This is a genomic window from Roseateles sp. FW305-36 (assembly GCF_058787015.1).
In genome coordinates this window covers 30,313-85,746 of record NZ_JBYSZK010000021.1, presented here as the reverse complement: position 1 = coordinate 85,746, position 55,434 = coordinate 30,313, and the positions used below count along the sequence as shown (strand labels likewise).

Genomic DNA, 55,434 nt, shown 5'->3' with positions numbered 1-55,434 from the left:
GACGGACCGCTACGGCGGCCGCATCGTGCTGGCGCTGCTGATGCTGGCCACGGTGCCCGCCATCTGGCTGATGGCCTATGCCACGCAGTACTGGCACTTCCTCGCCATCGGCCTCTTCGTCGGCCTGGCGGGCGGCTCCTTCTCGGTGGGCACGCCCTATGTGGCGCGCTGGTTCCCCAAGAGCCGCCAGGGCATGGCCATGGGCGTCTACGGCGCCGGCAACTCGGGCTCGGCGGTCAACAAATTCGTCGCTCCGGTGCTGCTCGTCAGCTTCGGCTGGACCTTGGTGCCCCAGGTCTACGCGGCCATCATGGCCGGCACCGTCGTGTTGTTCTGGCTGTTCAGCCACAGCAACCCGGCCCACCTCGTCACTAGCAACGTCAGCTTCCGTGATCAGCTCAAGGCCCTGAAGGATCCGCGCGTGCTGAAGTACTGCCAGTACTACAGCATCGTCTTCGGCGGCTACGTGGCGCTGGCGCTGTGGATGGTGCAGTACTACGTCGGCGAGTTCAGTCTCGACATCCGCGTCGCCGCGCTGCTGGCGGCCTGCTTCAGCCTGCCGGGCGGCGTGCTGCGCGCCATCGGCGGCCTGCTGTCCGACAAGTTCGGCGCCCACAGGGTGACCTGGTGGGTGATGTGGGTGAGCTGGATCTGCCTCTTCCTGCTCAGCTATCCGCAGACCGACTTCACCGTGATGACCGTCGCCGGCGCGCGCACCTTCCACATCGGCCTGAACGTCTACGCCTTCACCGGTCTGCTGGCCGTGCTGGGCGTGGCCTTCGCCTTCGGCAAGGCCTCGGTTTTCAAGTACATCAGCGACGACTACCCCGGCAATATCGGCGCCATCAGCGGCATCGTCGGCTTGGCCGGTGGCCTCGGCGGCTTCGTGCTGCCCATCCTCTTCGGCGTGCTGCTGGACCTCACCGGCGTGCGCTCCAGCGCCTTCATGTTGATGTACGGCGTCGTCTGGGTCTCGCTGATCTGGATGTACTGGACCGAGGTGCGTCGCACCGACGTCATGGGCCATGGCGTACAGCCGGCCTGACTCCCACGAGGACAAATCATGAGCAAGAACCCGAACGCGGCCGTTCCGACGAGCGGCGCGGATATCCAAGACTGGCGACCTGAAGACGACGCCTTCTGGGAGAGCACCGGCAAGCGCATCGCCTACCGCAACCTGTGGATCTCCATCCCGGCCCTGCTGTGCGGCTTCGCCGTCTGGGGCATGTGGGGCATCATCGCCGTGCAGATGCTGAACCTGGGCTTTCCGTTCAGCCAGGCCCAGCTGTTCACGCTGACGGCCATCGCCGGCATCTCCGGCGCCACCATGCGCATCCCGGCCTCCTTCCTCATCCGCATGGCGGGTGGACGCAACACCATCTTCCTCACCACCGCCATGCTGCTGGCGCCGGCCATCGGCACCGGCGTGGCCCTGCAGCACCCGGAGTGGCCGCTGTGGGTCTTCCAGCTGATGGCGCTGTGGTCGGGCGTGGGCGGCGGCAACTTCGCGTCGTCGATGTCCAACATCAGCACCTTCTTCCCCAAGCGCCTGCAGGGCACGGCCCTGGGCCTGAATGCGGGCCTGGGCAACTTCGGCGTGACGACGATGCAAATCGTCATCCCGCTCGTGATGACGATGAGCTTCTTCGGCCTGACCGGCGACTCGATGACGCTGGTGAAGGCCAGCGGCTGGATCTTCGGCAAGATTCCCGCGGGCACCGCGACCTGGATCCAGAACGCCGGCTTCGCCTGGGTGCTGTCCCTGGTACCGCTGGCGGCGCTGTGCTGGTTCGGCATGAACAACCTCAAGACAGTGACCCCGCAGTCCGGCTCGCCGCTGGTGGCCTTCCTGAAGATTACCTACCTGTATTCGCTGGCCTTCGTGCCGTCCATCGGCATGCTCTATCTCTACCTGCCGGCACCGACGGGCCTGGGCCTGCTGAACATGTGGGTCGCCATCCCGCTGGACATCGTTGCGGCCCTGCTCGTCATGCGGCTGGCCGCCTTCGGCGCCATGAAGGAGAACGTCGCCAAGCAGTTCGCCATCTTCCGCAACAAGCACACCTGGAGCCTGACGGCCCTCTACGTCGTCACCTTCGGCAGCTTCATCGGCTTCTCCATGGCGCTGCCGCTGGCCATCACGGTCATCTTCGGCTTCCAGCATGTGCCCGATGCCGCGGGCGTGCTCACGCACACGCTGAAGAACCCGAACGCGCCGTCCGCACTGACCTATGCCTGGATCGGGCCCTTCGTCGGCGCCGCCGTGCGGCCCGTCGGCGGCTGGATCTCGGACAAGGTCGGCGGTTCCATCGTGACCCAGGTCATCTCGGCCGTCATGGTGTTCGCGTCGGTGGCCGTCGGCTACGTTATGCAGCAGGCCTATGGCTCGGCCACACCGGAGCAGTACTTCCCGGCCTTCATGGGCCTGATGGTGCTGCTGTTCGCGGCCAGCGGCGTCGGCAACGGTTCGACCTTCCGCTCGGTCGGCGTCATCTTCGACCGCACCCAGGCCGGCCCCGTGCTGGGCTGGACCTCGGCCGTCGCCGCCTACGGTGCCTTCATCGCGCCGGTGCTCATCGGCGAGCAGATCAAGGCCGGCACACCCCAGCTGGCCTTCTACGGCTTCGCGGCCTTCTACGCGGTCTGCCTTGTCCTGAACTGGTGGTTCTATCTGCGCGGTGGGGCGGAGATCCGCAACCCATGACGTGCGCTGCACCAGTCGTCGGTCATTGCAGGGCAGTTCACCGGGGGGCGCTCAGGCCTCGCCTTTTTGTTCCTTGCACTTGGCGGGCGTGTCGTGGATACGGTAGGGCCGTTATGCAGCGGCTCGCCTAAGTGCGGGAACCAATGCCAAGTGCAGTTTTTCCACGACGGTCTCCAGCGGTTCTGCATCGAGCCCGTTCTTCTTTACAAACGACAGCCACATCGTCTGGCGCGAAGCATCCTCAGCGAACTCCTCAGTAAGTCCGACCGGCGGCTCGGTTGGCACAGCCATGCCGCGCCTTTCGAAGGTGGCTTTGATCGCCTGCGCCAGCAGGCCGGCGTCGAGCGTTTCTCGCGTCAGCAGCACCGACAGGTCGAAGTAGTCCTTTAGTCGGCTGTTCGCCATACCTAGCAGCGCGATCGCATGCAGTTTCTCTGCAACGACGGTGTAAGCCGGATAGACCCGGAGCCGAGGCGCCGGCAGGTCGTCCAGCAGAACCGGGTAGACCGCTTCCACTGGGCCAGGCGTCACGGCATCACCGAAGCCGATGTCTATCTGCACCTTGCAGCGCGCCTTTGCCAGATCGCCAATGACGAACACGCGGACGCCACCGTAGCCGGCCTCCTTGCGAATATCCTCGACGGCGACCGAGGCCGGATCGAACACGATGCCGTCATCGACGACGACGGCAGCGATCTCGCGGAACCGCTGTGCCACCGATTCCCGGTCGCTGGCGCCGAAGCCCAGCAAATCGGCGTCGCGTGTCGCCCGGTGCGGCATGTGGTACCAGAGAGTGAACAGCAGCGCGCCCTTGAGCAGAAAGCAATCCGCGTGTGCCGATTCGGCCAAGCGGTAGAGCATGCGCTCAAGGGCAAAGCGAACCAACACCTGGTTGAAGTCCGAGCCCTGCGCCTTGGCGACGTTGAGGAGGCGGGCACGCACCGACGCTGCGACCTGACTCATGCCACCGCCTCCAGGTACGGACGCATCACATTGGCGACGCGGCACAGCTTGGCGTAGCGCCACAGCTCGTCCGGCGAGGCCAGCTGCTTCGCGTGTACTTCCTTCAGCGCCTCCAGCGCCACGTCCAACCCGATCTTGTTGCGGTGCTTGAAGCAGTCCGCCACGGTCTTGGCGATACCGTAGACGCGTAGGCTGATGCCGTCGCGTTCGACGGTCTCTATGCCTTCGGCATAGACATCACCGGTCATCTGCACCATCCTGATCGGCGGGTGGTCGATGCGCGGGGCATGGCTGCCGCGCGGCATAGCGATCCAGACCTGCCGTGGCAGCTGCGTGGTCAGTTCGTGGAACTGCAGAGCGCTCAGCAGGCAGAACACGGCCTGCGGCACCTTGGTTGCCACCGCAGCCAGGCCCTCATGTTCGGAGCCTGGATGGCTGGGCAGGCGGTAGAGACCGCGGCCCACCCTGTCGAGCAGGCCAGCAGCAGTCAGGCGTGTCAGCATGACCCGGGGAGCGTCGATGGCTTTCAGGTCGCCGGTGCGAAGCAGCCCCTTGCGTTGGGCAAGGTCAAGGATGCGTTGCGTATGGGTATCGGCAAGCATGGACGGTAGTTTGTTCCGTTTTTTCGCTCAATTCAAATCGTCGACGAAATATAGGAACAAAGGGTGCCCGCTGCCGGTAGTTCTGACGAACGATGGCAGCCCTCTGGGGGCTCATCCTTCCGCGCCACCTCCCCCCGACCGGTGGTGGATGGGCATCAGCCGCCCCGCCGCAGACCATGCTCTTCGTGAGCAAGACCCTGTCCCTGCCCCTTCACTGGAACCCGGAGGATCCCGACTTCTGGGTCGACCGCGGTCGCGCTGTGGCCTTGCGCAACCTGGGCTTCGCCATCCCCTCGCTGGCGCTGTCGTTCGCGGTGTGGATGCTGTGGTCCGTCCTTGTCGTGCACCTGCCGGCGGCGGGCTTTCGCTACAGCACCAACCAGCTGTTCTGGCTGAGCGCGCTGCCGGCCCTGTGCGGCGCGACGCTGCGCATCTTCTACGGTTTCGCCGTGCCCTGGTTCGGCGGCCGGCGCTGGACGGCGCTGTCGACGGCCAGCCTGCTGCTGCCCACCAGCGGCATTGCGCTGGCGGTGCAGGACCCCGCTACGCCCTATGAATGGATGGTGGTCCTGGCCCTGCTGTGCGGTCTGGGCGGCGCCAACTTCGCCAGCGGCATGGCCCATATCAGCGCCTGCTTCCCGGCCCGCGAACAGGGCGTGGCCCTGGGCCTGGGTGCCGGCTTCGGTCATCTCGGCGTGGGGCTGGTGCAGTGGGCCGTGCCCCTGGTCATCGGCAGCGGCGTCTTCGGCCTGCCGGCCCTGGCCAATGCCGGCCTGGTCTGGCTGCCACTGATCGTGCTGGCCAGCCTGGCCGCCTGGTTCGGCATGGATGACCTGCCGGCCAGCGGCGTCGGCATGACCGAGCAGGCCCAGCTCTTCACGCGCCGTCACAGCTGGCTGATGAGCTGGCTCTACCTGGGCAGCTTCGGCAGCTTCATCGGCTTCGCAGCGGCCTACCCGCTGCTGCTGCGCAGCCAGTTCCCCGGCCTGGACAGCGCCCAGCAACTTGTCTGGATGGGGCCGGTGCTCGGCGCGCTGGCGCGGCCGCTGGGCGGCTGGGCGGCCGACATCTGCGGCGGCGCCCGCATCAGCCTGGCCTGCTTCGGCGCCATGGCCCTCGGCATAGGCGGCGTGCTCGCCAGCCTGGGCGGGGAGGGCGGTGCCGCCCTTTTCGTCGCCAGCTTCGTGCTGCTGTTCGTCGCCGCCGGCATCGCCAACGGCAGCACCTTCCGCATGGTGCCTCTGGGCTTTCTGCGCGAAGCGCGCTGGGGGCGCGGCTCCTTGCGCGAGGCCCAGGCCCAGGGCGCCGCGGCCCTCGGCCTGTGCTCGGCCGTCGGGGCCTACGGCGGCTTCTTCATCCCCAAGAGTTTCGGCAGCGCCATCGCGCTGGCCGGCGGCCCGCAGGCCGCCCTCTATTGCTTCCTGGCGTTCTACCTGAGCTGCATGGCCATCTGCTGGTGGTTCTACGGCCGTCGGGGCGCCCCCCTGTCTTGCTAACGGAGAAATCGATGTCTCATTTCCTGGATCGACTGACGGCCTTCCAGCTGCCCAAGGAAGTCTTTGCCGGCGGCCATGGCGTCAGCACCGGTGAAGACCGCACCTGGGAGGACGCCTACCGCAACCGCTGGGCCCACGACAAGATCGTGCGCAGCACCCACGGCGTGAACTGCACCGGCTCCTGCTCGTGGAAGATCTACGTCAAGGGCGGCATCGTCACCTGGGAAACCCAGCAGACCGACTACCCGCGCACGCGGGCCGACCTGCCCAACCACGAGCCACGCGGCTGCGCGCGCGGCGCGAGCTACAGCTGGTATCTCTACAGCGCCAACCGCGTGAAGTACCCGATGGTGCGCGGCCGGCTGCTGAAGCGCTGGCGCGAGGCCCTGGCCGTGGCCAGGAGCCCGGTCGACGCCTGGGCGCTGATCCAGGCCGACGAGTCGGCGCGGCGCGACTACCAGCAGATGCGCGGCATGGGTGGCTTCGTGCGCTCGACCTGGGACGAAGTCAACCAGCTGATCGCCGCGGCCAATGTCTACACCATCAAGCAGCATGGTCCGGACCGCGTCATCGGCTTCTCGCCCATCCCGGCCATGTCCATGGTCAGCTACGCGGCCGGCAGCCGCTACCTGAGCCTGATCGGCGGCGTCTGCATGAGCTTCTACGACTGGTACTGCGACCTGCCGCCGAGCAGCCCGCAGATCTGGGGCGAGCAGACCGACGTGCCGGAGTCGGCCGATTGGTACAACAGCAACTACATCATCGCCTGGGGCAGCAACGTGCCGCAGACGCGCACGCCGGACGCCCACTTCTTCACCGAGGTGCGCTACAAGGGCGCGAAGACGGTGGCGGTGACGCCCGACTACTCCGAGGTCGCCAAGCTGGCCGACCTGTGGCTGCATCCCAAGCAGGGCACCGACGCGGCCCTGGCCATGGCCATGGGCCACGTCGCGCTCAACGAGTTCTATTTCAAGCAGCGCTCGCCGTACTTCGACGACTACGCGCGCCGCTACACCGACCTGCCGCTGTTGGTGCTGCTGGAGGAGCACACCCTGCCAGACGGCCGCAAGACCCGCGTGCCCGGCCGCTATCTGCGTGCCAGCGACCTGGCCGGCCAGATGGGCCAGAGCAACAACCCCGAGTGGAAGACGCTGGCCTATGACGCCCGCGGCTGCCTGGTGCTGCCCAATGGCTCCATCGGTTTCCGCTGGGGCGCCGAGGGGCGCGACGACGCCGGCAAGTGGAACCTCGAGGCCAAGGAGGCGCAGGGCGGTGGCGACGTCATGCTCAAGCTCTCCCTCGTCGAGGACGGCGAGCAGGCGCACGAGATCGTCGACGTCGCCTTTCCCTATTTCGCCGGCAGCGCCAGCGAACATTTCACGCCCAACCCGCAGCAGGACGGCGTCAGCCACCGCGCCCGCGTGCCAGCCACGCGGCTGAAGACCCAGGACGGCGAGGCCGTCGTCGCCACCGTCTTCGACCTGCAGGCCGCGCAGTACGGCATCGACCGCGGCTTCGGCTCCGGTGCCGCCAGCTACGACGACAACGCCCCCTACACGCCGGCCTGGCAGGAAGCCATCACCGGCGTGCCGCGCGCCCAGGTCATCCGCGTGGCGCGCGAGTTTGCCGAGAACGCGCACAAGACCCGCGGCAAGTCCATGATCATCATCGGCGCCGCGATGAACCATTGGTACCACTGCGACATGAACTATCGCGGTGTCATCAATCTGCTGATGATGTGCGGCTGTATCGGCCAGAGCGGGGGCGGCTGGGCGCATTACGTGGGCCAGGAAAAGCTGCGCCCGCAGACCGGCTGGACGGCCCTGGCCTTCGCGCTGGACTGGATCCGCCCGCCGCGCCAGATGAACAGCACCAGCTTCTTCTACGCCCATACCGACCAGTGGCGCTACGAGAAGCTGGGTGTCGACGAGGTGCTGTCGCCGCTGGCGACCGAGGCCGAGCGCGCCGAGTTCAACGGCAGCATGATCGACTGCAATGTGCGCGCCGAGCGCATGGGCTGGCTGCCCAGCGCGCCCCAGCTCAAGACCAACCCGTTGCAGGTCGCCAAGGACGCCGCCAGCGCTGGCATGGCGCCCAAGGACTATGTCGTGCAGGGCCTGCGCGATGGCTCGCTGCAGCTCAGCTGCGAGGACCCCGACGCGCCGCAGAACTGGCCGCGCAACATGTTCGTCTGGCGCTCCAACCTGCTGGGCTCCAGCGGCAAGGGCCACGAGTACTTCTGCAAGCACCTGCTGGGCACCGAGAACGGTGTGCAGGGCAAGGACCTCGGTGCCGATGACGCCAAGCCCCTCGAGGTGCGCTGGCATGCCCAGGCGCCGCAGGGCAAGCTGGACCTGCTGGTGACGCTGGACTTCCGCATGAGCACGACCTGCCTCTATTCGGACATCGTGCTGCCGACCGCCAGCTGGTACGAGAAGAACGACCTCAACACCAGCGACATGCACCCCTTCATCCACCCGCTGTCCGCGGCGGTGGACCCGGTCTGGCAGTCGCGCTCCGACTGGGAGATCTACAAGGGCTTCGCCAAGGCCTTCAGTGAGGTCTGCGTCGGCCATCTAGGCGTCGAGAAGGAAGTCGTCATGGCTCCGCTGATGCACGACACGCCGGCCGAGCTGGCCCAGCCCTTCGACGTCAAGGACTGGAAGAAGGGCGAGTGCGAGCTGATTCCCGGCAAGACGGCGCCCACCATCGCCGTCGTCGAGCGCGACTACCCGGCCACCTACGAGCGCTTCACCTCGCTCGGCCCCTTGATGGACAAGCTTGGCAACGGCGGCAAGGGCATTGGCTGGGACACCAAGACGGAAGTCGCCCAGCTCGCCGAGCTCAACGGCGTGGACGCCGCGGGACGCGCCCGCATCGTCAGCGACATCGACGCCTGCGAGGTCATCCTGCAGCTGGCACCCGAGACCAACGGCCATGTCGCCGTCAAGGCCTGGGACGCGCTGTCCAAGTTCACCGGCCGCGACCACGAGCACCTGGCCCTGCACCGCGAGGACGAGAAGATCCGCTACCGCGACGTGCAGGCCCAGCCGCGCAAGATCATCAGCTCGCCGACCTGGAGCGGCCTGGAGAGCGAGAAGGTTTCCTACAACGCCGGCTACACCAACGTCCATGAACTGATCCCATGGCGCACGCTGACCGGCCGCCAGCAGTTCTACCAGGACCATGCCTGGATGCGGGCCTTCGGCGAGGGCTTCACCACCTACCGCCCGCCGGTGGACCTGAAGACGACGGCCGGTATCCAGGGCATCAAGCCCAACGGCCACCCGGAGATCGCGCTGAACTTCATCACGCCGCACCAGAAGTGGGGCATCCACAGCACCTACAGCGACAACCTGCTGATGCTGACGCTGAACCGTGGCGGGCCCGTGATCTGGCTGAGCGAGGACGACGCCAAACGAGCCGGCATCGAGGACAACGACTGGGTCGAGCTCTTCAACATCAACGGCGCCATCGCGGCCCGCGCGGTGGTCAGCCAGCGCGTCAACCCGGGCATGACGCTGATGTATCACGCCCAGGAAAAGATCATCAACACGCCCGGCAGCGAGATCACCGGCGTGCGCGGCGGCATCCACAACTCGGTGACGCGCATCGTCACCAAGCCCACCCACATGATCGGCGGCTACGCGCAGTACAGCTACGGCTTCAACTACTACGGAACCATCGGCACCAACCGCGATGAGTTCGTCGTCGTCCGCAAGATGAACAAGGTCGACTGGCTCGACACGCCGCGCGAGCAGGCGCTGGTCGACAACCGCTGAACGAGGAGGACGCAATGAAGATTCGCGCACAGATCGGCATGGTGCTGAACCTGGACAAGTGCATCGGCTGCCACACCTGTTCGGTGACCTGCAAGAACGTCTGGACCAGCCGCCCCGGTGTCGAGTACGCCTGGTTCAACAACGTCGAGACCAAGCCGGGCATCGGCTATCCCAAGGAGTGGGAGAACCAGGACCGCTGGAACGGCGGCTGGATCCGCAAAGCCGACGGCACGCTGGAACCGCGCCAGGGCGGCAAGTGGAAGCTGTTGATGAAGATCTTCGCCAACCCCAACCTGCCGGAGATCGACGACTACTACGAGCCCTTCACCTTCGACTACGACCACCTGCACTCGGCCCCCGAGATGAAGCACGCGCCGACGGCCCGGCCGCGCAGCCTGATCACGGGCCAGCGCATGGAGAAGATCGAGTGGGGTCCGAACTGGGAAGAGATCCTCGGCGGCGAGTTCAGCAAGCGCAGCAAGGACAAGAACTTCGACGATGTCCAGAAGGACATCTACGGCCAGTTCGAGAACACCTTCATGATGTATCTGCCCAGGCTGTGCGAGCACTGCCTGAATCCGGCCTGCGTCGCGTCCTGCCCCTCGGGCTCGATCTACAAGCGCGAGGAAGACGGCATCGTGCTGATCGACCAGGACAAGTGCCGCGGCTGGCGCATGTGCGTGTCGGGCTGCCCCTACAAGAAGATCTACTACAACTGGAAGAGCGGCAAGGCCGAGAAGTGCATTTTCTGCTACCCGCGCATCGAGGCCGGCCAGCCTACCGTCTGCTCCGAGACCTGCGTGGGCCGCATCCGTTACCTGGGTGTGCTGCTCTACGACGCCGACCGCATCGCCGAGGCCGCCGCCACGCCCAATGACAAGGACCTCTACCAGGCCCAGCTCGACCTCTTCCTGGACCCGCATGACCCCGAAGTCATCGCCCAGGCACGGCGCGACGGCATTCCCGACAACTGGCTCGAAGCCGCGAAGAACAGTCCCGTCTACAAGATGGCCGTGGACTGGAAGGTGGCCCTGCCGCTGCACCCCGAGTACCGCACCCTGCCCATGGTCTGGTATGTGCCGCCGTTGTCGCCCATCAGCGCCGCCGCCAACGCCGGCCAGCTCGGCGCCGTGGGCGAGCTGCCCGACGTCAAGCAGCTGCGCATCCCGGTGCAATACCTGGCCAACCTGCTGACGGCCGGCGACACCTGGCCGGTGGAGAGGGCGCTGGAACGCATGCTGGCCATGCGCGCCTACCAGCGCGGCAAGCATGTCGACGGCGTCGAGAACCGCGCCGTGCTGGACCAGGTCGGCCTGCTCGCACCCGACGTGGAAGAGATGTATCGCGTGATGGCCATCGCCAACTACGAGGATCGCTTCGTCATCCCGACGACCCATCGCGAATACGCCGAGAACGCTTTCGACGTGCGCGGCGGCTGCGGCTTCAGCTTCGGCAACGGCTGCTCCGACGGCGAGACCGAACTGAGCCTGTTCGGTGCGCCCAAGCGCCGCACCATCCCCATCAAGGTGAACGGCTGAGGAGGGCATCACCATGTTCAACACACCTACGCCCGCCGTCTACACCCTGCGCGTGCTCGCTGCGCTGCTGCGCTACCCGGACGCCGACTTCCGTGCCGCAGTGACCGAACTGCAGCAGGCGCTGAAGTTGGAGGCTGCGCTGCCGGCCGCTCGCATCGCCGAGCTCTGCGCGCTGCTGCAGCGCCTGCAACGCGATGACCCCTTCACCGTCGAGGCCGAGTTCGTCGACCTCTTCGACCGCGGCCGCGGCACCGCCCTGCACCTGTTCGAACACATCCACGGCGACTCGCGCGACCGCGGTCCGGCCATGGTCGACCTGCAGAAGACCTATGAAAGTGCCGGCCTCTTCCTCGCGCCCGGCGAACTGCCCGACCACCTCGCCGTGGTGCTGGAGTACGCCAGCACCCAGCCGCCGCGCGAGGCGCGCGACTTCCTGGCCGAGACGGCCCACATCGCCCGCGCCATCTTCAGCGCGCTGCAACGCCGCCAGACGCCCTATGCCGCCGTACTCGCTGCCCTGTTGGAGCTGGCCGGCGAGCGTGCCGAGGCCGTGGACATCCCGCCCGAACCCGAGCTCGACGAGGCCTGGGCCGAGCCGGAGGCCTTCGGCGGCTGCTCCAGTGCCGGCCAGTCGCGGCCTGACGTCCAGCCCATCCATTTCGTGCGCAAGCACGCCAGCACCAATCAACCGGGAGCCCAGGCATGAGCGCCGTCTACAACTTCCTGTTCGTCGTCTACCCCTACATCTGCCTGGCCGTCTTCCTGCTGGGGAGCCTGGCCCGCTTCGACCGTGACCAATACACCTGGAAGAGCGACAGCTCCCAGCTGTTGCGCGGCCGCGGCCTGAAATGGGCCAGCAATCTCTTTCATGCCGGGGTGCTCTTCCTGCTGGTGGGTCACACGGTGGGCATGCTGACCCCGCACGCCGTCTACGAGCACCTCATCAGCGCCGGCAACAAGCAGATGCTGGCCATCGTCGCGGGTGGCATCGCCGGCACGGCCTGCTTCATCGGGTTGAGCATGCTGATCTGGCGCCGCATGACCGATGACCGCGTGCGCCTCACCAGCCACCGCAGCGACCTGGCCCTGCTGTGGATCCTGTGGCTGCAGCTGACGCTGGGCCTCCTCACGCTGCCCTTCTCGCTGGCGCACAGCGACGGCTCGGTGATGCTGGTGCTGTCCGACTGGGCGCAGCGCATCGTCACGCTGAGGCCCGACGCCAGCGGCCTGGTGGCCCTGGCCTGGCCCTACAAGGTCCACATGGTGCTGGGCATGACGGTCTTCCTGGTCTTCCCCTTCACCCGCCTGGTGCACGTCTGGAGCGGCCTGGCCTCGGTGTTCTATGTCTTCAGGCCCTACCAGGTGGTGCGCGCGCGCCGCCTGACGACCCGCAAGTGAGGTCTGCCATGGCTCACGTCAACGACATCGAGATCGCTACCGCCACCGAGGCCCTGGACGCCGAAGCGCTGCGCCAGCGCGCCTGCACCGAACTGCTGCGCCAGCGCGCCATCGAGCTGGGCCTGCTGGCCGATGACGACCCGACGCCACGCGAGGGGGCCGTCAGCGAAGCGGCCAGCGCCGCCATCGAGGCCTTGATCGCCCGGGAGCTGGCCGGCCCCGATCCCGACGAGGCAGCCTGCCGCCGCCACTACGCCGCCAACGCACGCCACTACGCCGAGGGCGAACGCCTGCAACTGCGCCATGTGCTGTTCGCCGTCACGCCCGGCGTGGACGTGGGCCTGCTGCGCCAGCGCGCCGAGGGCCATCTGATCCGTCTGCGCGCCAGCGACATGGCGGCCTTCAACCAGGCCGCCAAGGAGCTGTCCAACTGCCCCAGCGGCGTCGACGGCGGGCGCCTGGGCTGGCTGACGGCGGCCGACTGCGCACCCGAGTTCGCCCGCGAGCTGTTCGGCCGCAGCGAGATCGGCGTGCTGCCGACGCTGGTGCACAGCCGCTTCGGCCTGCACATCGTCGCCGTCGACGCCCGCGAGCCGGGTCGCCTGCCGGCCTTCGAGCAGGTGCGCGAGGCCGTGGCCCAGCGCATGCGCCAGCTGCACCAGATCAGCGCGCTGCGGCAATACCTTCAGACGCTGGCGGCCGATGCCCGCCTGCAGGGCGTGGAACTGCAGCAGGCGAGTTCACCGCTGGTGCAGTGATGCCCGACGAGCTGCTCGAACGGCTGCGCCGCTTCCAGACGGACGCCTTTCCGCAGCAGCGTTCGCTGTTCCGGCATCTCGTCGACGAGGGCCAGCATCCGCTGACGCTCTTCATCGGCTGCTCGGACTCGCGCCTCGTTCCCTACCTGCTGACGGGCGCCGGCCCGGGAGAGCTCTTCCTGGTGCGCAATGTCGGCGCCTTTGTGCCGCCGTACGACCAGAGCCAGGGGTTTCACGGCACCGCCGCGGCCATCGAGTACGCGGTGCTGAATCTGCAGGTGCAACGCATCATCGTCTGCGGCCACAGCCACTGCGGCGCCATCCGCGCCCTCTACGGCGAAGTCGCACCGGCGGCCCAGAACCTCGCCCGCTGGCTGGACCTCGGCCGCGAGGCCGCGCTGCCAGTCGCCGAGCCCGGCCCCGAGGTGATGCGCCGCACCGAGCAGCGCGCCATCGTGCTGCAGCTCGAGCGCCTGATGGCCTATCCCATGGTGCGCGAGCAGGTCGAGGCGAGGGCGCTGACCCTGCATGGTTGGCACTACGTCATCGAGGACGGCGAGGTGCATGTCTTCGACGTCGCCGTTGGCGCCTTCGTGCCCGCCTCGCGCGCCGACAACGCCGGCACCGGCCCCTACCGCCTTGGCGACGAGGACAGCGGCTTCGATCCCAGCGGCATTCCCTTCGCCCGCTCTTGACTCAGTTCAAGGCGCCGCGACCCTGACCCACCTAGTCTGCGAACCATGAATACGCCCACCTACGACATCCGCCCCCTGGCCCCCTTCGAACGCCACCAGCTCGCCTTCCAATGCTTCGACGCGCTGGCGCCGGGCGAGGCCTTCGAACTGCTCAACGACCATGAGCCCCGCGGCCTGCTGATGCAGTTCGGCGTCCGCCACCCGCTGGCCTTCAGCTGGCGCATCGTGCAGGCCGAACCCGGCGCCTGGCTCATCCGCATCGGCCGTGTCGTCGATGCCTCCGAAGCCACTGTTCCCGCCGGCGCGGGCGGCTGCGGTTGTGGCTGCAGCCAAGGCTGATGTCGGTCGAATCCTGCCCGCCGCCGCGCAAGCCCCAGCTGGTCTGCCCGGCCGGCTCGCTGCGCGCGCTGCAGCTGGCCCTGGACGCTGGCGCCGATGCCGTCTACCTGGGTCTCAAGGACGCGACCAATGCGCGCAACTTCGCCGGACTGAACTTCGACGCCGCTCAGGTGCGCGAGGGCGTGCAGCTGGCCCACCGCCGCGGCCGCCAGGTGCTGATGGCCCTGAACACCTTCGCCGACGCGCGTGACAGCCAGCCCTGGCAGCGCGCCGTCGACCATGCGGCGGAGCTGGGCGCCGACGCCCTCATCGTGGCCGACAGCGCCGTGCTGGCCGACGCCAGCCGCCGCCATCCGCAGCTGCGCCTGCACCTGTCCGTGCAGGCCTCGGCCACCAACCACGAGGCCATCGAGTTCTACCGCCAGCGCTACGGCATCGCGCGCGCCGTGCTGCCGCGCGTGCTGACCCTGCAGCAGGTGCAGCAGCTGCTCAAGCACTGCAAGGTGCCGGTCGAGGTCTTCGGCTTCGGCAGCCTGTGCGTGATGGTGGAAGGGCGTTGCGCCCTGTCCAGCTACGCCACCGGCCAGTCGCCCAACACGGCCGGTGTCTGCTCGCCGCCTGGCGCCGTGCGCTGGGACGAGGCGGCCGACGGCGTGCGCGCCCGCCTGGGCGGCGTGCTGATCGACCACTACCGGCCCGGCGAGCCGCGCGGCTACCCGACGCTGTGCAAGGGGCGCTTCGAGGTGGGCGAACTGGCGAGCGACTACGCGCTGGAAGAGCCCACCAGCCTCAACACCCTGACCCTGCTGCCGCAGCTGATCGCCTCCGGCGTGGACGCGATCAAGATCGAAGGGCGCCAGCGCAGCCCCGCCTATGTGGCCGAGGTCACCAAGGTCTGGCGCGCCGCCATCGACGCCGCCTGGGCCGCCCAGGAGGGCCGTGGCCGCTACAGCGTGCAGCCGTCCTGGGACGGCCAGCTGGCGCGCTGGGCCGAAGGCCAGCAGCACACATTGGGCGCCTACGACCGCCCCTGGAGATGAAGTGAACAGATTCCCCCGAAGCGCTGCGCGCCTCCCCCCAGGGGGCGCCGCCAGTGGCCCGGCAAAGCCGGTTCCACGGCGGCCGCTTGAGGGGGCGCCTCGGCTGACGCCGGGCGCCGCATGGAAATGGACGGAGCAGTTTTGATGATCGATCTTTCGATTGGTCCGGTGTTGTACTGGTGGCCGCGTGAGGCGCTGCTGAATTTCTATGCCGACCTCGCCGACGCGCCGGTGCGCAGCATTGTGCTGGGCGAGCTGGTCTGCTCGCGGCGCAACGAGATCAAGTTCGACGACTGGCTGGCCATCGCCCGCGAGCTGCGCGCCGCCGGCAAGGACGTGCGCCTGGCCACCATGGCCCTGGTCATGAGCGAGGCCGAGCTGCGCACGCTGCGCCGCGTCTGCGAGCAAGACGAGTTCCCCGTCGAGGCCGGTGACGCCGCCGCGCTGCAGGTGTTGTCGCGCGCTCGCCGCCGCCCCTTCACGCTGGGCCCCCATCTCAACATCTACAACGCCGCCGCCCTCGGCGAGCATGCCGCCCTGGGCGCCGACCGCTGGGTGGCGCCCGTCGAGCTGCCGCTGGATGCGGTGGCGCGCATCAACGCCATGCCGTCGGCCCTCGAGACCGAGGTCTGGGGTTTCGGCCGCCTGCCGCTGGCCTTTTCGGCGCGCTGCTTCACGGCCCGCCATCACCGGCTGCAGAAGGACGATTGCCAGTTCCGGTGCCGCGACGATGCCGATGGCCTGCTGCTGACGACGGGGGAGGGCGAGGACTTCCTCGCCCTCAACGGCATCCAGACCCAGAGCGCGGCGCTGCAATGCCTGATAGGCCACGGCGAGGCGCTGCAGGAGGCCGGCGTCAGCCTGCTGCGGCTGTCGCCCTGCGGCCAGCACTTCGGCCGCGTCATCGAGATCTTCGACGAGGTGTTCGCGCGCGGCGGCAATGCCGCATGGGCGATGGAGGAGTTGCGCGAGCTGCGCCTGCCCGGTCGCCTCGTCGACGGCTTTGCGCGCCGCCAGCCTGGCCTGGCGGAGGCAGCATGAGCCTGACCCTGCCCAGCCTGCCGTCGCCCTGGCGCGAGCGCATCGCCCGCCTGCCCAGCCGTCCGCCTTCCACCGCCCTGGCCCTGCTGCTCGACCGCCTGCTGCTGCCGCGCCTGGACGCGTCGCAGTGCCAGGCCCTGCAAGGCCAGACCGTCGAGATCGAGCTGCAGGAGCTCGGCGCCCGGGTGCGCCTGCGGCTGACCGAGCGCGGCTTTTGCGCCGCCGGTGAAGGCGGCACACCCCATCTGCGCCTGCGCGCCCGCGCCGATGCTCTGTGGCGGCTGCTGCGTGGCGAGGACGATGCCGACCGGCTCTTCTTCGACGGCGCCCTCGTCATGGAAGGCGACACCGAGTACGGGCTGATCCTGAAGAACACCCTGGACGCGATAGGTCCGCTGTGGAGCACGCCATGAACCCAACCGCAACCCTGGCCCAGCGCCTCGTCGACGCGCTGCTGGCGCGCGGCGCGCGCGAAATCTTCGGCATCCCCGGCGACTTCGCGCTGCCGCTGTTCCGCGAGATCGAGCGCGACGGCCGCCTGCCCATCCTGACCCTGGCCCACGAGCCCGGCGTCGGCTTCGCGGCCGATGCGACGGCGCGCGTGCGCGGCGGCCTCGGCGTCGCCGCCGTCACCTATGGCGCCGGCGCGCTCAACCTCGTCAACGCGGTGGCCGGTGCCTATGCCGAACGCGTGCCCCTGGTCGTGCTGTCCGGCGCGCCGGCCGCGCACGAGGCCGTCAGCGGCCTGCTGCTGCATCACCAGGTCAAGCAGCTCGATTCGCAATGGCGGCTCTACGAGGAGATCACCGTCGACCGCGCCCGCCTGGACGACCTGGAGCGTGCGCCCCAGGCCATCGCCCGCGTGCTGGACGCGGCCCTGGCCCGCTCGCGGCCGGTCTATCTCGAGATCCCGCGCGATCTGCCGGGCCGGCCCTGCGCCGAGGTGCCCGCGCCGGCGCCGCGACATTGGGACACCGAGCGCGTGGCGGCCTGCGCCGACGAGCTGCTGGCGCGGCTGCGTGCGGCGCGCGACCCGCTGCTCGTCGTCGGCGTCGAGGTCAGGCGCTACGGGCTGGAGGCGCGCGTGGCCGAGCTGGCGCGGCGACTGGGCCTGCCGGTGCTGACCAGCTTCATGGGCCGCGGCCTGCTGGCCGACGCCGACATTCCGCTGGCCGGCACCTATCTGGGCCTGGCCGGCGACCCCGAACTGAGCCGTCGCGTCGAGGGTTCGGACGCGCTGCTGCTGCTCGGCGTCATCGTGTCGGACACCAACTTCGCGGTGTCGGCCCAGCGCATCGACTTCCGCCACGCCCTGGTGGCCTATGACGACGAGGTCCGCGTTGGCCACCACGTCTATGCGGAGCTGCCGTTGGCCGCCCTGGTCGACGCGCTGCTCGAGCGCTGCCCGCTGCCGCGCACCGCCGTCGCGGCGCCGCCCGCACCGCCGTCCTACCCGCAGGGCCTGGTCGAGGACGCCGCTGCGGTCGAGCCCGCCGACATTGCCCGCGCCATCAACGACGTCTTCGCCCGCCACGGTGCGATGCCCATCGCCTGCGACGTCGGCGACTGCCTGTTCACGGCCATGGCGGTGCGTCCGACCGCGCTGCTCGCGCCGGGCTATTACGCCACCATGGGCTATGGCGTGCCGGCCGGCCTGGGCCTGCAGCGTGCCAGCGGCCAGCGGCCGCTGATCCTGGTCGGCGATGGTGCCTTCCAGATGACGGGCTGGGAGGTCGGCCACGCGGCCCGCCTCGGCCTGGATCCAATCGTCCTCGTCTTCAACAACGGCGGCTGGGAGATGCTGCGCAGCTTCATGCCCGAGGGCGGCTTCCACGACCTCGGCGGCTGGGACTTCGCCTCCATGGCCGCCGGCATGGGCGGCGACGGCTACACCGTGCAGACGCGGGCCGAACTGGGAGCGGCATTGCGCCAGGCCCTGGCCACGCGAGGCAGCTTCCAGCTCATCGACATCCGCCTCGCCCCCGGCGCGCGCTCGCCGACGCTGCAGCGCTTCGTGCAGGCGGTGCGGCGCCTGTCCATGCCCGAGGCCGTCGCCACTTCTTGACCTGGTTCAAGGACGAGGCCGACCCTGCTGGCCACACTGCCTGCCACTAGATGTAGCGCTTGTCTGCGCTGCGAACACCATAGGTAGTGGAATGAGTCTCTATCCCCAGCAGGTGATGAAGCGCGATGGCCGCCTGGAGGCCTTTGACGTGGGCAAGATCGCCCGGGCCCTGGCCAGCGCCGGCCGCGCCAGTGGCGAGTTCGGTGAGGACGAGGCGCACTGGCTGACCGAGAACGGCGTGCTGCCGGAGCTGATGGCGCGCACCCTGCCGGGCATCGAACAGATCCAGGACGCCGTCGAGTCCACGCTGTTTGGTGCCGGCTGGCGCCGCACGCTGCGGGCCTATACCGTCTACCGCGAGCAGCACCGCCGCCTGCGCGATGCGCGCCAGACCCTGGTCGACGTGCAGGCCACCATGGACGAGTACCTGCAGCAGCGCGACTGGCGCATCCAGGCCAATGCCAACCAGGGCTGGAGCCTCGGCGGGCTGATCCTCAATGTGTCGGGCAAGGTCGTCGCCAACTATTGGCTGGACCATGTCTATCCCCCCGAGGTCGGCCGCGCCCACCGCGAGGCCGACCTCCACATCCACGACCTCGACATGCTCAGCGGCTATTGCGCCGGCTGGAGCCTGCGCACCCTGCTGCACGAGGGCCTCAACGGCGTGCCGGGCAAGGTCGAGGCGGGGCCGCCCAAGCATCTCTCCAGCGCCGTCGGCCAGATCGTCAATTTCCTGGGCACGTTGCAGAACGAATGGGCCGGTGCCCAGGCCTTCTCAAGCTTCGACACCTATCTGGCACCCTATGTGCGCAAGGACGGGCTGAGCTACGAGCAGGTGCGCCAATGCATCCAGGAGCTGATTTACAACCTCAACGTGCCCTCGCGCTGGGGCACGCAGACGCCCTTCACCAACCTGACCTTCGACTGGACCTGTCCGGCCGACCTCGCCGAGCAGGTGCCCGTCATCGCAGGCGAGGAGCAGCCCTTCTGCTATGGCGAGCTGCAGGTCGAGATGGACCTCATCAACCGCGCCTACATCGACGTGATGACGGCCGGCGATGCCAAGGGTCGCGTCTTCACCTTCCCCATCCCGACCTACAACATCACCAAGGACTTCGACTGGGCCCATCCAAACACCGAGGCCCTGTTCGAGATGACGGCGCGCTACGGCCTGCCTTACTTCCAGAACTTCCTGAACTCCGACCTCGAGCCGCAGATGGTGCGTTCCATGTGTTGCCGCCTGCAGCTGGACCTGCGCGAGCTGCTCAAGCGCGGCAACGGGCTGTTCGGCTCGGCGGAGCAGACCGGCTCGGTGGGCGTCGTCACCGTCAACTGCGCGCGCCTCGGGCATCTGCATGCCGGTGACGAGGCTGCGCTGCTGGCGCGCCTGGACCGCCTGCTCGAACTGGGTCGCGACAGCCTGGAGATGAAGCGCAAGCTGATCCAGCGCCTCATCGACCAGGGCCTCTTCCCCTACACGCGCCGCTATCTGCGCACTCTGCGCAACCATTTCTCGACGCTGGGCGTGAACGGCATCAACGAGATGGTGCGCAACTTCACGCGCGGCCAGCACGACATCACCAGCGCCGAAGGCCACGCGCTGGCGGTGCGCCTGCTCGACCATGTGCGGGCCCGCATGGTGGAGTTCCAGGAGCAGACCGGCCATCTCTACAACCTGGAAGCGACGCCCGCCGAAGGCACGACCTACCGCTTCGCCAAGGAAGACCGCCGCCGCTGGCCCCACATCCTGCAGGCCGGCAGCGAGGCCAACCCCTACTACACCAACAGCTCGCAGCTGCCGGTCGGCTTCACCGACGACCCCTTCGAGGCGCTGGAGCGTCAGGAGGAACTGCAGCGCAAATACACCGGCGGCACGGTGCTGCACCTCTACATGAGCGAGCGCATCAGCTCGGCCGCCGCCTGCCGCGAACTGGTCAAGCGCGCGCTGTCCCATCACCGGCTGCCCTATGTGACGGTGACGCCGACGTTCTCGATCTGCCCCACCCACGGCTATCTGAGTGGCCACCACGAGTTCTGCCCCCAATGCGACGAAGAGCGGCTGGCCGCCAAGCGCCGTCAATCCGAACCCCAACCTGCCTGAAGGAGATCCCCATGAACGCTGTCATCGAACGCCAAGAACAGGACATCACGCTGCGCGAAGAGGAACGCCAGCGCTGCGAGGTCTGGACCCGGGTGATGGGTTATCACCGGCCCGTCGCGTCCTTCAACATCGGCAAGCAGGGAGAGTTCGCCGAGCGTGTTCACTTCGAGGAGGCAAGCGTCGCGTCGTGACCGCCGACGCCCTGGCTGTCGCCGGCCTGCAGCCCTTCAGCAGCGTCGACTTCCCCGGCCGCCTGGCGGCCGTCGTCTTTCTGCAGGGCTGCCCCTGGCGCTGCGGCTATTGCCACAACGCCGAGCTGCAGCCGCGCGGGCAGGGCAGCGGGCCGCGCTGGCCCGAGCTGCGCGACTGGCTGGCGCGTCGCCTGGGTCGGCTCGACGGGGTTGTCTTCAGCGGCGGTGAGCCCACGCTGGACCCGGCCTTGCCGGCCGCGCTGGATGAACTGCGGGCGATGGGCTATGCCCTGGGCCTGCACACCGCCGGCCTGGCCCCGCGCCGCCTGGGCACGCTGCTGCCGCGGCTCGACTGGGTGGGGCTGGACATCAAGGCGGCGCTCAGCGACGAATCCTTGCTCGACCGCATCACCGGCCGGGGCGGCAGCCCGCGCGCGGTGCGCGACTCACTGGCCCTGCTGCAGGCCAGCGGCGTGGACTTCGAGTGCCGCAGCACCGTCCATCCGGATTGGTTCAGCAACGCCGACCTGCTGCGCCTGGTGCGCGAGCTGGCCGGCGTGCCCCGCCATGTGCTGCAGCTGGCACGCCTTCCCGACGCGAGCGGGGTTTTGCGTCCTCCGCTGGCCTGGCCTTCCGCGGCCCTGCTGGCCGAGGCGCGCGCTATCAGACCCGGGCTGCAGCTGCGGGGCTGAGCAGGTCGCGGCAATGCGCCAGCAACGCCTCGGCCTGGGCCGGATCGAAGTCGCCATGCTGGACCTTGCGCACGCCCTGCTCATGCAGGCGCAGCTCGGTGCTCGCCGTCACGCCGACACGGGCCAGGCAGGCCCGCACGCAGGCCAGCGGGCAACCGTCGATGGCGAGGATGGGCCGGCCGCTGACGGCGGCGCGCTGGGCGGTGCGCACCAGCGCCTTGACGCCGCCGCCCACGCCGGCGATGCAGGACATCTCCGCGTCGCCGGCACGGTCCAGGCGCACGGCCAGGTGATTGGCCAGCTGGGCCGCGCTGGAGCAGCCCGAGCAGGCGTAGACCAGGGGCAGCTCCTGCACGGCGTCTCAGCCGATCAGCACCGCTTCACCGTCGGGGTTGAAGGGCAGCAGGCCGCCGAACTCGCCGCTCTCGACGCGCTTGACCAGCAGCTCCAGCATGCGCTTGATCTCGCTGGCGGTCGTGCGGCCGGCCAGGGCGGCGGTGAACATCAGCTGCCAGGCTGGCCCGGCCTGGCGCGCCTCGGCAGCCAGGCTCTGGAAGTCCTTCAGGTCGGCAGGGTCCTTGTCCACGCACATCAGCGGCCGCAGCACGCCGCCTTCACCGGCGGCATGGGCGGCACGCTGCTCCGGCGTCGCGTCGGCGTCGCACTCGGCGGTGGTGAAGACCATCAGCAGATGCTGGGGTTCGCGTTGCCTGCGGGCCATCACCAGCAGATCGTCAAAGTGTTCGATGTTCATGAGCCCCAGTCTGAGCCGCCCGCGCCGCCGTCGGCGCATCCGACGGAGGAGGGCGGTATCGGCCGAAAGGACTAGGTGGCCCGCTGCCGCCTCCTGCCATGGCCGGATGGGCCGTGGCGCGGCGGCCCTCAAGAATCCACCGCATGGAAGACAACGTGCACTGGACGGGCGCCGACGGCGCGCTGCGCGACCGCCGCCAGCGCCCGTGGCGCGACCTGCGCATCTCGCTGACCGACCGCTGCAACTTCCGCTGCGGCTATTGCATGCCGCGCAGCAAGTTCGGCCCGGGCCACCGTTTCCTGCCGCAGTCGCGGCTGCTGAACTTCGAGGAGATCGCCCAGGTGGCGCGCCAGGCCCTGGCCCTGGGCGTGCGTACGCTGCGCCTGACGGGCGGCGAGCCGCTGCTGCGCCGCGACCTGCATCAGCTCATCGGCCAGCTCGCCGCCTTGCGCACGCTGGACGGCACGCCGCCCGATCTGGCGCTGACGACCAATGGCAGCCTGCTGGCAGCCCAAGCCCAGGCCCTGCGCGACGCCGGCCTGAACCGCCTCACCGTCAGCCTCGACGCGCTGGACGACGCCGTCTTCCAGCGCATGAACGAGGTGGGATTTCCCGTCGCCGAAGTGCTGCGCGGGCTGGAGGCGGCGCAGCTCGCCGGCTTCAAGTCCATCAAGGTCAACATGGTGGTGCGGCGCGACGTCAATGACGCCGAGGCATTGCCGCTGGCCGAATATTTCCGCGGCAGTGGCATGACGCTGCGCTTCATCGAGTTCATGGACGCCGGCCGCCACAACGGCTGGAAGCTCGGCGAGGTGCTGCCCAGTGCCGAGCTGCGCGCCCGCATCGCCGAGCGCTGGCCGCTGCAGGCGCTGCCGCCGACGCGCGGTGGCGAGACGGCCGAGCGCTGGCGCTATGCCGACGGCGCCGGCGAGATCGGCTTCATCAGCAGCGTCAGCAAGGCCTTCTGCGGCGATTGCACGCGTGCCCGGCTGACGGCCGAAGGCCAGCTCTACACCTGCCTGTTCGCGTCCCGCGGCGAGGACCTGCGGCCGCTGCTGCGCGACCCGCATGGCAGCGAGGCCCGGCTGCGCGAGCGCCTGGCCGCCATCTGGGCCGCGCGCAGCGATGCCTATTCCGAGCAGCGCGAACGCCTGAGCGTGATCCGCATCGAGCGGGCCGACATGCATGTGCTGGGCGGCTGAATCGCCGCACCTTGCCCTGCATCAAAGCGGCGTCGCCGCGTTGACGCCAGCATCGACACCTTCGCCTTCAACCCCAACGCCGTCATGACCTCTTCTTCGCTGATCGAACGCATGGCGGCCGCCGGCCTGCGCCCCCTGCAGCTGGCAGGCCGCCAGCTGCTGCCCATCGTCCAGGGCGGCATGGGCGTGGGCATCTCGGCCCATCGCCTGGCCGGCAATGTCGCCGCCTTGTGCGCCTGGGGCACCATCGCCTCGGTGGACTTGCGCCGCCACCATGCCGACCTGATGGCGCGCAGCGAGGGCCTGCGCGATGGCGACGAGAAGAAAGCCGTCATCCAGCAGGCCAACCAGGAGGCGCTGTCGCGCGAGATACGCAAGGCTCGCGAGATCGCCGGCGGGCGCGGACTGGTGGCCGTGAACGTGATGCGTGCGGTCACCGACTACGCGGCCTCGGTGCGCACGGCGCTGGAAGAGGGCGCCGACGCCCTTGTCGTCGGTGCCGGCCTGCCGCTGGACCTGCCCGACCTGGCTCAGGACCATCCCGACACGGCCCTGGTGCCCATCCTCAGCGATGCCCGCGGCGTGGCCCTGCTGTGGCGCAAATGGGAGCGCCGCCAGCGCCTGCCCAGCGCCATCGTCATCGAGCACCCGGCCCATGCCGCGGGCCACCTCGGCGCGGCCCGCGTGGCCGACCTGGGCGATGCGCGCTTCGAATTCGAGACCGTGCTGCCGGCAGTGCGCCAGCATCTGCGCGATGCCGGCGTCGAAGGCCAGGTGCCGCTGATCGCCGCCGGTGGCGTGCGTCGCTGCGAGGACATCCAGCGCCTGCAGTCTCTTGGCGCTGACGCGGCCCAGCTCGGCACCGCCTTCGTCGCGACCGAGGAATGCGACGCCCATCCCAACTTCAAGCAGGTGCTGGCCGAGGCGCGCGACGAGGACCTGATCGAGTTCACCAGCGTCGCCGGCCTGCCGGCCCGCGCCGTGCTGACACCGTGGCTGAAGAAATACCTGAAGGCCGAGGAGCGGCTACAGGCCGTCGCCCAGCTCAAGCAGCGCTGCACCATGGCCTTCGACTGCCTGGCCCAGTGCGGTCTGCGCGACGGGCTCAAGGGCTGGGGCCAATTCTGCATCGACCAGCGCCTGGCCGCGGCTCTGCGCGGCGAGATGAGCAAGGGACTGTTCTTCCGCGGCCGCGGCGAGCTGCCCTTCGGGGTGCAGATCGCCAGCGTCAGCCAGTTGCTGGAGCGACTGCTGACGCCGGGCGTACCCCTGGGCACACCCGCCACGCCGGCATGACGACAGGGGCTGCGGGGCCCTGGCGGCCGGGGCGGCTGTTGAGCGCGCCGCATCGCCTCGGCTTTGCCATCGGCGCCGCGGCGATGAGCCTGTTCGCGCTGTGGTGGCTGCTGGTGCTGCTGGCTCCCCGTCTCGGTGTCACGCCTGCCTGGGCGGTGCCGCCGACGCTGGCCCACGGCCTGCTGTTCACGCTGGGCTTCATGCCCGCCTTCATGAGCGGTTTCCTGTTCACGGCCGGCCCGCGCTGGCTGGGCCAGCCCGGCGTCGACGCGCGCACGTTGCTGACCGCCTTGTTGCAGCTGGCCGGCGGCTGGCTGCTGGCCCTGGTCGGCATGCATGCCAACCTGTGGCTGGCCGCCTTCGGCGTGGCCACCGCCGCCTGCGGCTGGCTGCGCCTGAGCCTGCGCTTCGCCGCCCTGCTGCGTGCCAGTCGCGTGCCGGACCGCCTGCATGCGCGCTGGGTGCTGGCGGCCTGTGGCGTCGGTGTCGCCGCGATGCTGCTGGCCTGTCTGGCCCTGCTGCAAGGCGACGCGACGCTGCTGCGTGCGGCCGTCCACCTCGGTCTGTGGGGCTTCATCGCGCCGGTCTATGCCGTCGTGTCCCATCGCATGATTCCCTTCTTCAGTGCGGCGGCCCTGCCGCAATTGGACGCCTGGCGGCCGAATGCACTGCTGCTGCCCGTGCTGGGTGGCCTGCTGCTCGGCGGCGTGGCCGAGATGGGCTGGCTGCCGCCGGTGCTGCTCGCGCCGCCGCTGGCCATCGCCGCGCTCGCGCTGCTTGCGCTGGCGCTGCGCTGGGGCCTGGTCCAGAGCCTGAAGGGGGAATCCCGGCGTCTGCTGGCCATGCTGCATGGCGGCTTTGTCTGGCTGGGGTTGGCGCTGGGCCTGCAGGCCGCCTCGCAGGCGCTGCTGGCGATGGGGCATGGCAGCCTGGGTGCGGCGCCGCTGCATGCGTTGACGCTGGGCTGGCTGGGCTGCACGCTGATCGCGATGGTGACGCGCGTGGCGGCTGGGCACAGCGGTCGGCCGCTGGCCATCGACCGCCTGGGCTGGGCGGTCTACCGGCTGCTGCAGCTCGGCGTGCTGTTGCGCGTGGCGGCGGCCCTGGGCCTGGCGTTCGGATTGCTGCCGGCCGCTGCCATCTGGGCGGCCGTGACGGCCGCCTGGGGCTGGCGCCACGGCGACTGGCTGGGACGTCCGCGCGTCGACGGCCGGCCCGGCTGAACATGGAAGCCGTGCCCATCGAACGCTGGCTGCAGCGCCTGCCCATCTTCAGCGAGATCGATGCGGCCTCGCTGCAGCGGCTGGCCGCCGCCGCGCGGCTGCGCCCGCTGGAGCGCGGCGCCTTCGCGCTGCGGGCGGGCGACGGCTGTGACGCCTTCTTCGTCAACCTCGGTGAGCCGGTCAAGCTCTTCGTGCTCGCGCCCAACGGCAACGAGAAGGTCATCGAGCTGGTCTCGGCGGGCCAGAGCTTTGCCGAGGCGCTGATGTTCCTTGGCCGGCCCAGCCCCGTGAACGCCCAGGCCCTGGGCGACACCCGACTGCTGGTGCTGCCGCGTGACGCCATGCTCGAGGCCATGGCGGCCGATCAGCGCCTGGCCCTGCGCATGCTGGCCGGCCTGAGCCGGCGCCTGCACGGCCTGGTCGGCGACGTGCAGGCCTACGCGCTGCAGTCCGGCGTGCAGCGCGTCATCGGCTATCTGCTGCGCGATGCCGGCGACGACGGCGCCAGCACGGTGGTCCTGCCGGTCAGCAAGGCGACGCTGGCCTCGCGGCTGTCACTGACGCCCGAGTACTTCTCGCGCGTGCTGCGCGAGCTGGAGGAGGGCGGCCTCATCACGGTCGAGGGCCGGCGCATCCATATCGACGACGTCAAGCGGCTCGCGGCCTATCCGCGGCCCTAGGTGTTGAACAGCAGGGCCTGATCGCGCGGCTGCTCGATGCGCAGCGGCGCGCTGGCGTCCGGCGCCGCGGCCAGCCCGGTGGCGGCGAGGCGCTCGCGCCAGGATTCCGCGCCCAGCTGAGAGTTGGCGCGCAGCACGACGCTGAGACGCCATGGCCATTCCTCGCTTCCCGGGCCTTCGATGACGCGATCGATGCCGCGCTGCTCGCGCAGCCTGGCCAGCAGCTCGGCCGAGGGTTCGATGCGCCGCCACAACGCCAGCACGCCGAGCTGGGGTACCGGCGTGGGCGGCGGCTTCAGCACCAGGCCTTCGAGCTGTCCCCGGCGTCGCCAGGCGCTCAGGCTGGAAAGCACATGGTGCTCGCTGCAACCCAGCTGGCGGGCGCATTCGGCGAACGGCTTGGAGCAGACCTGCAGGCCCTGCTCCACGCAGGCGGCCAGGCGTGGGTCGTCGCAGCACAGCGTGGTGTCGAGCGCAGGCAGGCGCAGGCGTGCCAGCGGCGCCAGTGCCAGGCGTGAGAGTTGGCGGCGCAGCGAGCCCTCGTCCAGGGCTTCGACCTCGGCCCAGACCGTCGGCAGCCCGGCGCCGGCGTCGGCGCGTTCGATGCGGAAGCAGCCCGGCAGCGTGGCCAGCGCGGCGACGAAGCCGGCGGGGGCGTCAAAGGCGAGTCGCCAGCGCTCGCGCCGAAGCGTGGCCCCCCAGCGCACGCGGATGGGCTGCAAGGCGCCGCTGCGGTTCAGTTCGCGGCAGGTGCTCAGCAGTTCCCGCGGCGTCGCGCCGCTGCGCGCCGCCATCTGGCGGAAGGGCGAGGGGTGCAGCGGAAAGTCCTGCTGCCAGCCCTGGATCAGGGTCTGGCGCAGGCCGGCGCAGCAACTGGGCGGGGGCGCGGGAATCGGCATGGTGGCCCATGCTCGGCTGCCCCACGAGGCCCGGCCTTGATCTGGTTCAAATTGACCTGGGCCGGAGTTTGAGCGGCGTCAAGCTTGATGCGGTCGCGGCGGCCAGGTGCGCCCGCCCGCCGATCAGTCGGCGTCGGGCTGCAGCGCCGGCGCGGCGTCGCGGAAGGCGGACATCTGGGCACAGGTCGCGTCGACCTCGGCAATGCAGGGCCAGTGCTGCAGGTCGATCTTGAAACGCCGGGCGCTTTCGACCTGGGGCACCAGGTAGACGTCCGCCAGGGACGGTGCGCCGCCGAAGCAGAAGGCGCCCCGCTGCGAGTCGCGAGCGAGCATGGACTCGATGGCGTCGAAGCCCGCCGTGATCCAGGTTGCACACCAGCGGTTCACGGCCGCCTCGTCCGCACCTAAGTCATGGCGCAGCGCCTGCAGGATGCGCCGGTTGTTGACCGGGTGGATGTCGCAGCCCACGATGGCCGCGAGAGCCCGGACATGGGCGCGCGCCTTGGGATCGGCCGGCAGCAGCGGCGGCTCGGGGTGGCGCTCTTCCAGCCATTCGAGGATGGCCGGCGACTGGATCAGCAGGCCGTCTGCCGTGCCGGTCTGCAGGGCCGGCACCAGGCCCTGGGGGTGGATGGCTCGGTAACCAGCAGCGAGGTGCTGTTCGCCCCGCAGGTCGACGGGCTCCAGCTCGTAGGTCAGTCCCTTGAGGCTGAGGGCGATGCGCAGCCGGTGCGAGGTGCCGCTGCGGAAGAAACTGTAGAGCTTCATGGTTGTTCAGGCAGTGCGGTGCAGGGACCTGGGGGTGGGCTGCGCGGCGCGCTTGGGTGCCGGTGCCGGTGCCTGTGCCGGTGCCTGTTGGGCCCGTGCCATCGGCACCAGCAGGGTCAGCAGGGTGCCCAGCAGGCCCAGGCCCGCGAGCACGTAGAAGATCGAGTCCAGCTGCAGGCCGGCGCCGATCAGCGTGCTGCCCAGCATCGGCCCGCCGATGCCGCCCAGCCGGCCGAAGCCGGCGCACCAGGCCACGCCGGCGGCGCGGACGTTGGTGCGGTAGTAGTTGGCGACGAAGCCGTAGATCAGCGTCTGCGTGCCGCTGGTGCCCAGGCCGACGACGGCGACGATGGCCAGCAGGGCGCCGAGCGGGAAACCCAGCGTCAGCAGCACCAGGGCCACGCCGCCCGTGGCGAAGCAGGCCGCCACGACGGGCTTGGGGCCGAAGCGGTCGGCCAGGCGCGAGGCGGCCAGCGCGCCGAACAGCGAACCGCCGTTGAGCACGGCCAGGAAGGACAGCGAGCCCTTGGCGTTGAAGCCGGCGCGCAGCATGACCTCCGGCAACCAGGTGTTCAGTGAATACACCAGCATCAGTCCGGTCGCGCTCATCAGGCCCAGCACCAGGGTCGGGAACAGGTAGTCGCGGCTCAGCAGGCCGGCGAAGCCGACCTGCTCGCCCGTGCCCGACGTGCCCACCAGCCGCGTCACGCTCGTGTCGGGCAGGGGGACGCCGGTCCGCACCGACAGCGCGCGGGCCTCGTCCATGCGGCCGCGCGACACCAGCCAGGCGATGGATTCCGGCATCTTGAACCAAGCCAGCGGCAACAGCGTGATGGCGGGCAGGGCGCCGATCCAGAACATGCCTCGCCAGCCGATCTGCTGCATCGCCATGATGGCGATCAGGGCCGCAAGCAGGCTGCCGAGGGGGATGCCGCCGTTGGTGATGGCGTTGATGGTGTTCTTCTTGCCGGGCGGCGCGTACTCCGCCACCAGGGCAGCCGTGGTGGCCAGCAGCGCGCCTATGCCCAGGCCGGTGGCGAAGCGCAGCCAGCCGAAGGCCGTCGTCGTCGTGACCATGGCGGTGGCGGCCATGCCGACGGAGAACCAGGCGTAGGACATCAGCATGACCTTGCGGCGCCCGAGCCAGTCGCCCACCAGTCCGGACAGCAGGGCACCGACCATCACGCCGAACAGTGCATAGCTGCCCAGCAGGCCGGCGGTCGCGGGTGTCACCTGGCCGAGGTGGGAGGGGTCGCGCAGCAGGGTGGACACCACCGCGCCATAGACGACGAGGTCGAAGCCGTCAAAGATGAGGCCGACCATGGCCAGGGTCACGATCCAGGTCAGCGTGTGCCTGCGCCTGGCCTCGGGCGTGGATGCGGGGATGGCGGTCATGTCTTGTCTCCGATGTGTTTTTGTGGGGCTCTTTATTCGGCAGCGCCGACGTACAGCACGATGTCGCCGAGGCCCTCGATGCGGCCGTCAATGCGGTCGCCCGGGTTGACGGCGCCGACGCCCTCGGGCGTGCCCGTGAAGATCAGGTCGCCGGGCTGCAGGTGATAGAAGAGGGACAGGTCGGCGATGAGCTCGGGGATGCTCCAGATCAGCTTGTCGATGTTGGACTTCTGGCGCGGCCGGCCGTTGACGGTCAGCTCGATGTCGGCATGGCCGATGACCTGCCGTGGCATGGCCACGATCTCGGACACGACGGACGACTGCTCGACGTCCTTGCCCAGGTCCCAGGGGCGGCCCTTGTCGCGGGCCACCAGTTGCAGGTCGCGGCGCGTCATGTCCAGGCCGCAGGCATAGCCGTAGACGAGGGCCGGTGCGTCCGAGGCCTGCACGCGGAAGCCCGGCTTGCCGATGACGACGACGAGTTCCATCTCGTGGTGGTAGTTGTCGGTCTCCGGCGGGTAGGCCACAGTGGCGCCGGACTCGACCAGCGTTGACGGCGACTTGGTGAAGTAGAAAGGCCGCTCGATGGCCTTGTCGACGGGACGGCCCATCTCCACGGCGTGGGCGTAGTAGTTGCGGCCGACGAAGAACAGGCGGTTGACCGGCAGACGTTGCTCGCTGCCGCGCACGGGCAGGGAGTGGACCGGCGGCGGGTTCCAGAGGTAGGAGGAGGTCATGGTGGGTTTCTCGGGTTCGGGGTTCAGGGACGGACCTCGAAGACGCCCAGCTTCTGATGCAGCGGGGTCTCGTCGGCGATGAAGAGGAAGGCCGGCTCGGTGGCCGACGCGTTGGCGAGCGTGACCGGCGTGTAGCCTGGTGCGCAGCAGGTGTCGGCCGTCGCCAGGTGGAAGTGCTGTGCCGCGACCTGGGCCGTGGCGGCGCCTTCGATGACGTGGAACACGGCGGTCGGGCTGCGTGCGGGCAGGGCCAGGGTCTGGCCCGGGCGCAGCATCAGTGCGTGGAAGCCCAGGATGTTCTGCGCATGCTCACCCGTCTCGGGGTTGGTGTAGGTGAGCTGGACGGCCTCGGAGGCGGGCAGGTTTGCAGCCAGCGATTGCAGAGCGACCCGTGCCGCGGCCCAGGGGTAGCGCAGCATCGGGTAGGGCTTGCGGGAGCGCTCGAAGACGGGCGTGGGCACCAGGCCGCCCCGGGCGTAGGCGCGCTCGCTGCGCTGTGGCGTCACCGCCTGGCGGGCGCCGTCGACGTGGTAGCTGGCCTCCAGGTAGTGGACGAGGGGCAGGTCCAGCACGTCCAGCCATACGACGGGGTCGCTGCCGTCGTGGCCGTGCTCGTGCCACAGGCCGGTCGGCGTGAGGATGAGGTCGCCGCGCTCCATCCGGCATTGCTCGCCGTCGACGGTGGTCCAGGCACCTTGTCCCTCGACGACCATGCGTACCGCATTGGGTGTGTGGCGGTGGGCCGGCGCCCATTCGCCGGGCAGCAGCAGTTGCATGCCGAGGTAGACGGCGGCGCTGGCCTGCATGCTGTCCGCCCCGAAGCCGGGGTTGGCCAGCACCAGCACGCGGCGCTCGGCCTTCTCGATCGGCGTCAGCTCGCCGGCGCGCAGCAGCAGCGGGCGCATCGCTTCGTAGGACCAATGCGTGGCCCGGGTGCGGGGGCGCGGCTTCTCCGGGGGCAGCAGGGCGCGCAGGCTGGGCCACAGCGGCACGAGGTTCTGGGAGGACAGGGCCATGCGGTAGTCGTCGGGCAGGTCTTCGAGGCGACCGAGGTCGGTGCTCATTGCGGGGTCTCCGTGTGGTTCAGGCAGGTCTCGACAGTCCAGCCGTAGAGCCACTCCATCGCGTCGTAGAAGCGCTCGGGGCTGCGGCCCTTCCAGAGCTCGTTGCGTACCAGGCGCTCGACGCCCTTGGCATGGAAGAGGCGGCCCATCTCGCGGGCGGACAGCACGACGCGGGAGGTGCGGGCGACGCGGGCTCGCTGGTAGAGGTCGAAGGCGCGGCCGTGATCGCCCGGGTGGCGGGCCAGGGCCTCGCCCAGCGTCACGGCGTCTTCCAGCGCCATGCAAGCGCCCTGCGCGAGGTATTGCAGCGTCGGGTGGGCGGCGTCGCCCAGCAGCACGGCGCGGCCGTAGGCCCACTGGGCGATGGGTTCGCGGTCGGCGGTGGCCCAACGCTTCCAGTCCTTGGGGAGGTCGATCAGCTGGCGGGCCTTGGGACAGATGCCTTCGAAATAGCTCTGCACCTCGGCATGGCTGCCCTCGCGCACGCTCCACTCCTCGCGCTCGCGGCTGTGGAAGGTGACGACGACGTTGTACTGCTCGCCGCCGCGCAGCGGGTAGTGCACAAGGTGGCAGTTGGGGCCGACCCAGATGCTGGCGGCATTCCAGCGCAGGTCCTCGGGGAAGTTGCGGCGGTCGACGACGGCGCGGTAGACGACATGGCCGGACACGCGGGCCTCGTCTCCGACGTACTGGCGCCGCACGGCCGACTTGACGCCGTCCGCGCCCACCAGCAGCTGGCCGCGGTGCTTGCGGCCCTGGGCGTCGTGCACGGTGACACCCTCGTCGTCCTGCTCGACGCGCTGCACGGTGGTGCCGGTGTGGACGCGGATGCGGTCGCTGGCCTGGGCGCCTTCGAGCAGCGACTGGTGCACGTCGGCGCGGTGGATGACGGCGTAGGGGTTGCCAAAGCGCTGGCGGAAGGCTTCGCCGGTCGGGATGCGGCCGACCAGGCGCTCGTCGAGGGCGTCGTGCATGACCATCTCGTCGGTGTAGACGGCTCGGGCTCGCGCCTGTTCGCCGACTCCGAGCGCATCGAAGGCGGCGAAGGCATTGGGGCCGAGCTGGATGCCGGCGCCGATCTCGCCGAGCTGCGGGGCCTGCTCGAGCACCGTGACGTCGAAGCCCTGGCGGGTCAGGGCCAGGGCGGCGGCGATGCCGCCGATGCCGCCACCGGCGACGAGGATGGGAAGCGCCTTGTTCATGGCTTGTCTCCTGGTGTGATGGAGGCAAGTCTGGAAGCGATGCTCTATTGCGTAAAGGTGAAAACCGATATACACCGCATATCGTTTTTCAATAGAGGGGCGGGCAATGGCCAAGCTCGATGTCGACTGGCTGAACGTGTTCATCGAGGTCTATCGCACGCAGAGCGTGTCGCGCGCGGCCGAGCACCTCGGCCTGGCCCAGGCCAATGCCAGCATTGCTCTGAACAAGCTGCGCGTCCACTTCGACGACAAGCTCTTTGTCCGCACGGCGCGCGGCATGGAGGCCACGCCCTATGCGGTGCAGATCTATCCCGACGTGGCGGCGGCCGTGCAGAAGCTGGCCGAACTTGCCGGTGCCCCCCGCGTGTTCGACCCGGCGACGGCCCAGCGGGTCTTCCGCATCTGCATGACGGACATCAGCGAGATCATCGTGCTGCCGACGCTGGTGAACCATCTGCGGCAGGTGGCGCCCGGCATCGTCATCGAGGCCGAACGCACCACCAGCGACAGCCCGCGGCGCCTGGAGGCCGGCGAGATCGACCTCGCCGTGGGCTTCATGCCGCAGCTCGAGGCGGGCTTCTATCAGCAGGTGCTGTTCCGCCAGAACTTCGTCTGCCTGGCGGCGCAGCTCCACCCGCGCATCCAGGCCAAGCCGACGCGGGCGCAATTCCTGGCGGAGGGGCATATCGTCGTGACGACTTCGGGCACCGGTCATGCCATCGTCGACAAGGTAATGGCTCAGAAGGGCTACGAGCGGCGCATCCTGCTGCGCGTGCCGAGCTTTCTGGGCGTGGCGCGCCTGGTGGCGCAGACGGAGTTGCTCGTCATCGTACCGAGGCGGCTCGGCGAGGCCCTGGCACAGCAGGAGAGGGTGCAGTTGCTAGAGCCGCCGGTGGCGCTGCCGGCCTTCGCGGTCAAGCAGCATTGGCACGAACGCTTCCATGCCGACCCGGCCAATGCCTGGCTGCGCCAGGTCATGGCCGAACTGCTGGGGCGGCTCTGAGCGGCACAATACGTGTCGGCTCTGCTAAGCTGCGGCGAGCTCCTCAGGGCTCGTGGGAAATCAGGCTCGATCGGCGCACGCCAGCCTTATATGCAGGCGCTGGCTAGGCGAGCACTGGCGCCGGCTGAGGGGAATGCACTGCACAACCTATGAGCGGATCGTCGGCAGGATCGTGGCGTGCGAAGAGGCGAGGGACGCGGCGCTGATGGTGTTCGCTAAACGCTTGGAGCTGTTTTAAGCGGCCGGCTACACCCGGCCAGGTTCAGGCAGCGGCGACTGACCGTTATGGCGTTGCTGATTCGAAGCGGTTTACCAGCCAAGCAGGAAAACAGGCAGCGCGGCGGTCGCCAATGCCAAAGCCTGGGCAGCAAGAATGGTCGCCGCCTGTCGCGGCGCCGGGCCCATCCACCGATATGCGAAGACCGCAATCAGCGGAAGTTGCGCGCCCATCAATAGCTGCCACAGGTGCGCGAGGGCACCTTCATCTGCCGGCGTGCTGACCCCGTGAAACGCGATTTGCACGGCGACCAGGGCCAAGGCGGCAAGTGACATGACTACGGGAATCCAGGCACCTGGTCTTCTTCCGATTTCGATTTCCATGAGCAAGTTCCTCATTGTTCGAGAGACGCAGACCAAGGGGCAGCAGACGCAGTGTTCACTGTATGGAAAGCCCCACCCTACGACATGCAGGTCTGGGTCTGCAGGGCAACGCGCGCTCGGGTGATCGTCACCCACAAGGACGGCGCCTCAACCTTCAGTTGGGATTTCTAGTGCTCAGGACAGCTTTCTATATCTTCTGCGCGCTCTTCAGTGGGTCAGGCGGTCGAGCATGTCGCGCAGCGTGATGTGGTGAACCACGCGCAATAGCCGACCCTCGACGCCGAAGTTCGCAGCTCGGTCGGCCGGCGCATTCTTGGCGAGCTCTTCGTGAGCGGCCAGGATTTTTCCGAACTCCTTTTCAGCGCCGTTTGTCACCTGCTTCACGATGCGCTGTGCGATAGGTCTGGGCAAGCCGAGCACGTCGGCGGCAGCCAGGACAGCCTCCAGGGTCACCTCGCCAAAGGTCTTGGCGCCTGGCAGCGGGAAGGCCATCGGCACCTGGTTCCATTTGCCGTTCTCGTCTGCAAACGCCTTGGTGTGGTACGCCCCCGTCGACAAGAGGTCGTAGTGCGGGGCGAGCTCGATCGCGTCGTGATGTACGTGGAACGACAGATTCTTAAGATGGCAATCGTCATTGCCCACCAAGATGTTGAACACCAGCCAGGTGAACAGCTTGGCGCGAGTCTGAATCTTGACGGTTGTGGCTTCGACGATCAGCACGAGCGCTTCAAGCGTGGCGCCTGAGTGCTTGAAGGTTCTTGCCTTGTTCAGAAGCTGGCACGCATCGATGACATGAAGTCTTTGAACTTCTGGGGGGGCGAGGGGGGCTGACCTTCCCCGCGGCCACTTGACCTTGCGGTCGAAGCGTTCGATGAGATAGACCGGCTCGGGCACGTACCTGATGTGCACCTGCGGAACCTTGAGGCCTGCAGCATCCGCCAAGCGCATGGTGAAGTACTCGTTGAAGACCGAGGCCGGATAGTTCCCCGCTTCAGGATGGTCAGGCTTGAGGATGTAGGTCGAGGGGGTGGCTCCCACAGGCTCGTAGAGGTCATCCTTCCTGAGCACCACCATCAGCTTGTGTTGTGCTCCGGCCAAGGACATGCGCTTGGGCGCGCTCTTCGAGAGCGTCTGCTTGGGCAAGGACTGAATCCGTTGGCTGAGCATTTCGTCGGAAAGCTCGCGCAGTTCATTCTTTTCGGGAAGCTCCTCTCCCTTTGGGAGAAGCGTCAGGGAGCCGGCCGATTCCGCGCCAAGGTACTCCAGCAGAGCGAAGGCATCCTCATAGTCTTTGATGTCCGCTTCTTTGGCGATCGCCTGCCGCAGGAGCTCTTCGGGAAGGAGGTTGTCGAAGTACCACTGCACGGGGCGGAGCGTGCCGCCGTCCTCATGGCGCAAGGTGTGACGAGGCAGTGCGGGCGACAGGTCAAAGCTGCGCTCCATGGCAACCCACTCGGGGGCGTACTCAAAGACCCAGAGGTTGTTCTCTTCGCTGAGGGTCCCGACCGATGTGCGGTCGACATAGACCTGCAAGCTGCGCATGGTCATCGATCCTGGTCGACGAATCTCAGCACTGAGGTCGTTGACGTCTCGTTGGCATCCGGAGCTGCGTTTGCTCGCTCCTTGGCTTCCTGCTGAGCCTTGTTGAGGGCCGGCAAGGCCGACTCGGGCAACTCGACCGTCAATGTGAGCCCCATCTCGTTGAGCAGACGGATGACCGTGCCGAGCTGGACAGTGGATTTGCCCTTCTCGACGTTGACCGTGGTCTGTTTGCTCACGCTGACCGTGCGAGACAGATCGTCCAAGCGCACCTTCGCGGTTCTGCGCGCCGCGCGGATCAAGATGCCAAGATCTTCTGGTGAGCGGATTGTGTACTTCATAAATTGACTACTCTGGTAGTCACTGTATCCACCCAAACCATACAAATCAAGAAAACGTCTACTTTGTTAGTCACTATTTGGAAGAAAACAGATCGGAGCGCCAAATGCCTACTACGGTAGGCACTTTAGGAAATTTAGCTCTGAAACCTTCAGAATGACTACTGAGCTAGTCACTTCCTATCTGGGTGATCAACAGCTTTTCAGCTGCACGACCGCGAGCTCGCGGCCGATCGCGCCGAACGCGACCGGGCGAGGGCGATTGTGAAGAATGGCGTGTGTCCGGCCGACGCCAATCGCGCTGCGAAGATCGAAGCACAAGCCGAGGTCGAGGCACCGTCGCGATGGCTGCCCAGTGGCACATGCGGTGACGACGCACGAGCACAGGACTCACCCGGCGCCGCATGCTGAAGCCGCGCTTGGCCGCCTCGCCAGTTCGCTACGCAGCGCCTGCACCAGCGCTTGCGCCGGCCCGCCCAAGCGCCGGCCCTGGCGGGTGATCAGGCCCAGGGTGCGCTCGATGCGCGGCTGCTTGAGCGACACCCCCACCAGAGCCGCCCCGGGCCGCATGGACAGCGCCAGCCGCGGCACCACCGCCACACCCAGCCCCGCCTCCACCAGGCCCAAGGCGCCGGCCACATGATTGGCTTCGAACTGCACCACGGGCCGCTGCTTCAGGCGCGACAACGCCTGGTCGATCAACACCCGGTTGCCACTGTCACCTGCCACCGCCACCATGGGTTCGGCCAACAGGTCCCGCCAGCTCAAGGTGGCGCGCTGCGCCAAGGAGTGGTCTGTGCGCAGGGCCAGCACATAGTCCTCGGTCAATAGCGGCTGGAAGTCGATCTCGGGGTGCGAAGCGCCGGTGAAGCTCAGGCCTAGCTCGGCCTCGCCCGACTGCACCGCGCGCAGGACCTCGGGTGCCCCCTCGTCCAGCATGCGCAAGCGCAGCTCGGGGTGGTCGGCGGCTAGCCGGGCAAAGGCTCGCGGCAACAACGCACTGGCCACGGTGGGGATGCAGGCCACTGTGAGGTGGGCAGCACGGCGCGCCATCCGCGCCGTGATGGTGCAGACCCACAAGGACATGGAAGGCCGCGTGGGTCGTGAAACCATGCAGGCCTTGTACAAGGCGACGGAATTCAACGTCGGCAAGCGCTGATCCATCGCACCGAGGTGCTTCAGTGCTCCCGGTCATCGGTTCTTGAGCAGGATCCCAAGGGTGCCGAGATCGCGACGGCGCTAGAGCGGGGCAAGCACGCAACTGACTTGGGTATCGACGACTCGTCGTCCGGTTCGAAGGCGCTTGATTCGATCCAGACGTCAAAGGCCCTCCTGTGGAGCCCAAACGGCTTCTGCTCGGCCTCTGGCGTGCCAATGGGCCCAACCATCACGCAACTGCAATCGAGCTGCGGGTTGTCGCGGGACAACTCGGCCGTCAAGGCCGGCAGTCCCGCGGTCTCCCACGCGGCCCAGTACGCTTCGCCGATCGCGGCAAGCCAGGCGCGCACTGCTTCGGGCATGGCGCCCGACTCGCAGACATATCGCTTTCCGGTGGCCAGCGCGGCCTGATGGGCCGCGACCACATTGGCGGCGCCGAAGTGGCGGTCCAGGATCTTGCGTGCGACGTCGCGAGCCGCTGGCTCGGTGTCCACGCTAAAGGGGCTGAGCTCAAACCAGAGGGCGTACGGCGCCTGTGGGTCCGCAGGGCAGGGCGATGCTGATATGGAGGGCGAGGTCGGTCGCAAGGCGTTGCCATTGCCATACCCGAGGCCGTACCAGAGCTCCAGCGCTTCATGGCGGCGATTCGCGAGGAACTCGGCGTACTTGTCTTCGCCCATCTCGCGCTTCAGGCGAGCGCACTCGTCGGCGTAGTGCGGGGATTCGACCGCTTCCCACACGGGCACGTTTCCCATGTCGATATCGGGGTGGATGGTGAAGCCCAGACCGGACGAATGCACGGCCTGCGCCCGGGCGCTTTCGTCGACGTTCATGGCCCAGTCGGCGCGCCATGGCGCTCTGGCATCACTCTTTTGCGGCGAGAAGTCGGTGTATCCGCGCTCGCGCCACAGCTGGCGGAGTTGGCGCGTGAGCTCGGACCTGAACGCTTTGAAGCCCGGCTCACCCATCTCCTGGACGAGCTCCTTCTCACGGCTCGTCGACACGTCAGCGGGCCCATGGACCCACAGGATGTCGTCGTACTCGATCTGGAAACACAGGCCGGATCGGTGCCAGGCAACTGGCACCTCGACGCTGTTGACCTTCTCGTCGATCTCCCAGTCCTGACGCCATGAAGCTTGCGAATCCATGTTGGTACCTCGCTGTGTTGGTTCGAAGTCTAGGCCGCGAGCTCTAGGTGCTGCAGTTCGTTCGCGCCGAGCGTCTCTCTGAACGCGGCGTCGTGCTGCCGGGTGCGCTGTTCCACCTGTCTGAGCAGACCGCCAAGCACTGGATTTGCGGCGATGCGACGGCGGGCCTCGCAGATCGCCGGGGCGAATTCAGGGCTGGCCTTGAGCTTGTAGGTCAAGAAACTGTCGTGCCTCTCTGGGAACACCTGCCACCAGGCAATGATGCTGTCGGGGTCGGTCAGTTTCAATTCCATGGTGTGGCTCCCTGAGCGTGCGTTTGGGGTACGAGGCGATGCAGCTCGGGCGCTGGCCTTTGCCGATTGCCACCCGCGGCTCTGCTCGATTCGAGAGCCCGGCTGCGGGCGCGGTAGCCGTTGCGGATCTGCTGGTCGGCCGCGGCGATCGGGCATGCACCAGGCGCGGCGGTGAGCCAATGGCGCGCGGCGTTCAGCGCTTGCTCGTGCGACTCGCAGTGATCGCTCATGCCGAAGTGGGCGGTGAACACAACGAGCCATTCATTGGGCGTGTACGCGTAGTGGGCGGCTGGAATGACGTCGATGCAGGCCTCGTCCAACTGCTCGAGATCTTCGATCGTGGCCTGACGTGGAGGTTCGGCCTTGAATGCGGCGTTCAGTGCCGCCTGGGTTGCCGTGGTCCAGCGCACGATGCTTGGCAGGTGGTTGCCGGCCCAGTACGCCGGCAGCCCGCCCGCTTCCTCGAAAGCGGCTTTGGCACCGAGGACCTGCCAGGCAACGCCCAACTGGTCTTCCAGCGCTTTCCTGGCCGCGTCCATGGCTTGGTTCGGCACGTCCTCGCCATAGGGGTTGATGGCGAAGTAGGCGACGTAGAGCGGCTTGCTCATGTCCTTCTCCTGGGACTGGCCAGCTGGCGCTGACCGGGTGCCAGCGTGCTGGCTGGGTGGGTGGGATGAAGCAATTTCGGGCGCTTCGCTGAATACTGTGTATTTATACAGTACACCATAAAACGGGAGGCGTCCATGCCTTCGGCTGGCTTGGTGAGCTGGGCGAGCCTGGCCGGCGTTGCCGGCCGTCCGGGCTCTTGCGGGTTCGCGCCGGGCGCTCATCCATGCGGCGCCTGGACTGCTGCGCAGCCCTGTCGATCCCTCTCGCCGGCGCCTGGCGGCGCTGAAGCGCACCGCTGCGCGGTGTGGGTGCGCAGCGGCCCCGTGGGGCCCGCCGCGCGCTGCCGCGGGTGGTGAGGGCGAATCCCACGGTCCCGCTCGCAGTTTCTTCATGGGCGGTGGCCTGCCTCCTGGGCCGTCCCTTTCTCGACGGGTAGCGCAGCGCCCACCGAAGGCAACGGTGCAGCTGCGCTCCGTGTCCTCACCCGGTCCCGGCGTGATGCGCCGGGCTGCGGCTTGCGGGCCGGCCATTGCCTTCGGTGGGCGCCGCGCTGCTGGTCCGTCGAGACGGCTCCAGGAAGCAGGTTTTCCCACCACCAACGCAGAAAGGCGTGAACCATGAGCAAGACCGAAACCCTCACCACCCGCGGCAGCAACAGCCTCGAAGCGGACGTTCCCTCCGCACCTCCCGAGACTCACCAAGAAGCAAGCATTGCCCTGCGGGCAGGAACCGAAGAAGCAAACCTCCAGTACTTGACCCTGCGGTGCCTGCGGCTGGACGAGCGCAACGTGCGCAAGGACGAGCCCACCGAGGCGGAGATCGACGAGCTGGCTGACCTGATCGATGCGCAGGGCCTGCTGCAGAACCTGTCGGTGCTGACCTATGACGGCCCACGGCGCGGCAAGGGCCGAGAGAGCAAGCGGCTGTTCACACACGGCGTGATCGCTGGTGGCCGGCGTCTGCGAGCACTGAACGTGCTGGTCAAGCGTGGGCGCATCACGCCGGACTTCGAGGTGCTGTGCGCGGTGGTCCCGGCCGAGCGAGCCATCGCGGTCAGCATGGCCGAGAACCAGGGCCAGAAGCCGATGAGCATCGCGGACACCGTGCGCGCGTTTGCGGACATGGTTGCTGCCGGTGCCGGCATCGAGGACATCGCCGTGTGCTTCGGGCTCACACCGCTGACCGTCAAGCGCCGCCTGAAGCTCGCCACCGTGTCGTCCAAGCTGTTCGCGCTGTACCGCGCGGGCGACATGAACATGGACCAGCTCATGGCGCTGTCGCTGGCCGACACGCACGAGAAGCAGGAAGGCGCCTGGGAATGCCTGCCGGCCTACAGCCGCAGCCCCAGCGCCATCCGCAACGTGATCCTCGGCGACAGCGTGCGTGGCTCGGTGGTCAAGTTCGTGGGCCTGGACGCCTACGAGCAGGCGGGCGGCCACGTCATCCGCGACCTGTTCAGCAACGACCAGGGCGACGCCGAGCACATCGGCGACCCGGAGCTGATGCAGCGGCTGGCGATGGAGCGCCTCACGGCCCTGGGGGCGGCCGAACAAGACAAGGACGGCTGGGCCTGGGTCGAGGTGGCCTTCGAGTACGACTACGAGGTCAGGCAGCGCTACTGCGAGGCACCCACGCAGCGGCACGAGCCCTCGGCCGAACAGGCGCATGCGCTGGGTGAACTGCAGCGTGCGAAGGACGACGCCGAGGACAAGCTGGAAGCCCTGTACGACGCGGATGATTCCGACGCGGACAGCGCCGACCTCATCGAGGCGCTGGAAGAGCAGACGCAGGCCTATCAGATGCAGATCGACGCCATCGAGTCCAAGCTTGCCTACTGCCCTGCGGAGGTGATGGCGATGGCAGGCGCGCTGCTGACGCTGGCCCCCGACGGCCGTGTGATCGTCAAACGCAACCTGATGCGCCAGGAGGACTACAAGGCGTGGCGCGCCAAGGCGGCGTCTCCTGCGTCCCGAGGTGCGGCTGCCGATGGCGAAGGCGCGGGCGACCATGAGGCCCCGACCAAGGGGGTGTCGTCCATGCTGCGCATGGAGCTGACTGCCTACAAGACGGAAGCCCTGCAAGTCGCGCTGCTGCGCAAGCCGCAGGTCGCCCTGGCGGCGCTGGCTCACTCGATGGCCGTGCCGCTGCTCTACGAGAGGGTTTCAGCGCAGTACGAGTCGCCGACCGCCCTGGGCGTTTCTGTACGCAGCCCGAACTGGCAGCTTTTGCAGATCGCGCCCGCGATGGCAGACAGCCCGGCGCACAAGAGCTTGCAAGCCGTCGTCGACGCATGGCGAGAACGTCTGCCGAGCGACCCGAAGGACCTGATGTCCTTCCTGCTGGATCAGTCGGTTGAAACTCTCCAGGAGCTGCTGGTGGTCTGCACGGCGCTGACGACGCATGCGCTGCACGGGTCGGCCCATGCGAAGCCGGCCCAGATGCTGGCCCAGGCTGCTGCGCTCGACATGGCCGATTGGTGGGAAGCCACGGGCGCCACCTATCTCGGCCGCGTGCCCAAGGCACTGATCGTGCAGGCGCTCACGGAGGCGGGGCAGGGCGACGCCGTGGGTGAGGTGTCGAGGCTCAAGAAGGCGGAGGCGGTCGGAATGGCCGAGGGTCTGCTGGCGGGCAAGCGCTGGTTGCCGGAGCTGCTGCGGACCGAGGTCTGAGGGGGCAGGGCAGGGGGCTTTCCCCCTTGCCCGTTTTCCGGTGTTTGAAATTTGCGCCGCCGAGGCGTTGCCTGGGCGGCGCGCGGCCCGTTCCCGCGCCGGCATTGCCGATCTGGCCGCAGGCCTGTTCGGCTTTGCCGGCGCCCGCCACGCCCGTAGCCGGGCCGCTTGAAAGCCAGACCGCTACGCGGTGTGGCGGCCGGCGCGGGCGGCTCTTCCAGGCGTCCCCCCTGGGCCGCCGGGGCAACACTCCCGCGAGCGTCGCTGCGCGACCTGGCGAGGCGTGCTGCGCACGCTTGGTTTGGGCGGCGCGGCCCGGCGACAACTAGCCGGCACCTGTCCACAAATTGCGCGCGGGAAAGGTGAGCGGACTAGATAGGGGGTTAGCTAGTCCGCTGCTGGGATCAATCTTTGGAGCCGCTGCCTCCGATTGAACTGACCGTCCCGGCGTCGCCGGGTGGCTCGCCATTAACCCAAACCACGAAAATGCCGGTCGTAACCCAATACGATCTCGTGCCAATATATTCACCGTCCCAGTACCAGTCCTGGTCCTTCCAGTAACCGTCTACGGTGAGGTTATAGGTGCTCGGCGAAACACTGCTTCGCAATGTCTTCGAGCCAGCCGAGCTTGTTGCGTTAATAAAATTGTGCGCCCCTGCAACATTGTCGTATGCAGCGCGCGTAACTTGCCAATAGCCTCCTGCCCACGCCAAATCGATACATCGAGCCAAGTCACATACAGTTATTGAATCCCCAACTGCATATATGCCTGGCTTTGCTATTGGGCTGACAACTGTGTAGATGAATGAGCCAACATCGCTGGCACTAGCCATCTTTTGGTTCTGGCTTATGTATCCTGCGTTGTAGTCGTTGGTAATGCATTTGCCATCCCCAAATTTCACGCAAGTCCATGAGCCGTAATTTGTGGCGTGCGCCGACGCCGCAGAAACAAACAGCAAAGCTGCAAACAGTAGTCGTTTCATTTTTTCCCTTCCCTAATTTCATTAAGAAGCTTGTTGGCAAGTTGAGCGGACGCTTGCACCTCCTCTGGGTTGAGTTGAGATATTGAATCGAGCTGTTTTAGACGAACGTTTGCATTGGCGGGGTCTTGTAAAGTCCATAGCACTCTCTGGTATGCATATGAACGCACTACGTCTGCGGGGCCTATGCCCTGCGCCGAAAGTGCGTCCCTAAGCGTTCCGATCGCTTCCAAATCACCACGCTTGGCTTCACCTTCGAGAATTTCGAGGGCGCGAACTTTCCACTCGCGCACAAGGAGGTCGTCTTTCCGTTGATAAAGGTCAATCACATTTCCATTGGGGCCATTGGCCAGAAATTCCGATCCAGCGCCCGGAATTCGGGCCTTTACAGCTGATTCGACCCATTCCATGCGCATTCGCGCATGGGTAGGACTGATGCGCTGACAGTAGCCTGGGACAATTGTGTTGGGTGCCGCGCTCTTGAGTAGCTCGGACGACGCGCACACCCTGAGAATCTTTGCTGCTTCTAGCAAGCTAACAGTTGTCCCTTCTCGAACTAGGCTTTCGAGTTTCTGAATCTCAGGGAAGGATGCGCCTATTGAAGAAGAGGCTGCTTGGGAAGGCAAGTTCGGATTCGCAAGCTGCGTTTCCTGCGAGCTATTTGTATTCGCTTGCTTAGGAAGTGGCAGATGGTGCTGCGGATTTGACGTTTCGCTTCCAGCGTCCTTCGCGGCGGGCACGTTCCCGAAGAACTTCAACGCCGTGATGGCAGCCATGACCCCGAGCGCAGTAGCAAAGACCAACTTATTTTTCATCTGATACCACGGTCAATAATCGATAATCGACGTCCGATGAGGACGTTATAGCAAATGCTTCGTGCGCCATCTGCTTTATGCCTAGAGAAAACCCGCAGTTGGCACGTGAAAAATCCCCTGCCAAGGGGCATTCAATTTTATCCAGTAAATCATAATTTGGCGCATCGTTCGAATATTTCAGTAATTTTCTGAAGATGAACCGCCCCGGGTTTCTCGGAGGCTCCAACTCTGGAGAATGGAGCCATGAGGAAGTCCCCGAAGTTTTCGCCTGAGGTGCGTGAGCGCGCCGTGCGCATGGTGTTCGAGCACCGAGACGAGCATCCCTCGCAGTGGGCCACTGTCGAGTCCATCGCAGCCAAGATCGGCTGCGTGCCGCAGACGCTTCACACCTGGGTGAAGCAGCATGAGGTCGATGCCGGCCAACGCGAAGGCGTCTCAACGGCCGAGGCGCAGCGCATCAAGGACCTCGAACGCGAAGTGCGCGAGCTACGCAAGGCCAACGAGATTCTGAAGTTGGCCAGCGCGTTTTTCGCCCAGGCGGAGCTCGACCGCCGCATCAAGTCCTAAAGGCCTTCGTCGACCAGCATCGCCAGCAGTTCGGGGTCGAGTCGATCTGTCGCGTCATGCAGATCGCCCCGTCGGCGTACTGGCGCCATGCGGCCCGGCAGCGCAACCCGGCGTTGTACTCGCGTCGGGCGCAGCGCGATGCGAGCTTGGTGCCTCAGGTCCAGCGCGTGTGGCAGGCCAACATGCAGGTCTACGGAGCTGACAAGGTCTGGCGTCAGCTCAACCGCGAGGGCTTAGTGGTGGCGCGCTGCACCGTTGAGCGGCTGATGCGCCACCAGGGCCTGCAGGGCGTGCGCCGAGGCAAGGCAGTGCGCACCACCGTCCCTGACCCCAAGGCGCCATGCCCGCTGGACCGAGTCAACCGTCAGTTCCGTGCAGAGCGCCCCAACCAGCTCTGGGTCTCGGACTTCACCTACGTCTCGACCTGGCAGGGCTGGGTCTACGTGGCGTTCGTGGTGGACGTGTTCAGCAGGCGCATCGTGGGCTGGCGCCAAAGCAGTTCGATGCACACCGAGTTCGTGCTCGACGCGCTGGAGCAAGCGCTGTACGACCGCAAACCGTCTGACGACGGCAGCCTGACGCATCACTCCGACAGGGGCTCGCAATACCTGTCCATCCGCTACAGCGAGCGTTTGGCCGAGGCCGGTATCGAGCCATCAGTCGGTTCCAAGGGCGACAGCTACGACAACGCGCTGGCCGAGACCATCAACGGGCTCTACAAGGCCGAGGTCATCCACAGGCGCGGGCCATGGAAGACAAAGCAGGCGGTGGAACTGGCGACGCTGGAATGGGTCGCCTGGTTCAACCATCACCGACTGATGGAGCCGCTGGGCTACATCCCGCCTGCCGAGTTCGAGGCCAACTACCATCGACAACGCGCTGGTCAGGCCGCAACCGTCTGACTTAAACCAACGGGCCTCCGCAATTGCCGGGGCGGTTCACACCCCCCGCCCGCCCGTGGGCGGGTGCGAGGAGTCCAAGTGAAGGATCTTCATTCAGGGCAACCAACCGGAGCCCGGCTGATCTTTCACGACAGGAGATTGGTCATGGCCAACGTTCAAGTCATTCAACGCAATGCCCACCTCGCGGGACCGGTGGTGGTTCCTCGATATGGCAGGCGCCTGCTGGAGATGCTGCCGCCGCGCCGAGCGCCAGCCGGTCAGATTTGTCCCTGGCGCACGAACAGATCCCAGAGGAAGTTCGCCGCAGCAGTGGCGTCCAAGTTCTCTTGCTTTTGCCGTTTCAGGCCATGCCCATTGCCGTGAAGTGCAGGGCGTGGTCCCCAGCTTAATCGTTCAACTTCTCTTCGAAGCTGCCGGGACCAGTTGATGCTCAGCGGGGCAAGTGCGGCACAAAGGGCCGCGTCATGACGCGGCTGCATAGGACGCAGCGGGACGGTATGAACGGTATGCGTGCCGGGTCAGGCTCTCAGAACCTGCAAGCCCGGCGCCGGTGTACCCCTGGGTGTACCCCTGGAGTCAAAATCGGCTGCCAGAAGGACAAACGGCTTAGCTGCCGAAGCTGCTAAGCCGTTGATCTACTTCAATAAAAATGGTCGGGACGGCGGGATTCGAACTCGCGACCCCTTGCACCCCATGCAAGTGCGCTACCAGGCTGCGCTACGCCCCGACTGAGCCAATCAGTATAACCTAGGATTCAGGGCTTCTTGCCCGACAACCCTCGATTTCTCGCTCTGTCAGCCGAGAAGGGTAGCTCGAATCGCCAGCAGTTCGGCGCGCACCTGCTCGAGAGTGGTGATGTTCTCGATGGCCAGCACGGGCAGGGTGATGGACGCCTCGGCGGCTTTCAGCGGCCGGGCGTGCGAAGCTGCGGGCCGGGAGGTCGGCACGAAGGCAAGTTCGTCCGGCACGTCCAGGTCGTCGTCACCGTCCAGTTCACCGTCGAGGACATCGAGAGCCTGGGCCGCTTCGGCCTCGTCACGGAAGTTCTGGGCGCCGGTGGGTGGCAGGCCTTCGCTGAGCTGGTTGCGCGCGCCACTGATGGTGAAGCCCTGGTCGTAGAGCAGGTCACGGATGCGGCGGATCAGCAGGACTTCGTGGTGCTGGTAGTAGCGCCGGTTGCCGCGCCGCTTCATGGGCTTGAGCTGGGTGAACTCCTGCTCCCAGTAGCGCAGCACATAGGGCTTCACGCCGCACAGCTCACTCACCTCACCGATGGTGAAGTAGCGTTTGGCGGGGATGGCGGGAAGCGCCTTTTCCATTGCAAATCAACAAGTTCGCGAGGGGAGGGGAGACTCTACTCGAAGTCTTCCCCGGCGGGCGCATCGCCTTGCACGACCCCCTTGAGTTTGTGGGAGGCGTGAAAAGTCACGACGTTGCGCGCCTTGATGGGGATGGATTCGCCGGTGCGCGGGTTGCGCCCCGGGCGCGGTGCCTTGCGGCGGATGTTGAAGTTGCCGAAGCCGGAGAGCTTCACGTCCTGACCCTTGACGAGGCTGTCGTGCAGGATGTCGAAGAAGGCCTCGACCATGTCCTTGGACTCGCGCTTGTTCAGGCCCAGCTTGTCGAACAGCAGCTCCGCTAGTTCGGCCTTGGTCAGCGTGGGCGTCTCCAGGCTGCCAATGACGACCGCAGCGGCTTCGGATTTCTTGGCGTCGTTCGCGTCCATTCCTGTTCCTGTTCCTGGGTTCAGCTGCGCAGGCGCGCGCCGAGCTGGCTGCTGGCGGCGGCCACGATGGCGGCCACGGCTGCCTCGATGCGCTCGTCGGTCAAAGTGGCTTCGTCGTCGAGCAGTTCCAGGCGCACGGCCAGGCTGCGTTCGTCGGCCTGCAGATCGGTCGTGGAACCAGCCGCGGGCTTGAAGACATCGAAGAGCTTGGCCGAGCGCAGCAGCGCGCCACCGGCGGCCGTGATGGCAGCCATCAGCGCGTCGTGGGGCGTGCTGTCCTTGATCACCAGCGCCAGGTCGCGCTGCACGGACTGCTGGCGCGGCAGGGGCTGGCCTTGCGGCAGCGTTCGGGTCAGGGCGGCGTCGAGGTCCAGCTCGAAGACGACGGGCGCGCCACCGCTGATCTCGTAGGCCTGGCGCCAGCGCGGGTGCAGTTCGCCCACGATGCCGATGACGGCGCCGTTCAGGCTCACACGGGCGCTGCGGCCCGGATGCAGGGCCGGGTGCTCGGCGGCTTCGAAGGTCAGCGTCTGCGGCGCGAACAGCGCTTCCAGATCGCCCTTGACGTCGAAGAAATCGACGGCGCGGTCGCGCTGGCTCCACTGCTGCTGGTCCGCCGGGCCCCAGGCCAGGCCGCCCAGGCGCAGCGGTTGCTCGATGCCGGCGACCGACAGCGGGCCGTTGGCCACGGTGGCGTCGCGCTTGAACACGCGGCCCAGCTCGAAGACGCGCACGCGGGTCGCGCGGCGGGCCTGGTTGTGGCGCAGCACCTGCACGAGGCTGCCGATCAGGCTGGTGCGCATCACCGACAGCGGCGCGGCGATGGGGTTGAGCAGCTTGATCGGGTCGGTGACGCCGGCCAGCTCGCGCTCCCAGCGCTCTTCGACGAAGCTGAAGTTGATGGTCTCGAAATAGTCGCGTGCGGCCACAGAACGGCGCAGTGCGTGCTTGGCCTGGCGCGACTCGGAACCGGTGCGGCCGACGATGGGCGCCAGCGGCGCGGTCGATGGCAGCGTGGGATAGCCCATCACGCGGATGACTTCCTCGATGAGGTCTTCCTCGATCAGGATGTCGAAGCGCCAGCTCGGCGGGGTCACCGTGATGACGCCGTCAGCAGCCGTGAAGGGCAGGCCCAGGCGGGTGAAGACGCTCTCGCAATCAGCCTGCGTGATGGCCATGCCGATGACCTTGGCGGCGCGGGCGACGCGCAGGGCCACGGGCTTGCGCACCGGCACATTGGGCGACTGGTCGTCCATCGGGCCGACCTTCGTGTCAGCCGTGCCGCAGATGTCGACGATGAGCTGGGTGATGCGCTCGATGTGCTCGACGGTCTGCGACGGGTCAACGCCGCGCTCGAAGCGGTGGCCGGCGTCGGTCGAGAAGTTGTAGCGACGGCCGCGGCCCATGACGGCCTCAGGCCACCAAAAGGCGGCCTCGACGTAGACGTTGCGAGTGTCGTCGGACACGGCGGTGTGGTCGCCACCCATGATGCCAGCGAGGGACTCGACCTCGCGCGCATCGCTGATGACGCCGACCTTGTCGTCGACGGTGATGGTGTTGCCGTTCAGCAGCTTGAGCTGCTCGCCGGCCTTGCCCCAGCGCACCACCAGCTCGCCGCTGATCTTGTCGAGGTCGAAGATGTGGGACGGGCGGCCGTACTCGAACATCACGTAGTTCGAGATGTCGACCAGAGCTGTGACCGAACGCTGGCCGCAGCGCTCGAGGCGCCGGACCATCCACGATGGCGTCTTGGCCTTGGTGTCGATGCCCTTGACGATGCGGCCCGAGAAACGGCCGCACAGGTCGGTGGCTTCCACACGCACGGGCAGCTTGTCGTCCAGCGTCGGCTTGACGGCCGGGAACTCGGCCTTCAACAGCGGGGAGCCGGTCAGCGCAGCGACCTCACGCGCAACGCCGAACACGCTCAGGCCGTGACCCAGATTGGGCGTCAGTTTCAGCGTGAACAGCGTGTCGTCGAGGTTGAGGTGCTTGCGGATGTCCTCGCCGATGACGGCGTCCGCCGGCAGTTCCAGCAGGCCGCCGTGGTCTTCGCTGAGCTTGAGCTCCCGGGCCGAGCACAGCATGCCGAAGCTCTCGACGCCGCGCAGCTTGCCGACACCGATCTTGAAGGGCTTGCCGTCTTCACCGGGAGGCAGCTCGGCGCCGACGGTGGCCAGCGGCACCTTGATGCCAACGCGGGCGTTGGGTGCGCCGCAGACGATCTGCAGAGGTTCGCCGCCGGCATTGACCTTGCAGACGCGCAGCTTGTCGGCGTTGGGGTGCTGCTCGGCTTCGAGGATTTCGGCGACGACGATGCCGTGGAAGGGCGGCGCGACGGGTCGCAGCTCTTCGACTTCCATGCCGGACATGGTCAGCAGCTCGGCGAGCTGTTGGGTGTTGAGCGGCGGATTGCAGAACTCGCGCAGCCAGGACTCGGGGAATTGCATGGTTCTTCTGGATTACTTGAACTGCGAGAGGAAACGGAGGTCGCCATCGAAGAAGGCGCGCAGATCGTTGACGCCATAGCGCAGCATGGCCAGACGGTCGATGCCGGAGCCGAAGGCGAAGCCGATGTAGCGCTCGGGGTCCAGGCCCATGTTGCGGATGACCTGCGGGTGGACCTGGCCGGAGCCTGACACCTCCAGCCAGCGGCCTTTCAGCGGACCGCTCTCGAACATGATGTCGATCTCGGCGCTGGGCTCGGTGAAGGGGAAGTAGCTGGGCCGGAAACGCAGCTGCAGCTGGTCGGTCTCGAAGAAGGCGGTGATGAAGTTCAGGTAGACCGCCTTCAGGTCCTTGAACGAAATGTTCTCGCCCACCCACAGGCCTTCGACCTGGTGGAACATCGGCGAGTGGGTCGCGTCGCTGTCGACGCGGTAGGTGCGGCCCGGAGCGATGACGCGGATCTCGGGCATCGTCTCCTGACCGGCGTAGCGCTTGGCGTGGGCCTGCGCGTAGCGGATCTGCATTGGACTGGTGTGCGGGCGCAGGTTCAGCCAGGAACCGTTCTCGTCCTTCATGTCGACGTAGAACGTGTCCTGCATGGAGCGGGCCGGGTGGTTCTCGGGGTTGTTCAGCGCCGAGAAGCTGTACCAGTCGGTCTCGATCTCGGGGCCGTCGGCGACGTCGAAGCCCATGGAGGCGAAGATGGCCTCGATGCGCTCCATGGCGCGCGTGATCGGGTGCAGGCCTGCAGTGCCGCGCTGGCGGCCGGGCAGGGTCACGTCCAGGGCCTCGGCCTTGAGCTGCTTCTCGAGCTCGGCGGCGGCCAGCGCGTCGCGGCGTGCGGTCAGGGCGGCTTCGATGGCCACCTTGGTCTGGTTGATCTCGGCGCCGCGGGTCTTCTTTTCCTCGATGCTGAGGGCGCCCAGGCCCTTCATCAGTTCGGTCACGCGACCGGACTTGCCGAGAAAGCGCGCCTTGGCGTTTTCCAGTTCGGCGGGCGTCGGGGCGGAGGCGAAATCAGCCTTGGCCGCTTGCAACAGGGCGTCGAGATCAGACATCAGGAATTTGGAATGAAAAAGGGCCGACCCAGTGGGGCCGGCCCTGAAAGTTTGCGTATCCCGACGAGTCGGGATGGTTCGCAATCAGGCGAGCGCGGCCTTCACCTTGGCGAAGATGCTGGCGAAGCCAGCCGGGTCGTTGACGGCCAGGTCGGCGAGGACCTTGCGGTCGATCTCGATCTGGGCCTTCTTCAGACCTGCCACGAACTTGCTGTAGGACAGGCCCAGGCCACGCGAGGCGGCATTGATACGGGCAATCCAGAGCTGACGGAAGACGCGCTTCTTGGTGCGGCGGTCACGGTAGGCGTATTGGCCCGCCTTCATCACCGCCTGCTTGGCGATGCGGAAGACGTTCTTACGACGACCGCGGAAGCCCTTGGCCAGGGCCAGGACCTTCTTGTGACGGGCACGAGCGGTTACACCACGTTTGACGCGAGGCATGTGTTTCTCCTTGAGTCGTTAGTGGATTACAGACCAGCAAAGGGCAGCATCTGAGCGATGTGACCCATGTTGGTTTCGTGCACGTTCACAGCGCCGCGCAGGTGACGCTTGTTCTTCGTGGTCTTCTTGGTCAGGATGTGGCGCTTGAACGCCTGACCGCGCTTGACGGTGCCACCCGGACGAACGCGAAAACGCTTTTTCGCGCTGCTCTTGGTCTTCATCTTGGGCATGTGAATGCTCCTTTTAAGTATGTCCCTGGGGCGGTGCCGGAGATTCCGACACACTTGTTGGCCTCAGGAGACTTGTGAACGGGCCGGCGACCAAACCGACTCGTTAAACCTCGTTGGGTTTCAGCGCTTTTTGGGCGCCAAGACCATGATCATCTGCCGACCTTCGAGCTTCGGCATGTTCTCGACGATCGCCACATCGGCCAGTTCGTCGCGGATCCGCTCCAGGAGGCGCATGCCGATGTCCTGGTGGGTGATCTCACGGCCCCGGTAGCGCAGCGTGACCTTGCCCTTGTCGCCGTCTTCGGCGATGAAGCGGCGCAGATTGCGCATCTTGATCTGGTAGTCGCCTTCGTCCGTGCCCGGACGGAATTTGACTTCCTTGATTTCGATGATCTTCTGCTTGGCCTTGGCTTCGGCGGCGCGCTTTTGCTCCTGGTACTTGAACTTGCCGTAGTCCATCAGCCGGCAGACCGGCGGATTGGCGGTGGCAGAGATCTCGACCAGGTCCACATCCATGTCGCCCGCCATACGCAGGGCTTCCTGGATGCTGACGACCCCGATGGGTTCATTCTCGGGACCGTTCAGACGGACTTCGGGAGCCATGATTTCGCGGTTCAACCGGTGCTTGCGCTCCGGAATCGCACGACGGTCGGCAAACGTAGCGATGGTGTAGACCTTTCAGCGGGCCCCAGGCGACGGGGCCCCAACAAAAACAAATCGCGCCCGGGTGGCTTTCAGACCTTGTTGGTGATGTCTGCGGAGATCCGATCGAGGAAGTCCTGCAGGGGCATCACGCCGAGGTCTTGGTTGCCACGGGCGCGGACCGCAACGCTGCCATTCGCCTTTTCCTTGTCACCCACGACGAGGATGTACGGCAGCTTTTGCATGGAATGCTGGCGGATTTTATAGGTGATCTTCTCGTTGCGCAAATCTGCCGAGGCCCTAAGCCCTTGTTTTTGCAGCGATTTCACAATTTCAGACACGTAATCGGCCTGGGCGTCCGTGATATTGGCCACCACGACCTGGGTCGGTGCCAGCCAGACGGGCAGGGCGCCGGCGTGCTGCTCGATCAGGATGCCGATGAAACGCTCCAGGCTCCCGACGATGGCACGGTGCAGCATCAGCGGGCGCTTGTGCTCGCCGTCCTCGTCGACGAAGGCCGCGTCCAGGCGCTCCGGCATGTTGGGGTCGACCTGGATGGTGCCGCACTGCCATTCGCGGCCCAGGGCGTCCTTCAGCGTGTATTCGATCTTGGGGCCGTAGAAGGCGCCTTCCCCCGGCAGATAGGTGAAATCGCAGCCGGAGGCACGCAGGCCTTCGGCCAGGGCGTGCTCGGCCTTGTCCCAGCTCTCTTCGCTGCCGATGCGCTTCTCGGGGCGCGTCGACAACTTGTAGATGATCTCCGTGAAGCCGAAGTCCTTGTAGACCTTCTGCAGCAGGGCCGTGAAGGCCGTGACTTCACCCTGGATCTGGTCTTCCGTGCAGAAGATGTGGCCGTCGTCCTGCGTGAAGCCACGCACACGCATGATGCCGTGCAGACCGCCCGTGGGCTCGTTGCGGTGGCACTGGCCGAACTCGCCGAAGCGCAGCGGCAGGTCGCGGTAGCTCTTCACGCCCTGCTTGAAGATCAGGATGTGGCCGGGGCAGTTCATCGGCTTGAGCGCGTAGTCGCGCTTTTCCGACTCGGTCACGAACATGTTCTCGCGGTACTTGTCCCAGTGGCCGGTCTTCTCCCACAGGCCCTGGTCGAGGATCTGCGGACCCTTGACCTCCTGGTAGCCGTTGTCGCGGTAGACGCGGCGCATGTACTGCTCCACCTCCTGCCAGACCGTCCAGCCCTTGGGGTGCCAGAAGACGACGCCGGGGGCATGCTCGTCGATGTGGAAGAGGTCCAGTTCCTTGCCGAGCCTGCGGTGGTCGCGCTTCTCGGCCTCCTCCAGCATAGTCAGGTACTTCTGCAGATCGTCCTTGCTTGCCCAGGCCGTGCCGTAGACGCGCTGCAGCATCTCGTTGCGATGGTCGCCGCGCCAGTAGGCGCCGGCCACCTTCATCAGCTTGAAGTGCTTGAGCTTGCCCGTGGACGGCACGTGGGGGCCGCGGCACAGATCCTCGAACTTGCCTTCAGCGTAGAGGGACACGTCCTGGTCGGCGGGGATGCTGCCGATGATCTCGGCCTTGTAGGCCTCGCCCATGGCCTTGAAGTGGGCCACGGCCTCGTCGCGCGGCAGCACGCGGCGCACGACCTTCTCGTCCTTCTTCGCCAGCTCGGTCATCTTGGCTTCGATGGCCGCCAGGTCGTCGGGCGTGAAGGGACGCTTGTAGGCAAAGTCGTAATAGAAGCCGTTCTCGATGACCGGGCCGATGGTGACCTGGGCGTCGGGGTAGAGCTCCTTGACGGCGTAGGCCAGCAGGTGGGCCGTCGAGTGGCGGATCATGTCCAGGCCGTCGGCGTCCTTGTCGGTGACGATGGACAGCTGCACGTCGTGGTCGATGACGTGGCTGAGGTCAACGACCTTGCCGTCGACCTTGCCGCCCAGGGCGGCCTTGGCCAGGCCGGCGCCGATGCTGGCGGCGACATCACCGACCGACAGCGAGGCCGGGTACTCACGGCGAGAGCCGTCGGGGAGTTGAATCGAGATCATGGGGTGCTCCAGGAGCGAGAAACAAAAAAGCGCGGCCGGTGCCGCGCTTTGTTTGGGTGCTTGAAAGGCGTGACGAGCCGCGGCCGACTATTCCGAGGTGGGGGTCGGGGTAGTTCGCGGTGTCATAACCAGGGTGCCTTTCTCGCTCTTGTGAGGGACGGGAGCGCAGATTCTAGTCCACGCTCCCGGCCGCCTCAGGGCAGGGTGTAGCGGGTGGCCGTGTAGGCTTGTTCCAGCACCTGCTGGGCAATGCTTCACGGCGCCGCGCTCGCCTTTCAATTGTCTCGCTCAGGCGCCTGGCATCCGCAAGCCTGAGGATGGGCCCGCCCGCATGGGCGGAGGCTTCACAGGGCTTGGGCCTGGACGCTGGCCTGCCGGGTGAGCACCTCAAAGGCCTCGGCCAGGCGCTGGCTTTCCGCCACGGCCACGCGCCAGCGCTTGCGGCGCTCGTTGGCCTCGAGCGCCATGAAGTCATTGCGGTCTGGCAGCTTGGCGCCCGGCAGCTGGGCGATGAACTCGGGCGAGGGGCAGAGCAGCACGACGTTGTCCAGGAAGCTCGTCGAGCGATGGCGGTGCTTGAGGGCCTTGTCCAGCCAGCCCGGGACGACCTGGCGCTGGAAGTGCGGATAGAGCACCAGCGGGGCGCTCGCCGTCTGCAGCGCTCGGTAGTCCAGATGCAGATGGTAGTCAGTGATGCCGCCGTCCCAGTAGGCGCCCCGCGGGGCGCCGGGCAGGTCGTGCTGGGCCTGCAGCCAGAAAGGGATGGAGCAACTCGCGAGCAGGGCGCCGCGCAGATTGGCGCGCGACAGATGCACCTCGCGGCTGGTGAAGTCGGACAGCTTCAGCGGCAGCCGGTCGCGTGGGTCGGAGAAGACGACGCGTTCCAGGAAGCGGCCCAGCAGCGGCCGCGACACCGCGTTGGCCGCGAAGGCGCCGAGATAACCCAGCGGCGTGCGCAGCCTGCCCTCGCGGGCCAGCAGGCCCAGGCCCTTGTTCTGGCCGCGTGAGGTGACGACATGCAGGCGCAGCCGCGGGTGGCTCAGTACTTCCGCTTCGCGGCCCTGGAAGATCTCGCCCAGGATCTCGCCGAAACGCTTGCTGACGCCCTCGGGCCGCGGGCGCTTGTCGCCCGGCAGCACGTCGTACTCCTGCGTCACATAGGCCTCGGCCATGGTGTTGAAGGCTTCGGCGACGTCGCGATGGGCCAGGGCGGCCGTGGCCATGCGCCAGGCGCCGATGCTGGCGCCGACGAGGTGGACGGTCTGGTGGCTCTGCGGCAGCCAGTCGCCGAAGACGTAGCGGTCCAGGCCGTTGAGGATCAGGCCTTTGGGGCCACCGGCGGCGGCCGGCATCAGGCCGACGTCTTCGGCGCGCAGGCCGCGCTCGGCCAGGCGCGCGCGCGCGGCCGGTCCGGCAAGGACTTGAAGGGCGGGAGAGGAACTCATTGCCCGACAAGATAGCCGAGACCGGCCGCGCGGGCTGACGCGGCCGGGACGCCATTCTTTCGGGCCGAGCGCTGGGCCGCTCCCGAGCCGGCCCGCCTGGCGATGTGCTTGCGGCTCAATGCTGCAAGCATCGCCGTCCCCTCGGGGGACCGACCAGACTCGCGCGCGTTCAGCGCCGCGAGCTGGGCGAGGGGCGTCTGT

General features: G+C 67.3%; 52 protein-coding genes, 1 tRNA gene, 1 pseudogene and 1 other annotated feature (1 of these 55 only partly in view). Of the genes and pseudogenes, 24 read left to right on the top strand and 30 right to left on the bottom strand.

Annotated features, from left to right (window positions below):
* Both AC3WOE_RS28065 and AC3WOE_RS28060 read left to right on the top strand, forming a co-directional pair.
* A protein-coding gene (locus AC3WOE_RS28065; protein ID WP_492695341.1) for an MFS transporter crosses the window boundary here: on the top strand, nucleotides 1-1,045 show its 3' portion. It extends 209 nt beyond the left edge of the window; the window shows 1,045 of its 1,254 coding nt (coding positions 210-1,254); the start codon falls outside the window, past its left edge; it ends in the stop codon at nucleotides 1,043-1,045.
* Nucleotides 1,046-1,063: 18 nt separating this feature from the next.
* Nucleotides 1,064-2,704: an MFS transporter gene (locus tag AC3WOE_RS28060; protein ID WP_492695339.1), complete on the top strand. Its 1,641-nt coding sequence runs from the start codon at nucleotides 1,064-1,066 to the stop codon at nucleotides 2,702-2,704.
* A gap of 111 nt (nucleotides 2,705-2,815) precedes the next feature.
* Here AC3WOE_RS28060 and AC3WOE_RS28055 read toward each other — a convergent pair whose 3' ends face one another.
* Together AC3WOE_RS28055 and AC3WOE_RS28050 are read right to left on the bottom strand one after the other, a co-directional pair.
* On the bottom strand, nucleotides 2,816-3,667 hold the full coding sequence (locus tag AC3WOE_RS28055; RefSeq protein ID WP_492695337.1) for a nucleotidyl transferase AbiEii/AbiGii toxin family protein: 852 nt from the start codon (nucleotides 3,665-3,667) through the stop codon (nucleotides 2,816-2,818).
* Nucleotides 3,664-4,269, bottom strand: coding sequence for a type IV toxin-antitoxin system AbiEi family antitoxin domain-containing protein (locus AC3WOE_RS28050; RefSeq protein ID WP_492695335.1), 606 nt, complete (start codon nucleotides 4,267-4,269; stop codon nucleotides 3,664-3,666). The genes AC3WOE_RS28055 and AC3WOE_RS28050 overlap by 4 nt, the downstream gene beginning before the upstream one ends.
* 176 nt (nucleotides 4,270-4,445) lie before the next feature.
* Between AC3WOE_RS28050 and AC3WOE_RS28045 the strand changes: the two genes are divergently transcribed.
* From AC3WOE_RS28045 to AC3WOE_RS27975, 15 genes are all read left to right on the top strand, one after another.
* The gene (locus AC3WOE_RS28045; RefSeq protein ID WP_492695334.1) at nucleotides 4,446-5,765 is read left to right on the top strand and encodes an MFS transporter; all 1,320 of its coding nucleotides are present in this window, start codon (nucleotides 4,446-4,448) and stop codon (nucleotides 5,763-5,765) included.
* A gap of 11 nt (nucleotides 5,766-5,776) precedes the next feature.
* Nucleotides 5,777-9,547 (top strand): nitrate reductase subunit alpha, encoded by a 3,771-nt coding sequence (locus tag AC3WOE_RS28040; protein WP_492695332.1) that lies wholly within the window; start codon nucleotides 5,777-5,779, stop codon nucleotides 9,545-9,547.
* Nucleotides 9,548-9,561: 14 nt separating this feature from the next.
* Nucleotides 9,562-11,085, top strand: a complete 1,524-nt coding sequence (gene narH / locus AC3WOE_RS28035) for a nitrate reductase subunit beta (protein ID WP_492695330.1) — start codon at nucleotides 9,562-9,564, stop codon at nucleotides 11,083-11,085.
* Between the two features lie 13 nt (nucleotides 11,086-11,098).
* A complete protein-coding gene (gene narJ / locus AC3WOE_RS28030; RefSeq protein ID WP_492695328.1) occupies nucleotides 11,099-11,791 on the top strand; it encodes a nitrate reductase molybdenum cofactor assembly chaperone in 693 nt (230 codons plus the stop codon).
* A complete protein-coding gene (narI, locus tag AC3WOE_RS28025) occupies nucleotides 11,788-12,483 on the top strand; it encodes a respiratory nitrate reductase subunit gamma (RefSeq protein WP_492695326.1) in 696 nt (231 codons plus the stop codon). Before narJ ends, narI begins: the two co-directional genes overlap by 4 nt.
* 8 nt (nucleotides 12,484-12,491) lie before the next feature.
* Nucleotides 12,492-13,241 (top strand): peptidylprolyl isomerase, encoded by a 750-nt coding sequence (locus AC3WOE_RS28020; RefSeq protein ID WP_492695324.1) that lies wholly within the window; start codon nucleotides 12,492-12,494, stop codon nucleotides 13,239-13,241.
* Nucleotides 13,241-13,936 carry a carbonic anhydrase gene (locus AC3WOE_RS28015; protein ID WP_492695322.1) on the top strand — a complete coding sequence of 232 codons (696 nt, stop codon included), beginning with the start codon at nucleotides 13,241-13,243 and terminating at the stop codon, nucleotides 13,934-13,936. The genes AC3WOE_RS28020 and AC3WOE_RS28015 overlap by 1 nt, the downstream gene beginning before the upstream one ends.
* Before the next feature lie 45 nt (nucleotides 13,937-13,981).
* Nucleotides 13,982-14,275 (top strand): DUF2249 domain-containing protein, encoded by a 294-nt coding sequence (locus tag AC3WOE_RS28010; protein ID WP_492695320.1) that lies wholly within the window; start codon nucleotides 13,982-13,984, stop codon nucleotides 14,273-14,275.
* On the top strand, nucleotides 14,275-15,315 hold the full coding sequence (gene ubiU / locus AC3WOE_RS28005) for a ubiquinone anaerobic biosynthesis protein UbiU (RefSeq protein ID WP_492695318.1): 1,041 nt from the start codon (nucleotides 14,275-14,277) through the stop codon (nucleotides 15,313-15,315). The genes AC3WOE_RS28010 and ubiU overlap by 1 nt, the downstream gene beginning before the upstream one ends.
* Nucleotides 15,316-15,459: 144 nt before the next feature.
* Complete coding sequence (locus AC3WOE_RS28000; RefSeq protein ID WP_492695316.1) at nucleotides 15,460-16,356, top strand: U32 family peptidase; 897 nt, start codon at nucleotides 15,460-15,462, stop codon at nucleotides 16,354-16,356.
* Nucleotides 16,353-16,769: a ubiquinone anaerobic biosynthesis accessory factor UbiT gene (ubiT, locus tag AC3WOE_RS27995; RefSeq protein WP_492695314.1), complete on the top strand. Its 417-nt coding sequence runs from the start codon at nucleotides 16,353-16,355 to the stop codon at nucleotides 16,767-16,769. The genes AC3WOE_RS28000 and ubiT overlap by 4 nt, the downstream gene beginning before the upstream one ends.
* On the top strand, nucleotides 16,766-18,421 hold the full coding sequence (ipdC, locus tag AC3WOE_RS27990) for an indolepyruvate/phenylpyruvate decarboxylase (RefSeq protein ID WP_492695312.1): 1,656 nt from the start codon (nucleotides 16,766-16,768) through the stop codon (nucleotides 18,419-18,421). The genes ubiT and ipdC overlap by 4 nt, the downstream gene beginning before the upstream one ends.
* A gap of 115 nt (nucleotides 18,422-18,536) precedes the next feature.
* Complete coding sequence (locus tag AC3WOE_RS27985) at nucleotides 18,537-20,522, top strand: ribonucleoside triphosphate reductase (protein ID WP_492695399.1); 1,986 nt, start codon at nucleotides 18,537-18,539, stop codon at nucleotides 20,520-20,522.
* Nucleotides 20,523-20,533: 11 nt separating this feature from the next.
* Nucleotides 20,534-20,713: an anaerobic ribonucleoside-triphosphate reductase gene (gene nrdD / locus AC3WOE_RS27980; protein ID WP_492695310.1), complete on the top strand. Its 180-nt coding sequence runs from the start codon at nucleotides 20,534-20,536 to the stop codon at nucleotides 20,711-20,713.
* Nucleotides 20,710-21,405 (top strand): anaerobic ribonucleoside-triphosphate reductase activating protein, encoded by a 696-nt coding sequence (locus AC3WOE_RS27975; protein ID WP_492695308.1) that lies wholly within the window; start codon nucleotides 20,710-20,712, stop codon nucleotides 21,403-21,405. Before nrdD ends, AC3WOE_RS27975 begins: the two co-directional genes overlap by 4 nt.
* Here the strand turns inward: AC3WOE_RS27975 and AC3WOE_RS27970 are convergent.
* Together AC3WOE_RS27970 and AC3WOE_RS27965 are read right to left on the bottom strand one after the other, a co-directional pair.
* Nucleotides 21,377-21,760 (bottom strand): putative zinc-binding protein, encoded by a 384-nt coding sequence (locus tag AC3WOE_RS27970; RefSeq protein ID WP_492695306.1) that lies wholly within the window; start codon nucleotides 21,758-21,760, stop codon nucleotides 21,377-21,379. The two genes, AC3WOE_RS27975 and AC3WOE_RS27970, sit on opposite strands and share 29 nt — an antisense overlap.
* A gap of 6 nt (nucleotides 21,761-21,766) precedes the next feature.
* A complete protein-coding gene (locus tag AC3WOE_RS27965; RefSeq protein ID WP_492695304.1) occupies nucleotides 21,767-22,159 on the bottom strand; it encodes a ribonucleotide reductase subunit alpha in 393 nt (130 codons plus the stop codon).
* Between the two features lie 143 nt (nucleotides 22,160-22,302).
* Between AC3WOE_RS27965 and moaA the strand changes: the two genes are divergently transcribed.
* The 4 genes from moaA (at nucleotide 22,303) to AC3WOE_RS27945 (ending at nucleotide 26,560) form a co-directional block, all read left to right on the top strand.
* Nucleotides 22,303-23,361, top strand: a complete 1,059-nt coding sequence (gene moaA / locus AC3WOE_RS27960) for a GTP 3',8-cyclase MoaA (protein ID WP_492695303.1) — start codon at nucleotides 22,303-22,305, stop codon at nucleotides 23,359-23,361.
* 84 nt (nucleotides 23,362-23,445) lie between these two features.
* Nucleotides 23,446-24,657, top strand: coding sequence for an NAD(P)H-dependent flavin oxidoreductase (locus AC3WOE_RS27955; RefSeq protein WP_492695301.1), 1,212 nt, complete (start codon nucleotides 23,446-23,448; stop codon nucleotides 24,655-24,657).
* Nucleotides 24,658-24,695: 38 nt separating this feature from the next.
* Nucleotides 24,696-25,880, top strand: coding sequence for an NnrS family protein (locus AC3WOE_RS27950; RefSeq protein WP_492695299.1), 1,185 nt, complete (start codon nucleotides 24,696-24,698; stop codon nucleotides 25,878-25,880).
* 2 nt (nucleotides 25,881-25,882) lie between these two features.
* A complete protein-coding gene (locus AC3WOE_RS27945; protein WP_492695297.1) occupies nucleotides 25,883-26,560 on the top strand; it encodes a Crp/Fnr family transcriptional regulator in 678 nt (225 codons plus the stop codon).
* Here the strand turns inward: AC3WOE_RS27945 and AC3WOE_RS27940 are convergent.
* From AC3WOE_RS27940 to AC3WOE_RS27915, 6 genes are all read right to left on the bottom strand, one after another.
* Complete coding sequence (locus tag AC3WOE_RS27940) at nucleotides 26,557-27,459, bottom strand: hypothetical protein (RefSeq protein ID WP_492695296.1); 903 nt, start codon at nucleotides 27,457-27,459, stop codon at nucleotides 26,557-26,559. The genes AC3WOE_RS27945 and AC3WOE_RS27940 overlap by 4 nt on opposite strands.
* A 123-nt stretch (nucleotides 27,460-27,582) precedes the next feature.
* Nucleotides 27,583-28,227: a maleylacetoacetate isomerase gene (gene maiA / locus AC3WOE_RS27935; protein WP_492695294.1), complete on the bottom strand. Its 645-nt coding sequence runs from the start codon at nucleotides 28,225-28,227 to the stop codon at nucleotides 27,583-27,585.
* 6 nt (nucleotides 28,228-28,233) lie between these two features.
* Entirely contained in the window at nucleotides 28,234-29,622 is a 1,389-nt protein-coding gene (locus tag AC3WOE_RS27930) for an MFS transporter (protein WP_492695292.1), read from the bottom strand.
* Nucleotides 29,623-29,654: 32 nt separating this feature from the next.
* A complete protein-coding gene (locus AC3WOE_RS27925) occupies nucleotides 29,655-30,359 on the bottom strand; it encodes a fumarylacetoacetate hydrolase family protein (protein WP_492695290.1) in 705 nt (234 codons plus the stop codon).
* A 23-nt stretch (nucleotides 30,360-30,382) separates the two neighbouring features.
* Nucleotides 30,383-31,423 (bottom strand): cupin domain-containing protein, encoded by a 1,041-nt coding sequence (locus tag AC3WOE_RS27920; RefSeq protein ID WP_492695289.1) that lies wholly within the window; start codon nucleotides 31,421-31,423, stop codon nucleotides 30,383-30,385.
* Nucleotides 31,420-32,625, bottom strand: a complete 1,206-nt coding sequence (locus AC3WOE_RS27915; protein ID WP_492695287.1) for a 3-hydroxybenzoate 6-monooxygenase — start codon at nucleotides 32,623-32,625, stop codon at nucleotides 31,420-31,422. The genes AC3WOE_RS27920 and AC3WOE_RS27915 overlap by 4 nt, the downstream gene beginning before the upstream one ends.
* 106 nt (nucleotides 32,626-32,731) lie before the next feature.
* Here AC3WOE_RS27915 and AC3WOE_RS27910 point away from each other — a divergent pair, with 106 nt between their 5' ends.
* Entirely contained in the window at nucleotides 32,732-33,628 is an 897-nt protein-coding gene (locus AC3WOE_RS27910) for a LysR family transcriptional regulator (RefSeq protein ID WP_492695285.1), read from the top strand.
* A 309-nt stretch (nucleotides 33,629-33,937) separates the two neighbouring features.
* On the opposite strand, the gene AC3WOE_RS27905 is transcribed toward AC3WOE_RS27910, so the two are convergent.
* From AC3WOE_RS27905 to AC3WOE_RS27875, 7 genes are all read right to left on the bottom strand, one after another.
* Complete coding sequence (locus AC3WOE_RS27905) at nucleotides 33,938-34,228, bottom strand: hypothetical protein (protein WP_492695283.1); 291 nt, start codon at nucleotides 34,226-34,228, stop codon at nucleotides 33,938-33,940.
* A gap of 207 nt (nucleotides 34,229-34,435) precedes the next feature.
* A complete protein-coding gene (locus tag AC3WOE_RS27900) occupies nucleotides 34,436-35,770 on the bottom strand; it encodes a HipA domain-containing protein (protein ID WP_492695281.1) in 1,335 nt (444 codons plus the stop codon).
* A 2-nt stretch (nucleotides 35,771-35,772) separates the two neighbouring features.
* A complete protein-coding gene (locus tag AC3WOE_RS27895; protein WP_492695279.1) occupies nucleotides 35,773-36,108 on the bottom strand; it encodes a helix-turn-helix domain-containing protein in 336 nt (111 codons plus the stop codon).
* A gap of 387 nt (nucleotides 36,109-36,495) precedes the next feature.
* Nucleotides 36,496-37,158: a LysR substrate-binding domain-containing protein gene (locus AC3WOE_RS27890; RefSeq protein ID WP_492695277.1), complete on the bottom strand. Its 663-nt coding sequence runs from the start codon at nucleotides 37,156-37,158 to the stop codon at nucleotides 36,496-36,498.
* A gap of 125 nt (nucleotides 37,159-37,283) precedes the next feature.
* Nucleotides 37,284-38,411, bottom strand: a complete 1,128-nt coding sequence (locus tag AC3WOE_RS27885) for a hypothetical protein (protein ID WP_492695275.1) — start codon at nucleotides 38,409-38,411, stop codon at nucleotides 37,284-37,286.
* A 29-nt stretch (nucleotides 38,412-38,440) separates the two neighbouring features.
* Nucleotides 38,441-38,704 carry a hypothetical protein gene (locus AC3WOE_RS27880; RefSeq protein WP_492695273.1) on the bottom strand — a complete coding sequence of 88 codons (264 nt, stop codon included), beginning with the start codon at nucleotides 38,702-38,704 and terminating at the stop codon, nucleotides 38,441-38,443.
* The gene (locus AC3WOE_RS27875) at nucleotides 38,695-39,312 is read right to left on the bottom strand and encodes a hypothetical protein (RefSeq protein ID WP_492695272.1); all 618 of its coding nucleotides are present in this window, start codon (nucleotides 39,310-39,312) and stop codon (nucleotides 38,695-38,697) included. Before AC3WOE_RS27875 ends, AC3WOE_RS27880 begins: the two co-directional genes overlap by 10 nt.
* A gap of 618 nt (nucleotides 39,313-39,930) precedes the next feature.
* Between AC3WOE_RS27875 and AC3WOE_RS27870 the strand changes: the two genes are divergently transcribed.
* The gene (locus AC3WOE_RS27870; protein WP_492695270.1) at nucleotides 39,931-41,982 is read left to right on the top strand and encodes a ParB/RepB/Spo0J family partition protein; all 2,052 of its coding nucleotides are present in this window, start codon (nucleotides 39,931-39,933) and stop codon (nucleotides 41,980-41,982) included.
* A gap of 404 nt (nucleotides 41,983-42,386) precedes the next feature.
* On the opposite strand, the gene AC3WOE_RS27865 is transcribed toward AC3WOE_RS27870, so the two are convergent.
* Nucleotides 42,387-42,965, bottom strand: a complete 579-nt coding sequence (locus tag AC3WOE_RS27865) for a hypothetical protein (RefSeq protein ID WP_492695269.1) — start codon at nucleotides 42,963-42,965, stop codon at nucleotides 42,387-42,389.
* A complete protein-coding gene (locus AC3WOE_RS27860; protein ID WP_492695267.1) occupies nucleotides 42,962-43,777 on the bottom strand; it encodes a hypothetical protein in 816 nt (271 codons plus the stop codon). Before AC3WOE_RS27860 ends, AC3WOE_RS27865 begins: the two co-directional genes overlap by 4 nt.
* A 243-nt stretch (nucleotides 43,778-44,020) precedes the next feature.
* On the opposite strand from AC3WOE_RS27860, the gene AC3WOE_RS27855 reads away from it, so the two are divergent.
* A protein-coding gene (locus AC3WOE_RS27855; RefSeq protein ID WP_492695265.1) for an IS3 family transposase occupies nucleotides 44,021-45,246 on the top strand; the annotation gives its coding sequence in 2 pieces (ribosomal slippage) (nucleotides 44,021-44,309 and nucleotides 44,309-45,246; 1,227 coding nt in all).
* Nucleotides 44,299-44,415: a sequence feature (AL1L pseudoknot), on the top strand. Its footprint overlaps the gene before it by 117 nt.
* Nucleotides 45,247-45,896: 650 nt before the next feature.
* Here AC3WOE_RS27855 and AC3WOE_RS27850 read toward each other — a convergent pair.
* The 11 genes and pseudogenes from AC3WOE_RS27850 to AC3WOE_RS27800 form a co-directional block, all read right to left on the bottom strand.
* Nucleotides 45,897-45,973, bottom strand: a tRNA-Pro gene (locus tag AC3WOE_RS27850).
* 67 nt (nucleotides 45,974-46,040) lie between these two features.
* Entirely contained in the window at nucleotides 46,041-46,565 is a 525-nt protein-coding gene (locus tag AC3WOE_RS27845; RefSeq protein ID WP_492695264.1) for a MerR family transcriptional regulator, read from the bottom strand.
* Nucleotides 46,566-46,600: 35 nt separating this feature from the next.
* On the bottom strand, nucleotides 46,601-46,972 hold the full coding sequence (locus tag AC3WOE_RS27840) for an integration host factor subunit alpha (RefSeq protein ID WP_025563996.1): 372 nt from the start codon (nucleotides 46,970-46,972) through the stop codon (nucleotides 46,601-46,603).
* A gap of 20 nt (nucleotides 46,973-46,992) precedes the next feature.
* Entirely contained in the window at nucleotides 46,993-49,419 is a 2,427-nt protein-coding gene (gene pheT / locus AC3WOE_RS27835; protein ID WP_492695262.1) for a phenylalanine--tRNA ligase subunit beta, read from the bottom strand.
* A gap of 12 nt (nucleotides 49,420-49,431) precedes the next feature.
* Nucleotides 49,432-50,475, bottom strand: a complete 1,044-nt coding sequence (gene pheS, locus AC3WOE_RS27830) for a phenylalanine--tRNA ligase subunit alpha (RefSeq protein WP_492695260.1) — start codon at nucleotides 50,473-50,475, stop codon at nucleotides 49,432-49,434.
* An 84-nt stretch (nucleotides 50,476-50,559) separates the two neighbouring features.
* Nucleotides 50,560-50,916, bottom strand: a complete 357-nt coding sequence (gene rplT / locus AC3WOE_RS27825) for a 50S ribosomal protein L20 (protein WP_025564000.1) — start codon at nucleotides 50,914-50,916, stop codon at nucleotides 50,560-50,562.
* 26 nt (nucleotides 50,917-50,942) lie between these two features.
* A complete protein-coding gene (gene rpmI, locus AC3WOE_RS27820) occupies nucleotides 50,943-51,146 on the bottom strand; it encodes a 50S ribosomal protein L35 (protein ID WP_025564002.1) in 204 nt (67 codons plus the stop codon).
* 120 nt (nucleotides 51,147-51,266) lie between these two features.
* Nucleotides 51,267-51,812 (bottom strand): translation initiation factor IF-3, encoded by a 546-nt coding sequence (gene infC, locus AC3WOE_RS27815; RefSeq protein WP_477900528.1) that lies wholly within the window; start codon nucleotides 51,810-51,812, stop codon nucleotides 51,267-51,269.
* 68 nt (nucleotides 51,813-51,880) lie between these two features.
* The gene (thrS, locus tag AC3WOE_RS27810; RefSeq protein ID WP_492695257.1) at nucleotides 51,881-53,788 is read right to left on the bottom strand and encodes a threonine--tRNA ligase; all 1,908 of its coding nucleotides are present in this window, start codon (nucleotides 53,786-53,788) and stop codon (nucleotides 51,881-51,883) included.
* A gap of 344 nt (nucleotides 53,789-54,132) precedes the next feature.
* A complete protein-coding gene (locus AC3WOE_RS27805) occupies nucleotides 54,133-55,233 on the bottom strand; it encodes a patatin-like phospholipase family protein (protein ID WP_492695255.1) in 1,101 nt (366 codons plus the stop codon).
* Nucleotides 55,230-55,434 (bottom strand): annotated as a pseudogene (locus tag AC3WOE_RS27800) (hypothetical protein); the annotation flags it as partial. The gene AC3WOE_RS27805 and the pseudogene AC3WOE_RS27800, both read right to left, overlap by 4 nt.

Bases quoted from the DNA above. Each gene is read 5' to 3' on its own strand.
- AC3WOE_RS28050 (WP_492695335.1), bottom strand. From the start codon at position 4,269: ATGCTTGCCGATACCCATACGCAACGCATCCTTGACCTTGCCCAACGC.
- ipdC (WP_492695312.1), top strand. From the start codon at position 16,766: ATGAACCCAACCGCAACCCTGGCCCAGCGCCTCGTCGACGCGCTGCTG.
- AC3WOE_RS27885 (WP_492695275.1), bottom strand. From the start codon at position 38,411: ATGGATTCGCAAGCTTCATGGCGTCAGGACTGGGAGATCGACGAGAAG.
- thrS (WP_492695257.1), bottom strand. From the start codon at position 53,788: ATGATCTCGATTCAACTCCCCGACGGCTCTCGCCGTGAGTACCCGGCC.
- AC3WOE_RS28020 (WP_492695324.1), top strand. From the start codon at position 12,492: ATGGCTCACGTCAACGACATCGAGATCGCTACCGCCACCGAGGCCCTG.
- AC3WOE_RS27945 (WP_492695297.1), top strand. From the start codon at position 25,883: ATGGAAGCCGTGCCCATCGAACGCTGGCTGCAGCGCCTGCCCATCTTC.
- ubiT (WP_492695314.1), top strand. From the start codon at position 16,353: ATGAGCCTGACCCTGCCCAGCCTGCCGTCGCCCTGGCGCGAGCGCATC.
- AC3WOE_RS27895 (WP_492695279.1), bottom strand. From the start codon at position 36,108: ATGAAGTACACAATCCGCTCACCAGAAGATCTTGGCATCTTGATCCGC.
- AC3WOE_RS27915 (WP_492695287.1), bottom strand. From the start codon at position 32,625: ATGAACAAGGCGCTTCCCATCCTCGTCGCCGGTGGCGGCATCGGCGGC.
- AC3WOE_RS27845 (WP_492695264.1), bottom strand. From the start codon at position 46,565: ATGGAAAAGGCGCTTCCCGCCATCCCCGCCAAACGCTACTTCACCATC.
- ubiU (WP_492695318.1), top strand. From the start codon at position 14,275: ATGTCGGTCGAATCCTGCCCGCCGCCGCGCAAGCCCCAGCTGGTCTGC.
- AC3WOE_RS27860 (WP_492695267.1), bottom strand. From the start codon at position 43,777: ATGAAAAATAAGTTGGTCTTTGCTACTGCGCTCGGGGTCATGGCTGCC.
- AC3WOE_RS27955 (WP_492695301.1), top strand. From the start codon at position 23,446: ATGACCTCTTCTTCGCTGATCGAACGCATGGCGGCCGCCGGCCTGCGC.
- pheS (WP_492695260.1), bottom strand. From the start codon at position 50,475: ATGTCTGATCTCGACGCCCTGTTGCAAGCGGCCAAGGCTGATTTCGCC.
- AC3WOE_RS27920 (WP_492695289.1), bottom strand. From the start codon at position 31,423: ATGAGCACCGACCTCGGTCGCCTCGAAGACCTGCCCGACGACTACCGC.
- AC3WOE_RS28015 (WP_492695322.1), top strand. From the start codon at position 13,241: ATGCCCGACGAGCTGCTCGAACGGCTGCGCCGCTTCCAGACGGACGCC.
- AC3WOE_RS27880 (WP_492695273.1), bottom strand. From the start codon at position 38,704: ATGGAATTGAAACTGACCGACCCCGACAGCATCATTGCCTGGTGGCAG.
- AC3WOE_RS28045 (WP_492695334.1), top strand. From the start codon at position 4,446: ATGCTCTTCGTGAGCAAGACCCTGTCCCTGCCCCTTCACTGGAACCCG.
- AC3WOE_RS28000 (WP_492695316.1), top strand. From the start codon at position 15,460: ATGATCGATCTTTCGATTGGTCCGGTGTTGTACTGGTGGCCGCGTGAG.
- pheT (WP_492695262.1), bottom strand. From the start codon at position 49,419: ATGCAATTCCCCGAGTCCTGGCTGCGCGAGTTCTGCAATCCGCCGCTC.
- AC3WOE_RS27840 (WP_025563996.1), bottom strand. From the start codon at position 46,972: ATGGACGCGAACGACGCCAAGAAATCCGAAGCCGCTGCGGTCGTCATT.
- narH (WP_492695330.1), top strand. From the start codon at position 9,562: ATGAAGATTCGCGCACAGATCGGCATGGTGCTGAACCTGGACAAGTGC.
- moaA (WP_492695303.1), top strand. From the start codon at position 22,303: ATGGAAGACAACGTGCACTGGACGGGCGCCGACGGCGCGCTGCGCGAC.
- rplT (WP_025564000.1), bottom strand. From the start codon at position 50,916: ATGCCTCGCGTCAAACGTGGTGTAACCGCTCGTGCCCGTCACAAGAAG.
- AC3WOE_RS28055 (WP_492695337.1), bottom strand. From the start codon at position 3,667: ATGAGTCAGGTCGCAGCGTCGGTGCGTGCCCGCCTCCTCAACGTCGCC.
- AC3WOE_RS27890 (WP_492695277.1), bottom strand. From the start codon at position 37,158: ATGGCGCGCCGTGCTGCCCACCTCACAGTGGCCTGCATCCCCACCGTG.
- AC3WOE_RS27805 (WP_492695255.1), bottom strand. From the start codon at position 55,233: ATGAGTTCCTCTCCCGCCCTTCAAGTCCTTGCCGGACCGGCCGCGCGC.
- nrdD (WP_492695310.1), top strand. From the start codon at position 20,534: ATGAACGCTGTCATCGAACGCCAAGAACAGGACATCACGCTGCGCGAA.
- AC3WOE_RS27910 (WP_492695285.1), top strand. From the start codon at position 32,732: ATGGCCAAGCTCGATGTCGACTGGCTGAACGTGTTCATCGAGGTCTAT.
- AC3WOE_RS28060 (WP_492695339.1), top strand. From the start codon at position 1,064: ATGAGCAAGAACCCGAACGCGGCCGTTCCGACGAGCGGCGCGGATATC.
- narJ (WP_492695328.1), top strand. From the start codon at position 11,099: ATGTTCAACACACCTACGCCCGCCGTCTACACCCTGCGCGTGCTCGCT.
- AC3WOE_RS27965 (WP_492695304.1), bottom strand. From the start codon at position 22,159: ATGAACATCGAACACTTTGACGATCTGCTGGTGATGGCCCGCAGGCAA.
- AC3WOE_RS28040 (WP_492695332.1), top strand. From the start codon at position 5,777: ATGTCTCATTTCCTGGATCGACTGACGGCCTTCCAGCTGCCCAAGGAA.
- rpmI (WP_025564002.1), bottom strand. From the start codon at position 51,146: ATGCCCAAGATGAAGACCAAGAGCAGCGCGAAAAAGCGTTTTCGCGTT.
- AC3WOE_RS27940 (WP_492695296.1), bottom strand. From the start codon at position 27,459: ATGCCGATTCCCGCGCCCCCGCCCAGTTGCTGCGCCGGCCTGCGCCAG.
- AC3WOE_RS27900 (WP_492695281.1), bottom strand. From the start codon at position 35,770: ATGCGCAGCTTGCAGGTCTATGTCGACCGCACATCGGTCGGGACCCTC.
- AC3WOE_RS27930 (WP_492695292.1), bottom strand. From the start codon at position 29,622: ATGACCGCCATCCCCGCATCCACGCCCGAGGCCAGGCGCAGGCACACG.
- AC3WOE_RS27985 (WP_492695399.1), top strand. From the start codon at position 18,537: ATGAAGCGCGATGGCCGCCTGGAGGCCTTTGACGTGGGCAAGATCGCC.
- maiA (WP_492695294.1), bottom strand. From the start codon at position 28,227: ATGAAGCTCTACAGTTTCTTCCGCAGCGGCACCTCGCACCGGCTGCGC.
- AC3WOE_RS27905 (WP_492695283.1), bottom strand. From the start codon at position 34,228: ATGGAAATCGAAATCGGAAGAAGACCAGGTGCCTGGATTCCCGTAGTC.
- AC3WOE_RS27865 (WP_492695269.1), bottom strand. From the start codon at position 42,965: ATGAAACGACTACTGTTTGCAGCTTTGCTGTTTGTTTCTGCGGCGTCG.
- AC3WOE_RS27875 (WP_492695272.1), bottom strand. From the start codon at position 39,312: ATGAGCAAGCCGCTCTACGTCGCCTACTTCGCCATCAACCCCTATGGC.
- narI (WP_492695326.1), top strand. From the start codon at position 11,788: ATGAGCGCCGTCTACAACTTCCTGTTCGTCGTCTACCCCTACATCTGC.
- AC3WOE_RS28010 (WP_492695320.1), top strand. From the start codon at position 13,982: ATGAATACGCCCACCTACGACATCCGCCCCCTGGCCCCCTTCGAACGC.
- AC3WOE_RS27925 (WP_492695290.1), bottom strand. From the start codon at position 30,359: ATGACCTCCTCCTACCTCTGGAACCCGCCGCCGGTCCACTCCCTGCCC.
- AC3WOE_RS27870 (WP_492695270.1), top strand. From the start codon at position 39,931: ATGAGCAAGACCGAAACCCTCACCACCCGCGGCAGCAACAGCCTCGAA.